Raw genomic sequence first — 56,959 nt, forward strand, 5'->3', positions numbered from 1 at the left:
GATTCTTCATCCGTTTGCACGCGAAACGACGGGTCTTCCTGCGCGAGACGGTTCAGCGCGATGCCCATTTTCTCCTGGTCCACCTTGGTCTTCGGCTCGACGGCCTGCGAGATCACCGGCTCCGGGAAGATCATCTTTTCGAGGATGATCACGTGGTTCGGATCGCACAGCGTGTCGCCGGTGGTCGCTTCCTTCAGGCCGACGGCCGCGGCGATGTCGCCCGCGTAGACTTCCTTGATTTCTTTGCGCTCGTTCGCGTGCATCTGCAGGATCCGGCCGAGGCGCTCCTTCTTTTCCTTGATCGCGTTGTAGACGGTGTCGCCCGAATTCACGACGCCCGAATACACGCGGAAGAAAATTAGCTGGCCGACGAACGGGTCCGTCATGATCTTGAACGCGAGCGCCGAGAACGGATCGGTGTCGTTCGGATGACGCTCGATTTCCTTGTCGTGTTCGTCGTGACCGGTGATCGCGGGCACGTCGACCGGCGACGGCAGGTAGTCGATCACCGCGTCGAGCATCGCCTGCACGCCCTTGTTCTTGAACGCGCTGCCGCACAGCATCGGCACGATTTCATTAGCGATGCAGCGCGTGCGGATGCCGTGCTTGATTTCGTCTTCGCTGAGCGTTTCGCCGCCCAGGTATTTGTCGAGCAGTTCCTCGTTCGCCTCGGCGGCGGCCTCGACCATCTTGTCGTGCCATTCCTTCGCGGTGGCGGCGAGCTCCGCCGGAATCTCGCGGTACTCGAACTTGATCCCCTGGTTCTCTTCGTCCCAGAAGATCGCCTTCATCTTGACCAGATCGACCACGCCCTGGAAGTGCTCTTCCGCGCCGATCGGAATCTGGATCGGCACCGCGACGCCTTTCAGACGATCGCCGATCTGCCGCTGCACGCGGAAGAAGTCCGCACCGACACGGTCCATTTTGTTGACGAACGCGATGCGCGGCACCTTGTACTTGTTCGCCTGGCGCCACACCGTTTCGGACTGCGGTTGCACGCCGCCGACCGAGTCGTACACCATGCATGCGCCGTCAAGCACGCGCATCGACCGCTCGACTTCAATCGTGAAGTCGACGTGACCCGGGGTGTCGATGATGTTGATCCGATGTTCGGGATAGTTGCCGGCCATGCCTTTCCAGAAGGCGGTGGTAGCAGCGGACGTGATCGTGATGCCGCGCTCCTGCTCCTGTTCCATCCAGTCCATCGTCGCCGCACCGTCGTGAACCTCGCCGATCTTGTGGGTCACGCCGGTGTAGAACAGGATGCGTTCAGTAGTGGTGGTTTTGCCGGCATCGATGTGAGCGCTGATGCCGATATTCCGGTAGCGCTCGATGGGAGTCTTGCGGGGCACGTGAACCTCCTTGGAATGGCGCGCCTGAAACGCTTGCCGGGCGGCGCTCTGGCCGCCCGGGGAACCTGGGTGCTGCGGTGCTGAGAGCAATAGAATAGCGCGTCGGCCCGGCTTTTGCAGGAATCTTGCCAGCCGGGTGCGCGCGCCTGCGGGCGGGGTTTCGGCCGCCAGCGCACGATGCCGCGCGGCGCGATGGCGGCAAAGAGCGCGCAAGAAAAAAAGCCGGCGCCTCTCGCGAGACGCCGGCTTTTCCGGAAGCGGTTGAATGCGGCGGCGCCAGTTGGCGCGGCCGGTCCGGCTGATTGCAGCCTTCGTGCCGTTTATTGCTGCACGGCCGGCAACCCCTGGATCTGCATCCCCGGCTTGATGCCCTTCGAGGTGAACCAGCCTTTGTTCATCTCCAGCGCAAACACGCCGTTGTGCGTCGGGCAGTGATTGTTGGTGGTCTCGGCCTGCATCTCGGCGATGTCGGTGATCGTACCGTCCGCGCGCATGAACGCAATCGACAGCGGAATCAGCGTGTTCTTCATCCAGAAGCAATGGCCGGCGTTCTCGTTGAAGACGAACAGCATGCCTTCGTTCGGCGCGAGATTCGTGCGGTACATCAAGCCTTGTTCGCGGTCCGCGTCGCTGGCGGCGACCGCGGCGTCGATCACGAACATGCCCGCGGTCAGCTTCACGCGCGGAAATTCGCTGGGCTGCTTCGCACCCGGCGGGATCTGCTGCGCATGAGCAGGGGCGGCGGTGGTGGCAACGAACGAGATCGCGGCGAGCGGCAGTGCAACGGCAATAGCGAAACGCGCAATCAACGAGCGCAGGGGAAATCGCACGGCATGACTCCTTGCTGGAAATTAACCCGCGCATGTTACGCGAGCGCGTCAAAAACAAAAAGGCAGATCGCCTTGCGGTGATCTGCCTTACAACGCCGTAAGAACGGCAGTGAAGCTAGTTCTTGACTGCGTTTTTACAACAAACTTACTCCGATGCTGCCGAAGCTGCAGCAGCAGCTGCTGCCTTCTTGTGCGACTTCTTGTGAGCGTGCTTCGTGGTCTTCTTTGCCGACGAAGCTGCTGCTGCCGGAGCTGCCGAAGCTGCTTCCGGTGCCGAAGCTTGTGCGAATGCTGCCGTTGCGAAGAGGCCAGCGACCAGAGCGGCGATCAGTTTGTTCATTTTGTGAATCCTCAGCTTGAGTTAATTAACCAAATGACCCGGCTATATGTAGAGTCATGTCGGTAAACGTGCCATCCACCTTTCGGTTGACAGTCGCATCGAACAAATTTTTCGACACGCCTGCTTAGCGCTCAGACTCCCTGTGCTCGCCGCGAAAAACGGCATGCGCAAAGGCCCTTAAGGCTGAATGCCGGATAGCTTCGGGCGGCATCTGCGTCGAATAACGCGTGAGCTCGCGCTGCGGTTGACGAGAATTTTCCGGAAATTTTTATTGCGATAGCGCGAGGCGAAAGTGCGTGTTCGTCGCTCTTGAGAACGCGTGGGTCCACGCTTTTTTCGCGATAGCTTCACACGTGCTTTTGTTTGCCGATACAACGGCTTAGCTTGGTTATTCGTCGTGAAACACGGGGACGTGTCGCGAGATTGGCGATGACGCACGTCGTCGCGCGCGCATGAGAAGCACGTTCAGACGACACCTTCCCAAGGCGCTTTCGATGGCAATTCGACGCTCTCGCCCGGCTGGAGTCCGAGCGAAAAAATGTCGAGCGCACCGATGCCCACACGCACCAGACGCAGCGTCGGAAAACCGACCGCCGCGGTCATGCGGCGCACCTGACGGTTCTTGCCTTCGGTGATCGACAACTCGATCCATGTGGTCGGTATCGCTGCGCGATAGCGGATCGGCGGCGTGCGCGTCCACAGCGTGTCGCGTGGTTCGACATACTCGGCGCGGCACGGGCGCGTCACGTAGTCGCCGAGATCGACGCCGCGCGCAAGCTTCTTCAACGCGGCCGCGTCGACCGCGCCTTCCACTTGTGCCCAATAACGTTTGACGAGCTTGTGACGCGGCTCGGCGATGCGCGCCTGCAGCGCGCCGTCGTCGGTGAGAAGCAGCAGGCCTTCGCTGTCGGAATCGAGCCGGCCCGCCGGATAGACGCCGGGCACTTTGACCCAGTCGGCCAGCGATGCGCGGGTCTCATGCGGCGAGAATTGACAGATGGTGCCGAACGGCTTGTTCAGGGCGAGAAGGCGCATAGGGGACGTGAATGAGAGTCGCGCGGAACCGGGCGCGACGCGCGGCATCGCCAAGGGTTCTGGAAGGGTCGCCGGTCCGGTCGTGAATGGCGCGATGATAAGGCATAAACCGGCATGCCCATTTTGCAGCCTTATAAACGGCACGGGAGCCGAGGCGGGTGGCGTTCGGTCCCGCCCATGTTGGAAAACCCCAAGCCGTGGCAGGGTCGTCGCGGCGAACGCGTGGGCTAGAATAGCGCCAGGCTCGCCTGCGAGCGTTCTGGCATGGCGCGTAGCGAGGAGCGTCCATTTTCGCAGTCTCCCATCAGCTTTCTGCACAGCCTTCACTGGAGTCCGATCATGTCGTATCAGCACATCAAGGTTCCGACCGGTGGTGACAAGATCACTGTCAACGCCGATTTCTCGCTCAATGTTTCCGACCAGCCGATCATTCCGTTCATCGAAGGCGACGGCACGGGTCTCGACATCACGCCGGTCATGCTGAAGGTCGTGGATGCGGCAGTGGAGAAAGCGTACGCGGGCAAGAAGAAAATCCACTGGATGGAGATTTACGCGGGCGAGAAAGCGACCCGGGTGTACGGCCCGGACGTATGGCTGCCGGAAGAGACGCTGCAGGTGCTCAAGGAATTCGTGGTGTCGATCAAGGGGCCGCTCACCACGCCGGTCGGCGGCGGCATCCGTTCGCTGAACGTCGCGCTGCGCCAGGAACTCGACCTGTATGTGTGTCTGCGCCCGGTGCAGTATTTCAAGGGCGTGCCGTCGCCGGTGCGCGAGCCCGAGAAGACCAACATGGTGATCTTCCGCGAGAACTCTGAAGACATCTATGCGGGCATCGAATGGCCGGCCGAATCGGAGCAGGCGAAGAAAGTCATCAAGTTCCTGCAGGAAGAGATGGGCGTGAAGAAGATCCGCTTTCCGGAGTCGTCCGGGATCGGCATCAAGCCGGTGTCGCGCGAAGGCACCGAGCGGCTTGTGCGCAAGGCGATCCAGTACGCGATCGACAACGATCGCCGCTCGGTCACGCTGGTGCACAAGGGCAACATCATGAAGTTCACCGAAGGCGCGTTCCGCGACTACGGCTATGCGCTTGCGCAGAAAGAGTTCAGCGCCGAACTGATCGACGGCGGCCCGTGGATGAAGGTCAAGAATCCGAAGACGGGTGGCGACCTCGTCGTGAAAGACGTGATCGCCGATGCGTTCCTGCAGCAGATCCTGCTGCGTCCGGCCGAATACGACGTGATCGCCACGCTGAACCTGAACGGCGACTACATTTCGGATGCGCTGGCCGCGCAGGTCGGCGGCATCGGGATCGCGCCCGGCGCGAATCTGTCGGACTCGGTCGCGATGTTCGAAGCCACGCACGGCACCGCGCCGAAATACGCGGGCAAGGACTACGTGAATCCGGGCTCGGAAATCCTCTCAGCGGAAATGATGCTGCGCCACCTGGGCTGGACCGAAGCGGCGGACCTGATCATCCGGTCGATGGAAAAATCGATTCTGCAAAAACGCGTCACCTATGACTTCGCGCGCCTGATGGAAGGCGCGACGCAGGTGTCGTGCTCGGGCTTCGGCCAGGTGCTGATCGAGAATATGTAGAACGAAGCGGGCTGGAGCGATCCGGTTCGCATGGAATGACCCCGGCGTCGTGAGGCGGCCGGGGTATTTTTTGACTGGCGGGTTGCGGCGGTCGGTGCCGGTCGGGACCCGATAGTTGGGAACGACTGCGGTCCAATAAAACCGGAAGAGGGCGGCCAGACTACGAAAACGCGCCGCACAAAAAAAGAAACCCGGCAAGCCGGGCTTCAAAGGACGGGTAAAGAACAGTTTCAGGCAGGTGCCTGAATGTTCGATGCCTGTTTGCCTTTCGGGCCTTGCACGACCTCGAAGGTTACCTTTTGGCCTTCCTTGAGGGTCTTGAACCCATTCATCTGGATGGCCGAGAAGTGTGCAAACAGATCCTCACCACCTTCGTCAGGCGTGATGAATCCGAAACCTTTCGCGTCATTAAACCATTTGACCGTACCAGTTGCCATTCCAACTTCCCCTGTAACTCATGTCACTACCACGAGCCCTCGAAAAGCTCCGCGACCGCATAAGCAGCCACTCCCTCCTCACAAGCTCACCATCGGCATTTTTTCGATTTATGGCTCAGTGAAAAAAGTGCCAGCTTGATTGTTGGGGCTCTTTATTCGAGTGTCAAGAAAATTTTGAGATGGCGTTGTCGCGTTGCAAACAAGCGCTTTCCAAGGGTTTTTCCCGCTTCCGTTATGTGCGGTTGCGCAAGCGGGCCGTCTTGAAAAGTCGCATAATCGACTCACCTGCTGTGCTACGGGCCGCCGGCGGCCATCACGCTGCGGCGAGCGCCTCAGCCAGTTCCGGCAGGTTGTGCGATACTCGATCCGACTGCGGTGCAACAAGGCCGCTGCATCATTGGATAGGGGCCGGCTCCGCAATCGGCTCGTCGAATCGCGTACGCATGGCGGGTCATTTACCCATCACGCGCGGGCGAACGGGCTCACCGGCGGGTTCGCCGGGTTTTGACAGGATTGCGGGCCTGTCCTAGTTGTTTAGAATGGGTGTATGGCGATTATCCCGGACAAGCAGGACGGCACCGTACTGGAGCGGCAGGAGAAGAAGCTCAAGCCGCCATCCATGTACAAGGTGGTGCTTCTGAATGACGACTTCACGCCAATGGAATTTGTCGTGATGATCGTGCAGGAATATTTCAATAAAGATCGTGAAACCGCAACGCAGGTGATGTTGAAGGTGCATCGCGAGGGCAGGGGAGTTTGTGGGGTCTATACGCGGGACATCGCGTCGACCAAAGTCGAGCAAGTCGTTACCCACGCACGGCAGGCCGGGCATCCGCTGCAGTGTGTGATGGAGGAAGCATGATTGCCCAGGAACTGGAAGTCAGCCTGCACATGGCGTTCATGGAAGCACGCCAGGCGCGGCACGAGTTCATAACGGTCGAACATCTGCTGCTGGCACTGTTGGACAATCCGACAGCGGCGGAGGTGTTGCGTGCATGCGCGGCCAATATCGAGGATCTGCGCCAGAACCTGCGCAACTTCATTCATGACAACACGCCTACCGTGCCAGGCACGGACGACGTCGACACGCAGCCCACGCTGGGATTCCAGCGTGTGATCCAGCGCGCGATCATGCATGTGCAATCCACCTCGAATGGCAAGAAGGAAGTGACCGGCGCGAATGTGCTGGTCGCGATCTTCGGCGAGAAGGATTCGCACGCGGTGTACTACCTGCAACAGCAGGGCGTGACGCGTCTGGACGTGGTCAATTTCATCTCGCACGGCATCGCCAAGACGAGCAGCACGGACGCCGCGAAAGCGAGCGACGCGAATGCCGAGTCTGACGAAGCCGCCGCGCAGAAGGAAACGCCGCTCGCCCAGTTCACGCAGAACCTGAACCAGATGGCGAAAGACGGCCGCATCGATCCGCTGATCGGGCGCGAGTCGGAAGTCGAGCGCGTGGTCCAGGTGCTGTGCCGCCGGCGCAAGAACAATCCGCTGCTGGTCGGCGAGGCGGGCGTCGGCAAGACCGCGATCGCCGAAGGTCTCGCGTGGCGCATTACGCGCGGCGAAGTGCCGGACATTCTCGCGGATGCGCAGGTGTATTCGCTCGACATGGGCGCGCTGCTCGCCGGCACCAAGTATCGCGGCGACTTCGAGCAACGTCTGAAGACGGTCCTGAAGGAATTGAAGGAACGTCCGCACGCGATCCTGTTCATCGACGAAATTCATACGCTGATCGGCGCAGGCGCTGCGTCGGGCGGCACGCTGGACGCATCGAATCTGCTGAAGCCGGCGTTGTCGTCGGGCACGCTCAAGTGCATCGGCGCGACGACGTTCACCGAATATCGCGGCATCTTCGAAAAAGACGCGGCATTGTCGCGTCGTTTCCAGAAGGTCGACGTGACCGAGCCGACCGTCGAGCAGACGGTGGCGATCCTACGTGGCCTCAAGTCGCGTTTCGAAGAGCATCACGGCGTGAAGTATTCGTCGGGTGCGCTGTCGGCTGCGGCTGAGTTGTCGGCACGGTTCATCACGGATCGTCATCTGCCGGACAAGGCGATCGACGTGATCGACGAAGCGGGCGCCGCGCAACGCATCCTGCCGAAGTCGAAGCAGAAGAAGACGATCGGCAAGAACGAGATCGAAGAGATCATCTCGAAGATCGCCCGTGTCCCGCCGCAAAGCGTGTCGCAGGACGACCGCAGCAAGCTGCAAACGCTGGACCGCGATCTGAAGAGTGTGGTGTTCGGGCAAGACCCGGCCATCGACGCGCTGTCGGCCGCGATCAAGATGGCGCGCGCGGGTCTTGGCAAGCTGGACAAACCGATCGGCGCGTTCCTGTTCTCCGGTCCCACGGGCGTCGGCAAGACCGAAGTGGCGAAGCAACTGGCGTTCACGCTGGGCATCGAGCTGATCCGCTTCGACATGTCGGAATACATGGAGCGTCATGCGGTCAGCCGGTTGATCGGTGCGCCACCGGGCTATGTCGGTTTCGACCAGGGTGGTCTGCTGACCGAAGCCGTCACGAAGAAGCCGCATTGCGTGCTGCTGCTCGACGAAATCGAGAAGGCGCATCCGGACATCTACAACGTGCTGCTGCAGGTGATGGACCACGGCACGCTGACGGACAACAACGGCCGCAAGGCGGACTTCCGCAACGTCATCATCATCATGACGACGAATGCGGGCGCCGAGGCGATGGGCAAGTCGGTGATCGGCTTCACCAACCGCCGGGAAGCCGGCGACGAGATGGTCGACATCAAGCGCATGTTCACGCCTGAGTTCCGTAACCGTCTGGACGCCACGATCAGCTTCCGCTCGCTCGATGAAGAAATCATCATGCGCGTGGTCGACAAGTTCCTGATGCAGCTGGAAGATCAGTTGCACGAGAAGAAGGTCGATGCGCTCTTCACCGACGCGTTGCGCAAGCATCTCGCCAAACACGGTTTTGATCCGTTGATGGGTGCGCGGCCGATGCAGCGTCTCATCCAGGACACGATCCGTCGTGCGCTGGCCGACGAGCTGCTGTTCGGCAAACTGATGAACGGCGGCCGTGTTTCGGTCGACGTGGATGCGGAAGACAAGGTGCAGTTGACCTTCGACGAGCATCCGGCGCCGCGCAATCCGAATCCGGAAGCGGTGGAAGTCGAGTAAGTTGTCGGTACCGCTCAGGCGGTATCGAAGAAAGCAGAACGGCGCGGGTTCAACCCCGCGCCGTTCTGCTTTTTGCGTTTCCGAATGGGTCGTTGCGTGGTGCTCAGTGCTTGCCGGTACTGCCGAAGCCGCCCGCGCCGCGCTCGCTCTCATCGAAGTCGTCGACGATATTGAACTCGGCCTGCACGACCGGCACGATCACCAGTTGCGCAAGGCGCTCCATCGGGTTCAGCACGAATGTCGTCTCGCCGCGATTCCACGTCGAGATCATCAGTTGGCCTTGATAATCGGAGTCGATCAAGCCGACCAGGTTGCCGAGCACGATCCCATGCTTATGCCCGAGTCCCGAGCGCGGCAGAATCAGCGCCGCGTAGCCGGGGTCGCCGACGTGAATCGCGAGTCCGGTCGGCACCAGCGCGGTCTCGCCGGGCTTGAGCGTCAACGGTTCGTCGAGACAGGCGCGCAGGTCGAGGCCCGCGCTGCCGGTGGTAGCGTAAGCCGGGAGTTGCTCGCGCATGCGCGCGTCGAGAATCTTCAGATCGAGTTTCATGCAAATGGAAGTGAGGTTAGGGCGTGGTGTTTGAGCCGAGCTGGAATGCATCGGCGAGAAGTTCATAGGAGCGCGTCCGTGCGCGATAGCTGCCAGCGACCGTCAGCACGATCAGCTCATCGGCCTGGAAGCGCTCCTGCAGGCTGTAGAGGCGCTCAGTGACGCTTTCCGGCGTGCCTATGATGCTGCGTGGCTTCTCGCGCTCGATCACGAGTTGCTCGCGCTCGCCGTACTCCTGCACGATGCCCTGTTCGACGGTTGGAATCGCTTCGTTCAGGCCGTACGCCATTTGCACGCGGCGCAGATCGACGGCTTTCTCCAGGTCGGCGGCTTCCTGCTCGGTGTCCGCGCAGATCACGAAAACGGCAGCGGCCAGATACGGTTGCGCCGCCGCGGGACCGGGCTGGAATCGCTCGCGATAAGCCAGCGCGACGCGCTCGCCGAAATGCGGATTGATGAAATGCGCGAACGAGAACGGGATGCCGAGTTGCGCCGCCAGCAGGCCGCCGAACTCGCTCGAGCCGAGCATCCACACTTGCGGACGCGTTTCGATCTGCGGTTGCAGTAGCACGCCATGCGCGATGTGGTCCGCCGGCAGCGTGCCGTGCATCAGGCCGAGCAGATCGGCGACCTGCTGCGGGAAATGGTCGCCGGGATGGTAGTCGCCGGCGGCGACCGCTTGCGCGGTGCGCATGTCGCCGCCTGGCGCGCGCCCCACGCCGAGATCCATGCGATTCGGGAACAACGCCTCGAGCATCATGAATTGCTCGGCGACCTTGAAGGGGCTGTAGTACGGCAGCATCACGCCGCCGGAGCCGAGGCGAATGCGTTTGGTCACGCTGCCGAGGCGCGCCAGCATCACCTCGGGGCAGGGATTCGATACGCCTCGCAAGCCGTGATGCTCGGCGCACCAGTAGCGCGTGTAGCCGAGGTCGTCGGCGAGTTGCGCAAGGTCGATGGTGGCGGCGACGGCGCTCGCCACCGAGTGCCCGGCGATCACGGGCGTTTGATCGAGCACGGAAAGTAGCGTCATGGCAGTGCGGGCTCCAGATGATCCGATTCGTCAGCGCGGCTTGCGGCAGCTATGACGATACGCGGCGCCGGGTTCACCGGATCAGACTCGTGTCGGGCAGACGCTTCGCGATCTCCGCGATCAGCGCACGCGCGAGCGTCAGCTTGTCCGCGCGCGGCAGCTTCGTCGCGCCGCCCGCTTCGAACAGGACCACTTCGTTATCGTCGCGACCGAAGGTGAGGGGGCCGAGATTGCCGATCAGCAGCGGCACGTTTTTGCGCACGCGCTTCTCTTCTCCGTGCACCTCCAGGTCGCCGCTTTCCGCCGCGAAGCCGACCGCGAACGGCGGATGCGGCAGCTTCGCCACCGAGGCCAGAATGTCCGGATTCTCGACGAACGTGAAGCTCGGCAGCGCACGGTCGGCGGCCTTCTTGATCTTGTGCTCGCTTGCGTGATCGACGCGCCAGTCGGCTACCGCTGCGACGCCGATGAAGATGTCGGCGTCCGCGACCGAGCGCATCACCGCATCGTGCATCTGCTGCGCGGTTTGCACGTCCTCGCGAAACACGCCCCACGGCGTTTCCAGCGCAACGGGACCCGCCACCAGATGCACGTCGGCGCCGGCCTGTTGCGCGGCGCGCGCGAGCGCGAAACCCATCTTGCCGCTGGAGCGGTTGGTGATGCCGCGCACTGGATCGAGCGGTTCGAACGTCGGTCCGGCGGTCAGCAACACGCGCCGGCCCGCGAGGATTTTCGGCGAGAAGAACGACGCGATCGCTTCATAAGTGGCCGCGGCTTCGAGCATGCGTCCGTCGCCGATTTCGCCGCAGGCTTGCGGGCCCGAATCCGGGCCCAGCACTTCGACGCCGTCCGCGCGCAATTGCGCGACGTTGCGCTGCGTCGCCGGGTTCTGCCACATCTGCCGATTCATCGCCGGGACGACGAGCAGCGGACAATCGCGGGCGACGCACAGCGTCGACAGCAGGTCGTCGGCCATGCCGTGCGCAAGCTTCGCGAGGAAGTCGGTGGACGCGGGCGCAATCACGATCGCGTCCGCTTCACGCGACAGATCGATGTGCGCCATGTTGTTCGGCACGCGGCCGTCCCACTGGCTCGTATAGACCGGACGGCCCGAGAGCGCCTGCATCGTGACGGGCGTGATGAACTGGGTGGCCGCTTCGGTCATGACGACCTGCACGGTCGCACCTGCCTTGGTCAGGAGGCGCGTGAGTTCGGCGATCTTGTAGCAGGCGATCCCGCCCGTCATGCCGAGGACGAGGTGTTTTCCTGCGAGTTCTGCGGTTGCCAACGAAAGCCTCCGGCAAAGCGTGGTGGCGGGCGGCAGGGCGGGCGTCGCGCCCCTCGCCCGCCGCGCCTTTCAGACCAGACGTCAGGCGCGGACGCCGGCGCCTGATGTCAGCGATTCAGCTACGTTAGCGTGTGCTGCGCACGCGCCGCAACTCGTCGAGCACGAGCAGGATCGCGCCGATCGTGATCGCGCTGTCGGCGAGATTGAACGCCGGCCAGTGCCAGCCGCGCACGTGGAAATCGAGGAAGTCGATCACGTGACCGTACGCGAGCCGGTCGATCACGTTGCCGAGCGCGCCGCCCAGAATCAGCGAGAGCGCCGTGCAGAACATCTTCTGTCCCGCATGGCGCTTGAGCAGGTAGCAGATCACCAGCGCGGCGACCACGCCGAGCGCGGTGAACGCCCAACGCTGCCAGCCGCCCGCCATCGCGAGGAAGCTGAATGCCGCGCCGCGGTTGTACACGAGTACCAGGTTGAAAAACGGCGTGACTGCATGCGCGACACCGTAGGCGAACACCTTCTGGACTGCGATCTTCGTCAACTGATCGAACAGGATGACGATCAGCGCGATGCCCAGCCAAGGGGCCAGCGAACTGCTTCCGGTAGCGGTTTTCGACGGGCTTTTCGACATGGTTCTCGCCATTATGCCGCGCTCCTCGTTTCACCGTTGCCGAACAGATTGCTGAAGCAGCGGCCGCACAGCGTCGGGTGTTCGGCGTGTGCGCCGACGTCCGCGCGATAGTGCCAGCAGCGCTCGCACTTCAGATACTTCGAAGCGATGACTTCGACGCCTTCTTCCGCTTCGCTGTCGACCTTCACGACGTTCGCGCTGGAGGTGATCAGCACGAACTTCAGGTCGTCGGCGAGGCTCGCGAGCGCGTCGTAACGCGCGCCGCTCGCGCGGATCTCCACTTCCGCCTGCAACGACGAGCCGATCAGGTTCGCGACGCGCGCTTCTTCCAGCGCCTTCGTCACGTCGCTGCGCGCGGCGCGCAACAGCGTCCACTTGTCGAGCAGCGCGCCCGCGCCGGGCACGGCCGGAAACGCGTGATACGTCTCGGTGAAGATGGTTTCGCTGTTCGGCTGGAACACCTTCCACGCTTCTTCCGCGGTGAACGAGAGGAACGGCGCCATCTGGCGCAGCAGGCCGTGCGCGATGTGATAGAGCGCGGTCTGCGCCGAACGGCGCGCGACGGAGTCGGCCGCGGTGGTGTACAGCCGGTCCTTCAGCACGTCGAGGTAGAAGCCGCCGAGATCTTCCGAGCAGAACGTCTGCAGCTTGGCGACCACCGGGTGGAACTCGTACTTCTCGTAGTGCGAGAGGATGTCGTCCTGCAGATTCGCCGACAACGCCACCGCATAGCGATCGATCTCCAGCCAGTCTTCGACCGGACGCGCGTGCTGCGCGAAGTCGAAGTCCGACAGGTTCGCGAGCAGGAAGCGCAGCGTGTTGCGGATGCGGCGGTAGCCTTCGGTGACGCGCTTCAGGATTTCCTCGGAGATCGCCAGTTCGCCCGAGTAATCGGTCGACGCGATCCACAGGCGAATGATTTCCGCGCCGAGGCGGTTCGCCACTTCATGCGGGTCGATACCGTTGCCGAGCGACTTGCTCATCTTGCGGCCTTCGCCGTCGACCGTGAAGCCGTGCGTGAGCAGCGCGTTGTAGGGCGGGCGGCCGTCCAGCATCGACGCGGTCAACAACGACGAATGGAACCAGCCGCGATGCTGGTCCGAGCCTTCCAGATACAGGTCGGCCGGGAATTGCAGTTCTTCCTTGTGCGAGCCGCGCAGCACGTGCCAGTGCGTGGTGCCCGAATCGAACCACACGTCGAGCGTGTCGCGGTTCTTCTCATACATGTTGGCGTCATCGCCGAGCAGTTCACGCGGGTCGAGCGTCTGCCATGCTTCGATGCCGGCCTTCTCGACGCGTTGCGCGACTTCTTCGAGCAGTTCCAGCGTACGCGGATGCAGTTCGCCGGTTTCCTTGTGCACGAAGAACGCCATCGGCACGCCCCATTGACGCTGACGCGACAGCGTCCAGTCCGGGCGGTTGGCGATCATGCTGAAGAGGCGCTGCTTGCCCCACGCCGGATAGAACGCGGTGTTCTCGATGCCTTCGAGCGCGGTTTCACGCAGCGTCTTGTCGGTGTCGTTCGGCTTCACGTCCATGCCGGCGAACCACTGCGACGTCGCGCGGTAGATGATCGGCGTCTTGTGGCGCCAGCAGTGCATGTAGCTGTGCGAGTACTTCTCGGTGCGCATCAGCGAGCCGGCGCCTTGCAGCGCTTCGACGATCTGCGGATTCGCGGCCCAGATCGACAGGCCGCCGAACAGCGCGAGCGATTCGATGTAGCGGCCGTCACCCATCACCGGGTTGATGATGTCGGAGTCGGACATGCCGTGCGCCTTGCACGACACGAAGTCTTCCACGCCATACGCCGGCGACGAGTGCACGACGCCCGTACCGGTTTCGGTCGTCACGTAGTCGCCGAGATAGACCGGCGCGGTGCGCTTGTAGGCCGGATGCGCGGACGCGAGCGGGTGATTGAAGCGCAGGTTGACGAGTTTCTCGCCCGGCGTGGTGGCGACGATCGTGCCTTCCAGGCCGTATTGCTTCAGGCACGCTTCGACGCGTTCTTCCGCGAGGATCAGCAGGCCGCGCGGCGTGTCGACCAGCGCGTAGACGATTTCCGGATGCAGGTTCAGCGCCTGGTTGGCGGGGATGGTCCACGGTGTGGTGGTCCAGATCACGATGCCGCCTTCGTTGCGCGGCAGCGCATTCAGACCGAAGGCTTGCGCGGTCTTTTCCGGCTCGGCGAAGCTGAACAGCACGTCGATGGTCGGATCGGTTTTGTCCTTGTACTCGACTTCCGCCTCGGCCAGCGCCGAGCCGCAGTCGAAACACCAGTTGACCGGCTTCAGGCCGCGGAACACGTAGCCTTTTTCCATGATCTTCGCGAGCGCGCGGATTTCGCCGGCTTCGTTCGTGAAGTTCATCGTCTTGTACGGATTATCCCAATCGCCGAGCACGCCCAGACGGCGGAAGCCGACCTTCTGCTTTTCGATCTGCTCGGTCGCATAGGCGCGCGCCTTTTGCATCACTTCGGCCGCCGGCAGCGACTTGCCGAACTGTTTTTCGATCTGGATTTCGATCGGCATACCGTGGCAGTCCCAGCCCGGCACGTAGACCGCGTCGAAGCCCGCCAGATTGCGCGCCTTGACGATCATGTCCTTGAGAATCTTGTTGACCGCGTGGCCGAGGTGGATGTCGCCGTTCGCATACGGCGGGCCGTCGTGCAGGATGAACTTTTTGCGGCCCTTGGAGGCGGCGCGGATCTTCTCGTAGATCTTGCGTTCCTGCCATTCCTTGACCCATTGCGGCTCGCGCCTGGGCAGGTCGCCGCGCATCGGGAACGGCGTGTCGAGCAGGTTCACCGGGTAGCGTGACTGCGGTTTCGAATCGGCTTTCTTGTTGCTCATGATGTGGTCGCGGTGAATTCGTTCTATGCGCAGCGGGGCGCGGGGTTGCGCACGATGCGCGAGGATGGGACGCGCCCGGCAGGTCTGTCGCATGATTCACGGACGCCTTTCGATGCGCGCGGCAACGGTACGCGCGGCGCTCAAGCGCTCGCCCGTACCGCGGCGATTACCTAATTCGGTCGGTGGCCGAGGTGGCGAAACCGGTGGACCGGCTGCCCGGCGTGCCGGCGCCGACGGCCGCGAACCACGCGCGCGCATTGGCGACGTCGCGTGCGATGGCGGCGGTCAGCGTTTCGAGGTCGACGTACTTTTCCTCGTCGCGCAACTTCTTCAGAAACTCGACGCGCACGAGTTTGCCATACGCATCGCCGTGCCAGTCGAGCAGGTGCACTTCGAGCAGCACGCGGCCGGAGTCGTCGACAGTGGGGCGCAGGCCGAGGCTCGCGACGCCCGGCAGCGGTTCGTCCGCGACGCCGTGCACGCGCACGACGAAAATGCCGGCCAGCGCCGGACGCTTGTGGGCGATCGGCAGATTGAGCGTGGGAAAACCGAGATCGCGGCCGAGCTTCATGCCGTGGACGACATGGCCGCTGATCAGATAGTCGCGGCCGAGCGCGGCGCGCGCCGCATCGAGGTCGCCCGCCACCAGCGCGGCGCGCACGCCCGAGCTGGAAATGCGCGCGCCCGTCGGATCGGCGACGGTGGCCATCTGTTCGACTTCGAAGCCGTACTGCTCGCCCGCCGCCTTCAGCGACGCGAAGTCGCCAGCGCGCTTCGCGCCGTAGCGGAAGTCGTCGCCGATCATCACCCAGCGCGCGTGCAGCCCGTTGACGATGATCCGTTCGACGAACGCATCCGGCGACTGGCTCGCAAACGTGTGATTGAAGTGCTCGACGACCACCCGGTCGACGCCGTTGGTGCGCAGCGCCTCCAGCTTGTCGCGCAGCATCGCGATGCGAGGCGGCGCGCCGGCCGGATTGAAGAATTCGCGCGGGTGCGGCTCGAAGGTCATCACGCAGACGGGCAGGCCGCGCGCATCGGCGGCCGCGCGCACATGGGCGAGCAGAGCCTGATGGCCGCGGTGGACACCGTCGAAATTGCCGATGGTCAGTGCGCAGGGCGCACGGCTTTCAGCATTGGGAAGACCGCGGAAGACTCTCACGATAGCGGGTGGCAGTAGGGCGGCCGGGATGCCGCAAAACAAACGATTATAAACGCTCGGCGCGGCAGACGCCTCTCGCGTCGCGGTTCAGGGTGTTGCCGAATGATAAAATCCGCGCATGAAAAAACTCGTCATCCTGATTTCGGGGCGGGGAAGCAACATGGAAGCCATTGTCCGGGCCTGTTCGGACGAAGGCTGGCCGGCGCAAGTCGCCGCTGTGATTGCCAACCGTCCTGACGCCGCGGGCCTTGCGTTCGCGGCGTCGCACGGTATTGCCACGGCGGTGGTCGACCACCGCCAGTTTTCCGGCCGCGACAGCTTCGACGCCGCGCTGGCCCAGGAAATCGATCGTTTCGCGCCGGACCTGGTGGTGCTCGCCGGCTTCATGCGGGTGCTCACGGCCGGCTTCGTCGACCATTACGCCGGGCGCATGTTGAACGTGCATCCGTCGCTGCTGCCGAGCTTTCCGGGCCTCAAAACCCATCAGCAGGCGCTCGACGCCGGCGTGCGCCTGCACGGCGCGTCGGTGCATTTTGTCACGTCGCAACTGGATCACGGGCCGATCGTCGCGCAGGCTGCAGTCCCCGTCGAAACCGGCGACACCCCCGCCACGCTCGCCGAACGCGTGCTGGCAACCGAACATATTATTTATCCACGCGCGGTGCGCTGGTTCGTCGAAGGGCGTCTTGCCCTCGACGGCCTGCGCGTCACGCTTACGCCGCCAGAGCCGCAATGGCTCTTTGCCGGTCACACCGCCGGAGAGGGCGCATGAGATTGCATGGTTTTCTGATTGGACAAACCGAGACTTTGCTGGCTGAAGTCCTGAAACTGACCGGCCCCGCCGACGCCACCACCAGCCGCTTTTTTCGCGCCCATCCGAAGCTCGGGCACGGTGAGCGCGGCGTGATCGCCGAGGCGGTGTTCGCGGTCTTGCGCCGCCGGATGGAATTCGCCCACCTCGCCGAAAGCGGCGCGGGCAGTCCGGCGCGTCGCATGGCGCTGCTGGGCCTGATGCAGACGGCGGGGCGCTCGGCGCTCAAGCCGTTCGTGACGGAAAGCGAAGCGAAGTGGCTCGAACACGTCGCGATGATCGACCCGGAGAGCCTGCCTCTGCGGATTCGCCTGAATCTGCCGGGCTGGATCAGCGAGGCGCTGAGCCAGCGTTTCGAACCCGCGGAACTCGCGCAACTGGCCGCAGCGCTGAACTACCCGGCGCCGCTGGATCTGCGCGCAAACCCGATCAAGGCGAGCCGTGATGACGTGCTGAACGCGCTGTCGAAGGCCGGCATCGAGGCCGGTGCGACGCCGTTCGCGCCGTTCGGCGTGCGCGTGGTCGGCAAGCCGCCGCTCACCAAGCTCGACGCGTTCCAGCACGGCTGGCTCGAAGTGCAGGACGAGGGCAGCCAGTTGCTGTGTTCGCTGGTCGCGCCCAAGCGCGGCGAGATGATCGTCGACTTCTGCGCGGGCGCGGGTGGCAAGACGCTGGCGCTCGGCGCGGCGATGCGCTCGACCGGGCGCCTATACGCGTTCGACATTTCCGAGCGGCGTCTGGCCAAGCTCAAGCCGCGCCTCGCGCGCAGCGGGCTGTCGAACGTCAATCCGGTGCTGATCGACAGCGAGCATGACGCGAAGATCAAGCGCCTCGCGGGCAAGATCGACCGCGTGCTGGTCGACGCGCCGTGCAGCGGACTGGGCACGCTGCGTCGCAATCCCGACCTGAAGTGGCGCCAGTCGCCGGAATCGGTCGCCGAACTGGCGCCGAAGCAGTTGTCGATTCTGACGAGCGCGGCGCGTCTCGTGAAGAAGGGCGGTCGTCTTGTCTACGCGACCTGTTCGATTCTGGACGTCGAGAACGAAGCGGTGGTGCAGCAGTTCCTCGCGAATCATCCGGACTTCGCGCTGGTGCCCGTGCGCGACGTGCTGGCCGAGCAGCGGATCGACCTCGAAATGGGCGACTACCTGTCGATGTGGCCGCACCGCCACGCCACCGACGGCTTCTTCGCCGCCGTGCTGGAACGCCAGAGCTAACGCAACAGCAGGCTTTTTGCCCGGCGCACGGGTTCGTTGTCGAACCCCGGCGCGCCCGGCGATTCGGCAACATCATGGAAAACCGCATTTTTTCTCACATGTTCGGCGACCTCGCGCGCGACTTCGGTCAGCCCGTGATGATGTGGCAAGCCGGCATCCTGCTCGCGACGCTCGCCCTCGCGTGGCTGCTCGCGCGCCTGTTGCGCGGCGCGCTGGACCAGCGCCGGCAGTCGCGTTACCAGAGCGTGCGGTTCGGCGCGGAAAGCCTCAACCGCGCAGCTTTTCCGCTGATCGGCGCGGTGCTGGTGTGGCTCGCCCGCGCGATCGCCGGGCGCTTCATGCACACGGCGCTGCTCGATCTGGCGCTGGTGCCGCTGTTCGGCATCAGCCTGATTTACACCGTATTTTTCTTCGCGCGACGGGTCTTCAGCCGGGACGGCCGGATTCATCCGTGGCTGTTCCTCGTCGAGAAGATCGTTTCGATCGTCGTCTGGCTCGGCATGCTGCTCACCGTGATGGGCATTCAGGACGACGTGATCGCGTGGATGGACAGCATCAAGTTCCGCGTCGCGAACGCGCACATGACGCTGCTTTCGCTCGTCACGGGCCTGCTGTGGGTGGCCGTCACGATGATCGTCGCGATGTGGCTCGGCTCCGCGTTCGAAGACCGCCTGATGCGCTCGAAGACGCTCGACGCCAACCTGAAGGTCGTCGTGGCGCGGGTCGGCCGGGCGGCGTTCGTGCTGGCGGCGGTGCTCGTGAGCCTGTCGCTGGTCGGCATCGACATCACGGTGCTGGGCGTGTTCGGCGGCGCGCTCGGCGTCGGGCTGGGCTTCGGCATGCAGAAGATCGCCAGCAACTACGTGTCGGGGTTCATCATCCTGCTCGACCGGTCGCTGCGTATCGGCGACACGATCAACGTGAGCGGCCTGCAAGGCATGGTCACGCAGATCCGCACACGTTATACCGTGGTACGCGGACTGGACGGTATCGAAACGCTGATTCCGAACGAAAAGCTGATTACGGATGTGGTGCAGAACCAGTCGTCGTACCTGACGCGCGGCTATGCGAAGGTGGCCGTACAGGTCGCCTACACGTCCGACATCGAACGGGCGATGAGCCTGCTCGCTCGAGCCGCCGAGGATGTTCCGCGCGTGTTGCGGGAGCCCGCGCCGACGGCGTATCTGGCGAGCTTCGGCTCGGACGGCATCAACCTCGAACTGGGCTTCTGGATCGAGGACGCGGCAACCGGCACGTCGGGCGTGCGCTCGATGGTCAACCGCAATATCTGGCGGCTGTTCTCCGAGCACGGCATCTCAATTCCGTTTGCGCAACGCGAAGTGCGGATCGTCGGCAACCCGACCGACGCGATGCCGGCTCCGGTAACAATGACCGCTTCCGCGGCCAACGAGGCGGACAGCGCCCGCTGACGGGCATCCGGTGCCCGCCGTCAAAGTCAAATTCAGCTTTGGCGGGCTCTCTCCTCTTGATACCGCACAAAAAATCCCTATTTGTTACAAACACTTGGAACGCTTCAAGTAGAATATCGTCCAATCCCGCTGTATGCTTTCACTTTCTTGACACGCGTATTTCGCGTGTGTCTCGTGTCTCTCGTTCCACAGGTAAATTGCCTTGTTGAATTCATTGCTCGCTTTCCTTGCCCACGGCCTGTTGCACTTCTCGTGGTGGCAACTCGTCGTGTACACGCTGGTCGTGACGCACATTACGATTATTGGCGTGACGGTCTATCTGCACCGCTGCCAGGCGCACCGCGCCTTGGAGTTGCATCCGATCGCCAGTCATTTTTTCCGCTTCTGGCTGTGGATGACCACCGGCATGCTGACCGGCCAGTGGGCCGCGATTCACCGTAAGCACCATGCCAAGTGCGAAACCGAAGAAGATCCGCACAGCCCGCAAACGCGCGGCATCTGGAAGGTGCTGCTCGAAGGCGCTGAGCTGTATCGCACCGAAGCAAAAAACGAAGAAACGATGCGCAAGTTCAGTCATGGCACGCCGAACGACTGGATGGAACGCAACGTGTACACCAAGTACCCGATCCTCGGCGTGAGCCTGATGATGGTGCTGAACGTCGCGCTGTTCGGCGTCGTCGGTCTGACTATCTGGGCGATCCAGATGGTGTGGATTCCGTTCTGGGCCGCCGGTGTGGTCAATGGACTTGCGCACTTCTGGGGCTATCGCAACTTCAATTCGTCGGATGCGAGCACCAACATCTTCCCGTGGGGCATCATCATCGGCGGTGAAGAGCTGCATAACAATCACCACACGTATGCGACGTCGGCGAAGCTGTCGAACAAGTGGTACGAGTTCGACATCGGCTGGATGTACATCCGCATCATGTCGGCGTTCCGTCTGGCCAAGGTGAAGAAGGTCGCGCCTACGCCGCGTCTGACCACCGGCAAGCTGGTGCTCGACCAGGACACACTGCAAGCCGTGCTGGCCAATCGCTACGAAGTGATGGCCCGCTACGGCAAGGCGCTCAAGCGCGCATATCGTCAGGAGCTCGCGCATCTGAAGGAAGTCGGCGCGCGCGAAAAGTATCAGGTCATGCGTGGTGCGCGTAGCTGGTTCCATAAGGAAGAAGCGGGGCTCAACGAACCGCAGAAGCGCCAGTTGCCGCAAATTTTCGCGAATAGCCAGAAGCTCAAGACCTACATCGACATGCGCAATGAACTCGCGGCCATGTGGGAACGCTCCAACGCGTCGCGCGACCAGTTGCTGATTCAATTGCAGGACTGGTGCCATCGCGCTGAGCAAAGCGGTATCAAAGCGCTGCAAGATTTTGCGATGCGACTGCGCCGTTATGCTTGATCGCGAAATCCATTAAAATTTCGTTACGTCACAAAACCCCGCGTTGGCGGGGTTTTGCTTTTTGGGCCGCGGAAATCGCAACGACATGAGATTGGCAGTCGGCGGCAGCAGAGCGAAGGCAGAGGAGATCATGGATCAGCAGGCGATCAGGACGGTCGAGTACGACCGGCCGCAAGCACAGGGCACCACCTGCGGGATCGGGCAGGCGTGGGCGAAGGTGCCCGACGTGCCGTCGGTGGAAGAGAAGGTGGCGCTCAAGGCTCGCATTCGCGCGTTGCTTGAGCGCGAGAAAGCCGTGCTCGTGGCGCACTATTATGTCGACGCCGAATTGCAGGAACTGGCCGACGAAACCGGCGGCTGCGTAGCGGACTCGCTGGAAATGGCGCGCTTCGGACGTGATCACGAAGCGCAAACGCTCATAGTGGCCGGCGTGCGCTTTATGGGCGAGACGGCGAAAATCCTCAGCCCGGACAAGCGCATTCTAATGCCGGATCTGGACGCGACCTGTTCGCTCGATCTCGGCTGTCCCGTGGACGAATTCTCGGCTTTCTGCGACGCGCATCCCGATCGCACGGTAGTGGTGTATGCGAACACCAGCGCGGCGGTGAAGGCGCGCGCGGATTGGATGGTGACGTCGTCGATCGGGCTGGAGATCGTTGCCGATCTGCACGCACGCGGGGAAAAGATCATCTGGGCGCCGGACCGGCATCTTGGCAGCTACATCCAGAACAAGACCGGCGCGGACATGCTGCTGTGGCAGGGCTCGTGTCTCGTGCACGACGAATTCAAGGGCATCGAGCTCGATCTGCTGCGAGCCGAATATCCGGGCGCGAAGGTGCTCGTGCATCCGGAGTCGCCGGCTAATGTCGTCGCGCAAGCGGACGTGGTCGGCTCGACCACGCAACTGATCGACGCCGCGCAAAAGCTCGACGCGACGCATTTCATCGTGGCGACGGATCTCGGCATTCTGCACAAGATGCAGCTTGCCGCGCCGGGCAAGACGCTGATCGCCGCGCCGACGGCCGGCAACAGCGCGACCTGCAAGAGCTGCGCGCATTGCCCGTGGATGGCCATGAACGGCCTCGCGAATCTGGCCGACGTATTGGAGCGCGGCCACAACGAAATCTTCGTCGATCGCGCGATCGGAGAACGGGCGCGCTTGCCGATCGACCGGATGCTGGACTTTGCCGCGCGTCACAAAAAGCGCGTTCAGGCCAGCGGCGATCTCGCGCGCGACGCGCAACTGTATTCGAACGTAGGAGCGGCGTGATGGGGGCGGTTGAAGGGGCAGTCAAGCGCGAGCAGGGCGACGCGGTGTCGCCGCTGTTCGCGGAGATTCACGCACAGTACGGTGCGGCTTTCGATGCTGCATTAGCGCGCAACGTCGCCGACGCGTTGGCCGAAGATGTCGGCGCCGGCGATCAGACAGGCCGTCTCGTTCCCGTCGACGACGTTCGCGATGCGCGCATCATCGTGCGCGAGGATGCGGTGCTGTGCGGTGTGCCGTGGTTCAACGCGGTGATGCGCGCGGTCGATCCGCGCATCGATGTGCAGTGGCATTACCGCGAGGGAGATCGGATGGCCGCGGACACGCCGGTGTGCGAGTTGCGCGGACCGGTTCGCGCATTGTTGACCGCCGAGCGCAACGCGCTGAACTTCCTGCAGTTGCTGTCGGGCGTGGCGAGCGCAACGCGCCGCTACGTTGACGCGATCGCGCATACGCGCACGCGCATTCTCGACACGCGCAAGACGCTGCCGGGTTTGCGGCTCGCGCAAAAGTACGCGGTGCGCGTGGGCGGCGGGGCGAATCAACGGCTTGCGCTGTACGACGGGATTCTGATCAAGGAAAACCACATTGCCGCAGCAGGCGGCGTGGGCGCGGCAATGGACGCGGCGCTCGCGCTGAATGCGGGCGTGTCGATCCAGATCGAAGTGGAAACGCTCGAGCAGTTGGAAACCGCATTGGCGCATCGCGCGCAATCCATCCTGCTCGACAACTTTTCGTTCGATGCGATGCGCGACGCGGTCCGCATCACGGCGGGTCGAGCGGTGCTAGAGGTGTCCGGCGGCGTGAACTTCGAGACCGTGCGGACGATTGCCGAAACGGGCGTCGATCGGGTGTCGATCGGGGCGCTGACCAAGGATCTGCGCGCGACGGACTACTCGATGCGGATCGTTTGACGCTTTGCTTGCCTGCAAGCGTTGGCGATCGGTGCGATGAAAAAGGCCATTGCCGGTTCTTTCCGGCGATGGCCTTTTCGTTTGATCCAGCTCGAGCCAATCACACGTTACGGTTGCGCACGTGTTCCGGCGAGAGCACCGTCGGTAGTGCTTTGGGCAAAGTCGCCGGCCAGTCCCGGCTGAAATGCAGGCCGCGGCTCTCGCGCCGCGAGCGCGCGCCCTCGACGATCAGCGACGCAACGTCGACCAGATTGCGCAGTTCCAGCAGGTCGCGGCTCACCTTGAAGTTCGCGTAGTACTCGTGAATCTCGTCGCGCAGCAACGCCAGCCGATGTTTCGCGCGGGCGAGCCGCTTGTCGGTGCGCACGATGCCGACGTAATTCCACATCAGCCGGCGCACTTCGTCCCAGTTGTGCGCGACCACCACCTCTTCGTCGGGATCGGACACGCGGCTTTCGTCCCAGTCCGGTAGCGGCGCATGGACTGCGGCGCTGAAGCCTTCGTCCTCGATGGCTTGCGCCGCTGAGCGCCCGATCACGAGGCATTCGAGCAGCGAGTTGCTGGCGAGCCGGTTCGCGCCGTGGAGGCCCGTGCACGACGTCTCGCCGACTGCATAGAGGCCGGCAAGATCGGTGCGGCCCGCGAGATCGGTCACGACCCCGCCGCAGGTGTAGTGCGCGGCCGGCACGACCGGGATCGGCTCTTTGGTGATGTCGATGCCGAACTCCAGGCAGCGCGCCAGAATCGTCGGGAAGTGTTCGCGCAGGAATTCAGGCGGTTGATGGCTGATGTCGAGGTACACGCAATCGATGCCGCGCTTCTTGATCTCGAAATCGATCGCACGCGCGACGATATCGCGCGGCGCGAGTTCGGCGCGTTCGTCGTGGTTCGGCATGAAGCGCGTGCCGTCCGGCAACTTCAGGATGCCGCCTTCGCCGCGCACCGCTTCCGAAATCAGAAACGACTTCGCATACGGATGGAACAGGCAGGTCGGATGGAACTGGATGAATTCCATGTTCGACACGCGGCAGCCGGCGCGCCACGCCATCGCGATACCGTCGCCGGTCGCGGTGTCGGGGTTCGTTGTGTACAAATAGACCTTGCCGGCCCCGCCGGTGGCGAGCACCGTATGCGGCGCTTCGATCGTCACGGTGCGGCCGCTTTGCAGGTCGAGTGCGTACAGGCCATGACAACGGCGGCCAGGCAGACCGAGGCGATCGGACGTGATCAGGTCGATCGCGTAGTGATCTTCGAACAGCGTGATATTTGGATGGCGGCGCACGCGTTCGCTCAGCGTAGCGACGACCGCGTGGCCGGTCGCGTCCGCCGCATGAATGATCCGGCGATGACTGTGGCCGCCTTCGCGCGTCAGATGGAAGCCGAGTTCGGCGGCGTCGTCTTTGGTGAACGGCACGCCTTGTTCGATAAGCCATTCGATCGCGGCACGCCCATGCTCGACGATGAAGCGCGTCGCGGCCTCGTCGCACAGACCGCCACCGGCGATCAGCGTATCGCGCACGTGATTCTCGATGCTATCCGCCGAATCCAGCACCGCGGCGATGCCGCCTTGCGCCCAGTCGCTTGCGCCTTCGGTCATCGATCGCTTGGCGACCACCGCAACCCGCCGGGTCTCCGCGAGATTGAGCGCGACGCTCAAACCCGCCAGACCGCTACCGACAATCGCCACATCGAATTCCATTACCTACATCTCCGTCTTTTTCGTTTTGCCAAGACGGCGCGCTATCCGCTCGCCGCTAAAACAAGAAAGCATACGCGTCGCGACGGATCAGCGAAAGCTGGCTGTACGGCATAAGACTATTCGCGCGGGCGAAGCGCGGAACGACGGCGCGGCAGTGACGTAAGAAGGGCGCGCGGAAAACAAAAAAGCCTCGCACGGATGCGAGGCTTTTTTGCATATCTTTTGCCTTCGTCAGGCAGGAGCCAAGATTTATTTAATCTTGGTTTCCTTGTACTCAACGTGCTTACGGACGACCGGATCAAATTTCTTGATCAGCATCTTTTCCGGCATGTTGCGTTTGTTCTTCGTCGTCGTGTAGAAGTGACCCGTGCCTGCGGTCGATTCCAACTTGATCTTGTCGCGTGCGCCTTTTGCCATGATTTACTCCTTAGGCTTCACCGCGTGCGCGCAGATCTGCGAGCACAGCGTCGATACCGTTCTTGTCGATCAGGCGCAGGCCGGCGTTCGAAACGCGCAGACGCACCCAACGGTTTTCGCTTTCCACCCAAATGCGGCGGTTTTGCAGGTTCGGCAGGAACCGGCGCTTGGTTTTGTTGTTCGCGTGGGAAACGTTGTTGCCGCTCATCGGCGCTTTCCCAGTTACTTGGCATACGCGTGCCATGAGAGCACTCCTAATACGCTAATTCTGAGTTCGAACGCCGTGAAAGTTTCCCGAAAAGAGCCGCGCCAAGTTTTAGAAACGAGAGTCGCTAGTGCTTTCCGGAACGCCTTGGTGGCTTCGGAACAGGGGGTTGGAAATAGGCAAACCGGAATTATAGCGGAAAAAAAGCCGCAAAATCAAACCTTATTTGCGATGCCGGACACGGCGTACCGTACGCGTGGCCCTGGTCCTTGCCCCGTCAAGGCCAGCCGGCGCGGGCGAACGAGTAAACACTATCCGCGCCGATCACCAGATGGTCGATCAGTTGCACGTCGATCAGCGCCAGCGCGTCGCGCAGCGTGTGCGTCAGGCGGCAGTCGCTAGCACTCGGTTGGACGGCGCCGGAAGGGTGATTATGCGCGACGATCAGGCTCGCGGCGTTCACGGTCAGCGCCCGCCGCACGATTTCGCGCGGATACACCGCCATGCGCGTGAGCGAGCCCTGCGCGCTTTCCTCGCAACGAATCAGCCGGTGCCGGGCGTCGAGAAAGAGCGACACGAACACTTCCTGCGGGCGACCGCCGATCAGCAGTCTCAAATAGCTCTCCACGGCTTCGGGCGAATTCATCAGTGAGCGCCTGCGCATTTTATCGACCAGCGAGCGCCGCGCCATTTCCATGATCGCGAGCAGCTGCGCTTTTTTCGCGGGCCCGAGGCCACGGATCCCGTCGAGGTCCGCGTAGGTCGCGTCGAGCATCGCGCGTAGCGAGCCGAACCGGTCGAGCAACGCGCGCGCGACGCTGAAGACGTCGTGGTCGGGCAAGCCCGAGCCTAACACCAGCACGATCATCTCGGCGTCGGACAGCGCGGCCGGACCCTGGTTGATCAGGCGCTCGCGCGGCATGTCTTTCTTGTGCCATTTGCCGTGCAGCAGCGGTGACCGGGCGGGTGCGCCGGACGCTTCGGCGACGCGCGTGAGCGGTTGCGGCGGCGTTGCCGCGAGGGGTGCATCGTCAATGGTGCTGACGTAGTCGGTCATACAGATAGAATCCTCCGCTTCGATAGGTGGCGCGGGGCGACGCCGTGCTCATGCCGTCATGCGCGCGACTGACCTGAGCCGCCGTCCGCTATGTGGCTTACAATAGACGCTTTGCGCACGGCACCCCGACGGTCTGCCACACGCGTCGGCTGCACCTGCGGCGCACGCGTGCAGCGCGCTTCGACTGAGCGAGCATTGCATGAGCATCATCGACATTTCCGAAGTGAAACCCGGTTCACACGTGACGCTTCACTACCGGCTTTCCCTTGCCGATGGCGCCGAAGTCATCAATACGTTTACCGACAAGCCGGCTACGCTGCTGCTCGGCGCCGGCCAACTGGCGCCGCCGCTGGAAGATATTTTGCTGGGTTTGAAGGTGGGCCACCACTCGACCTTTCAGCTAACCCCGGGCCAGGCGTTCGGTCCCCGCAATCCGGAGCTGATCCAGCGCGTGTCGCTGGCCACGCTGCGTGAAAACAGCATGATTGGCGAGGATTTTTCGCCCGGTGACCTGGTCGAATTCAACGCGCCGGGCGGTGGGCGCTATGCCGGTGTCCTGAAGGAAGTGGGCGAGACGTCGGCCCTGTTCGATTTCAACCATCCGCTTGCCGGCCAGGCGCTGGCGTTTGAAGTGAAAATCATCGGGATTCTGTAAACATGAGCATCACGGATACGACTCTTGCCGAAACCGAGATCCTGCTGGCGCAGCCACGTGGATTTTGCGCCGGCGTCGATCGGGCGATCGAGATCGTCGAGCGGGCCCTCAAGCTGCATGGCTCGCCGATCTACGTGCGCCACGAAATCGTCCATAACGCCTACGTAGTTGAAGATTTGCGCAAGAAGGGTGCGATCTTTATCGAGCGCCTGGAAGAGGTGCCGGCCGGCAATACGGTCATCTTCAGCGCGCACGGCGTGTCGAAGGCCGTGCGTTCGGAAGCCGAGTCGCGCGGTCTGCGCGTGTACGACGCCACGTGTCCGCTCGTGACCAAAGTGCATATCGAAGTCGCGAAGATGCGCCAGGACGGCTTCGACATCGTGATGATCGGCCACAAGGGCCACCCGGAAGTCGAAGGGACGATGGGGCAGGCCGGCGAGGGCATGCATCTGGTCGAAGACATCGAAGACGTGCAGGCATTGCAGCTGGCCGATCCGGAACGGATCGCGTTCGTCACGCAAACCACGCTGTCCGTCGACGACGCAGCCGAGATCATCGGCGCGTTGAAGGCCAAATATCCGTCTATCCGTGAGCCGAAAAAGCAGGATATCTGCTACGCCACGCAGAACCGCCAGGACGCGGTGAAGTTCATGGCGCCGCAGTGCGACGTCGTGATCGTGGTCGGCAGCCCGAATAGTTCAAACTCCAACCGGCTGCGCGAGCTGGCCGAAAAGCTCGGCGTGCCTGCTTATATGGTGGATTCGCCGGATCAGATCGATCCGGTCTGGGTCGAGGGCAAGCGCCGCATCGGCGTGACGGCCGGCGCGTCTGCGCCGGAAGTGCTGGCGCAGGCCGTGATCGCCCGGTTGCGCGATCTTGGTGTGCGCAACGTGCGCGCGCTCGACGGCATCGAGGAAAACATCGCGTTTCCCCTGCCGCGCGGGTTGGGACTGCCGGCCTGACCGTTCGCTCAACCACGTTGAAAGAAAAGCGCGCCTCCGGGCGCGCTTTTTTTTACGCCCGTGATCAGGCGACCCCGCGATAAATAAGGTGCCAGATCATGAATTTCACCCGGTTTCAGTGATCTTCCGTACAAATTTTTGTGAGTTGCAAGGCTGTTTTTTATTGATTTTCTATCGATACGGCCCTGTTTAACGGGCGCCCTCGCTATTGCGCCGAATTTTGATGCACTAAGATAGTGCGAACAGCTCGACATTGGCGGAACCGTAATACTTAACGCAAAGCACGCTCCAACCGGGCATCGGGCTCATTCGCCGCAACACTTGATGCCATTGGGTCTCGCGTTGGTGCAACTGATGCACGAAAAACAATCGCAACCGGGTTGCGCCTTTTAGCGCGCTGGCTTTAAAAATAAGGTTGCAATGCAGGAAAACCCCACCGATTCAACAATATTGCCAGCCGTAAAATTGGAGTTACAATGCGCGCGTTCTCAAGGCCTTACGGTCCCGAACAACGGATTTAGCAAGGCGCAGGAGACCTACTTAATGCGAGTCAAATTTGCTTACGCCGTGTCCATCGCGACAGCGGTTGCGATGTTGACCGCGTGCGGCAAGAAACAGGAAGTCGAGGCGGGAGCGGGTGCATCGGCGGCAGCGGTTGCGGCGGCCCCGGCGAGTGAAGCGACGATCGTTAAGATCGGTCATGCGGCCCCTTTGACGGGCGGCATCGCCCATCTCGGTAAGGACAATGAAAATGGCGCGCGTCTGGCGGTCGAGGAGATCAATGCGCAGGGTTTGACGATCGACGGCCACAAGATCCAGTTGCAGCTCGACGCTCAGGACGACGCGGCGGACCCGAAAACGGGCACCGCGGTCGCGCAGAAGCTGGTCGACGATCACGTGGTCGCGGTGGTTGGGCATCTGAATTCGGGCGTGTCGATTCCGGCGTCGAAGATCTATAGCGATGCGAGCATCGTGCAGATCTCGCCGTCGTCGACTAATCCGGCGTACACGCAACAGGGTTTCAAGACGACCTACCGGGTCGTCGCGACCGACGCGCAACAAGGTCCGGCGCTCGCCAATTACGCCACGAAGGCGTTGGGCGCCAAACGCATCGCCATCGTGGACGATGCAACCGCCTACGGTAAGGGGCTCGCGGACGAATTCGCGAAGACCGTCGAGGCGAGCGGGGCGAAAGTCGTCGCACGGGAGGCGACGAACGACCGGGCCACGGATTTCCGGGCCATCCTCACAAAGATCAAGAGTGTTCAGCCGGACGTGATCATGTTCGGCGGCATGGACGCGACGGGCGGGCCGTTTACGAAGCAGGCGGCGGCGCTCGGTATCAGGGCAAAAATCCTTGGCGGCGACGGTGTGTGTACCGACAAGGTGGGTGAGCTGGCGGGAACCGCCGTGCAAAACCTGGTCTGTTCGGAAGCAGGGCTCGCGCTTTCGAAAATGGACCGCGGAGCGGACTTCGAAAAGAAGTACGAGGACCGCTTCCACACGCCGGTGCAGATTTACGCGCCGTTCACGTATGACGCTGTGTACGTGGTCGTCGATGCAATGAAGCGCGCTAATTCGATCGAGGCGCCCAAGGTGCTGGCTGCGATGCCCTCGACCGATTACAACGGGGTAATCGGTCACATCGCGTTCGACGACAAGGGTGATTTGAAAGAGGGCGCCATTACGCTTTACGACTTCAAGGACGGCAAGAAAGCGGTTCTCGACGTCGTGAAGATGTGATGACGGAACGTTCAGCCTGACGGCACCGAAACCATCCAACGGTGCCGTTTTTGCATCCGTTCAAGGGCAAGCCAGCGACCGCATCCCGGTCGTCGAGCGAACCGGCGGCGGATAACCCTTACCGGTCTTTTACATCAGTACCCGCAGTGCCGTTGAGATTCCGTAGCGCATCACCGCCCACCGGCTGATGAAGAACGCGAATCCAGTCGCACGGGCTAAGGAGCATTAAATGGATATCTTCATCCAGCAGATCCTAAACGGACTGGTGCTTGGCAGCGTTTATGCCATCATCGCACTGGGCTATACGATGGTTTACGGCATCTTGGGCATCATCAACTTCGCTCACGGCGACGTGTTGATGGTGGGCGCGATGGTCGCGCTCTCAGCCATTGGCGTGCTGCAGAACCACTTCCCCGGCCTCGGCAACGTGCCGACGCTGATCATCGCGCTGATCATCGCGGCGGTGGTCTGCTCGCTGGTCGGCTACACCATCGAGCGCGTGGCCTACCGGCCGTTGCGCAAGGCGCCGCGTCTCGCACCGCTGATCACCGCGATCGGGGTGTCGATCCTCTTGCAAACCCTCGCGATGATGATCTGGTCGCGCAATCCGCTGCCGTTCCCGCAGCTGTTGCCCACCGATCCGATCAACGTGATCAAGGCCACCGACACGACGCCTGGCGCCGTGATCTCGATGACCGAAATCGTCATCATCGTGGTGGCGTTCCTCGTGATGGGCGGCCTGCTGCTGCTCGTGCACAAGACCAAGCTCGGCCGCGCGATGCGCGCGATCGCCGAGAACCCGGGCGTCGCGAGCCTGATGGGCGTGAACCCGAACTTCGTGATTTCGGCGACCTTCATGATCGGCTCGGCGCTCGCCGCACTCGCCGGCGTGATGATCGCATCCGAATACGGCAACGCACACTTCTATATGGGCTTCATCCCCGGTCTGAAGGCCTTTACCGCGGCGGTGCTGGGCGGTATCGGCAATCTCGGCGGCGCGATGGTGGGCGGGGTGATTCTCGGCCTGATCGAACAGTTGGGGGCCGGCTACATCGGCAACCTCACGGGCGGCGTGTTCGGCAGTAACTATCAGGACGTGTTTGCGTTCGTGGTGCTGATCGTCGTGCTGGTGTTCCGTCCGTCGGGTCTGCTCGGCGAACGCGTTGCGGATCGCGCTTGATCCCGGGCCATAAGGAGTAATTAGACATGACCTCAATTCAACCGATCGAGCCGTCCACGACGCTCATCCCTGAAAAGAACCTCGGCAAGACGCTGACCGTCGGCATCATCACGGCGGTCCTTGTGATCGCCGCGCCGATGATCATCGGCGCCGCCGGCGGCAACTACTGGGTTCGCGTGCTCGACTTCGCGATGCTGTACGTGATGCTCGCGCTCGGCCTGAACGTGGTGGTGGGCTTCGCCGGCCTGCTGGATTTGGGCTACATCGCGTTCTACGCGATCGGCGCCTACGTCGCGGCGCTGCTGAGCTCGCCGCACCTCGCATCGCAATTCGAATGGATCGCGCATCTCGCGCCGCACGGGCTGCATGTGCCGATCTGGATCATCGTGCCGATCGCGATGGCGCTCGCCGCGCTGTTCGGGATTCTGCTCGGTGCGCCGACGCTGCGTCTGCGTGGTGACTACCTCGCGATCGTGACCCTCGGCTTCGGGGAAATCGTGCGGATCTTCATGAACAACCTCGACCGTCCGGTGAACATCACCAACGGCCCGAAGGGGATCACGGGGATCGACCCGGTGCAGGTGGGCGGCTTCAGTCTCGCGCAAACGCACTCGCTGTTCGGCTTCCAGTTCCCGTCGGTGTACTCGTACTACTACCTGTTCGTGCTGTGCGCGTTGCTGGTGATCTGGGTCTGTACCCGCTTGCAGCATTCGCGTATCGGCCGTGCGTGGGCCGCGATCCGTGAAGACGAAATCGCCGCCAAGGCAATGGGCATCAACACCCGCAACGTGAAGCTGCTGGCGTTCGCGATGGGCGCGTCGTTCGGCGGTCTGTCGGGCGCCATGTTCGGTTCGTTCCAGGGCTTCGTGTCGCCGGAATCGTTCACGTTCTGGGAATCGGTCGTGGTGCTGGCGTGCGTGGTGCTCGGCGGTATGGGCCACATTCCTGGCGTGATTCTCGGCGCGGTGCTGCTCGCCGTGTTCCCGGAATTCCTGCGCTCGACGATGGGTCCGCTGCAGAACATGATCTTCGGCCATGAAATCGTCGATACCGAAGTGATCCGTCAGCTGCTGTACGGTCTCGCGATGGTCGTGATCATGCTGTACCGCTCGGAAGGCCTATGGCCGTCGCCGAAGCACGAAGACAAGATTGCGAAACTGGCGAAGCGTAGCGGCAAAAAGCCAGTGCGCGCTTAACTGACAGGGAGAAAAACATGAGCGATAACATTCGACTGTCAGTGAAAGGCGTCAACAAGCGCTTCGGCGGCTTGCAGGCGCTCTCCGACGTCGGCCTGCAAATCAAGGCCGGTCAGATCTATGGCCTGATCGGTCCGAACGGCGCCGGCAAGACGACCTTCTTCAACGTGATCACCGGCCTGTACACGCCCGACTCGGGCGAATTCAAGCTCGATGGCGAGAACTACACGCCGACGGCTGTGTACCAGGTCGCGAAGGCGGGCATTGCGCGTACCTTCCAGAACATCCGTCTGTTCGGCGGCATGACCGCGCTGGAAAACGTGATGGTCGGGCGCCACGTGCGCACGAAGCACGGTCTGATCGGCGCGGTGTTCCAGACGCCGGCCGAGCGCAAGGAAGAACGCGAGATCAAGGAACGCGCGATCGAACTGCTCGACTACGTCGGCATCGCGCAATACGCGGACTACACGTCGCGCAATCTGTCGTATGGCCACCAGCGTCGCCTGGAAATCGCCCGCGCATTGGCGACGGACCCGAAACTGCTCGCGCTCGACGAACCGGCCGCCGGCATGAACGCAACCGAGAAGGTCGAACTGACCAAACTGCTCGACAAGATCCGCGCGGACGGCAAGACGATCCTGCTGATCGAACACGACGTGAAACTCGTGATGGGTCTGTGCAACCAGATGACGGTGCTCGACTACGGCAAGGTGATTGCGCAAGGTCTGCCGCAGGACGTGCAGAAGGATGCGAAGGTGATCGAAGCTTATCTGGGTGCGGGGGTCCACTAATGGCAACGGCAATGTTGAAAATCAAGGGCCTGCAGGTCAATTACGGCGGTATCCAGGCAGTCAAGGGCATCGACCTCGAAGTCGCGCAGGGCGAGCTGGTCACGTTGATCGGCGCGAACGGCGCGGGCAAGACCACGACGATGAAGGCGATCACGGGTCTGAAGCCGTACGCGGCGGGTGACATCGAGTACATGGGCCAGTCGATCAAGGGCATCCCCGCGCACGAACTGCTCAAGCGCGGTCTCGCGATGGTGCCGGAAGGACGCGGCATCTTCGCGCGTATGTCGATCGTCGAGAACATGCAGATGGGCGCGTATCTGCGCACGGATACGGAAGGCATCAAGAAGGACGTCGATCGCATGTTCGGCTTCTTCCCGCGCCTGAAGGAACGCGCGTCGCAATACGCGGGCACGCTGTCGGGCGGCGAACAGCAGATGCTGGCGATGGCGCGCGCGATCATCTCGCGTCCCAAGCTGCTGCTGCTTGACGAACCGTCGATGGGTCTGTCGCCGATCATGGTCGAGAAGATCTTCGAAGTGGTGCGCGCGATTTCCGCTGAGGGCATGACCGTGCTGCTGGTCGAGCAGAACGCACGTCTTGCGCTGCAAGCGGCGAACCGCGGCTACGTGATGGACTCGGGCCTGGTGACGATGTCAGGCGACGCGAAGCAGATGCTGGATGATCCGAAGGTGCGGGCCGCTTATCTTGGCGAATGAGTTGGCCGGATAAGCCAGGCTGAATCGCTCAGCCGTACCGACAAAAAAAGCCGCATGCGAAACAACGCATGTGGCTTTTTTCATTCAGGCGTGTAGCGGGTCAAGCAGCCGGCGCGGCATCCGCCAGTGCGCCGAGGCGCTTGCCGAGACTGACGACGGCATCGGCGCGATAACCGAGCGCCTCGTAAAACCCACGCAACTCGGTCTTCGCGGACAGAATCTGCAGATTCAGCTTCGGACAGCCTAGCGAGGTCAACACTTCTTCAACATGCGCGACGAGCCGCGTGCCGATGCCATGACGTCGCAGCGCTTCATCCACCGCGAGCGAATACATCCAGCCGCGATGTCCGTCATAACCGCCCATCACCGTGCCGACGATACGTTCGTCGAGCACCGCGACAAAGAACAGCTCCGGTTGCGTCGCCAGCTTGTTCGCGATCGACAGATGCGGATTGCGCTGCGGCCGCGTCGCATCCCGGTACTCGGGGAACGCTTGTTGCCATAGCGCGACCACCGCATCGGTATCGCGCGCATCGAAGCGGCGGATCGACAGCGTCGGGCTCGTCGTCATCGGCATGCTCCGGTTGCTTACAGCGTGTCGAGGATCGAACGCAGCATCGCCATCATCTGGTCGATCTCTTCGTTCGTCACGTTCAGCGCCGGCATGAAGCGCAGCAGGTTCGGACGCGCCGCGTTCAGCAGCAGGCCGTCGGGTTGCATGTCGCGCGCCTTTTCGACGATGTGGTTGCCGATGTCCTTGCCGAGCAGCAGCGCGCGCAGCAGACCTTCACCGCGTTCGCCCTTGAAGCCGCGCTCTTCGGACAACTCCAGCAGCTTCGCGCGCAGATACTCGCCACGCGCGCGCACGCCTTCGAGGAAGCCCGGCGCGGTCAGTTGCGAGATCACCGAATAGCCGACCGCGGTCATCAGCGGATTGCCGTTGTAGGTGCCGCCCTGGTCGCCCGCTTCGAACACCGCGACGTCCGCTTTCGACAGCAGCGCCGCGAGCGGCACGCCGCCGCCGATGCCCTTGCCGAGCGTCATGATGTCCGGCTCGATGTCCGACAGCTCATACGCGAACAGCGTACCCGCGCGGCCGCAGCCGCTTTGCACTTCGTCGACGATCAGCAGCAGGTTGTGCTTCTTCGTCAGCTCGCGCAGTTGCTGCATGAATTCGCGCGATGCGGGAATCACACCGCCTTCGCCCTGAATCGGTTCGAGCATCACGGCGACCGTCTTCGCGTTGATGAGCTTCTCGACCGACGCAATGTCGTTCAGATCCGCCTTCGGGAAGCCCGGCACCTGCGGTGCGTAGATCGTGTCCCAGCCCGGCTTGCCGCTCGCCGACATCGTCGCGATCGTGCGGCCGTGGAAGCTGTGATCGAACGTGATGATTTCGAACGCGCCGTCCTTGAACTTCTTGCCCCACTTGCGCGCGAGCTTGATCGCGCCTTCGTTGGCTTCGGCGCCGCTGTTCGCGAAGAACACCTTGTCGAAGCAGCTGTGCTGCGTGAGCAGGCCCGCGAGCTTCGCCATCGGTTCGTTGTAGAACGCCGGCGACGGATTGAGCAACAGCTTTGCCTGGCTGTTCAGCGCTTCGATCATGCCGTCGTTGCAATGACCGAGGCTGTTGACCGCCCATCCCTGGATGAAGTCGAGATAGCGCTTGCCGTTATTGTCATAGAGCCATGAGCCCTTGCCGTGCGTGAAAACGATTTCGGGCCGGTTCGTGATGTACATCAGCGACTCGATCGGGTACTCATTGAAATTCATGACGGCGGGCTCCAGGGAAGCGGGTGAACGCAGGGTGAAAGTAAATGGCGAATGGACCGAAGATGAAACAGCGGCCGGAAAACAAAAAGCCACGGCATGCCGTGGCTTTCATGATTCGAACAGCTTGCGCCTGGTGTGGCGCGAATCCGTGACGAAGCCGGCGGCGTCCCTAAGGGAGCGGCGAGCGGCGACGTCGGAGTTCGGATTGGATGCGGTTCATGCGCGAAAGAATACGACAAGGAAAGCGCCGGTGTAAACCATCAATTTGCATGAATTTGCACCGCTGCGCACGAAGGCGGGTTTCTGCGTGTCCGTCTTGCTGCTGACACGTTACGCGAAGCACGGCCTCGTCATATGCGGACGAAGCCATGCATTCAATCCAACCGCGTGCTTAAACCGCGTTGACCAGATCCGCCGCGCTCGTGAACGAGTCCGCGTAAAACTCGTCTTCCGGCAGGCTGTGATGCTGGGTGAAATCGCGCTGCGCCGACTCGACCATCACCGGTGCGCCGCACGCATACACCTGGTACGCCGACAGATCGGGCAGGTCCTCGATCACCGCGCGATGCACGAAGCCGACGCGGCCCGTCCATGCGTCGCCCGCGTCCGGCTCCGACAGCACCGGCACGAATTTGAAGTTCGGAATCTCGCGCGCCCATTGTTCGGCGAGTTCGAGCAGATACAGATCCTTCTTGCGGCGCGCGCCCCAGTAGAGCGTCATGGGCCGGTCGAGGTTCTTGTGGACCGCGTGCTCGACGATCGCCTTCAGCGGCGCGAAGCCCGTGCCCGATGCGAGCAGCACGATCGGCTTGTCCGAATCTTCGCGCAGGAAGAACGTGCCGAGCGGCGCTTCGAAGCGCAAAATGTCGCGCTCTTTCATCGTGTTGAACACGTGGTCGGTGAATGCGCCGCCGGGCATGTGGCGGATGTGCAATTCGATCGGACCTTCGATGTGCGGTGCGTTCGCCATCGAATAGCTGCGGCGCTTGCCGTCTTTCAGGATGAATTCGAGGTACTGGCCGGCCAGATATTGCAGGCGTTCGTTGGCGGGCAGTTGCAGCTTCACGACGATTACGTCGTCGGCTTTGCGCTCGATCGCGTTCACGCGGCACGGCAGCTTCTTGACCTGCACGTCGCCGACGCCAGCCACTTCGCGGATGTCCACTTCGAGATCGGAGCAGGCGGTGGCGCAGCACAGCAGCGCCATGCCGCGTGTCTTTTCATCGTTCGACAAGGCCGACGACGAATGCGCGCGCTGTTCGACTTCGCCGCTCACCACGGTGCCTTTGCACGAACCGCAAGCGCCGTTCTTGCAACCGTACGGCAGGCCGATGCCTTGACGCAATGCGGCGCTCAGCACCGGTTCGTCCTGTTCTACCTGAAACTGCCGGCCGCTTTGCCGGAGCGTGACGTTAAATGCCATAGAGTGTTCGAAATCGAAAAGTCGGGAATCGTTATCGGACCCGCCGGATCAAGCGCGATACCTGGCGCGCTTGACGGCTACAATGCGTCCACCATGAAAGCGACACGAAACTTCCGCCGGCCGCGCGTGCTGATCGTAGGTTGCGGCGATGTCGGCATGCGCTGCGTGCCGCTGTTGCGCCCGCGCGCGCATGTCTTCGCGCTGACCAGTCACGCGGAACGCAGCGCCGAATTGCGCGCCGCCGGCGTGACGCCGCTCGTTGGCGATCTCGATGTGCGCCGCAGCCTGAAACGGCTCGCGGGCCTCGCGCCGACCGTGCTGCATCTCGCTCCGCCGGAAAAAAGCGGCGACGATGACCGCCGTACCCGCGCATTGCTCGCAACGCTCGGCGCGCGCCGAGCAATCGCGCTGCGTGGCGCGGCGGCGCCCGCCGTGTCGCCGGCAGGGCGCTTGCGCGCCGGCCTGCATTCCATTCGTGCCTCGTGGGCGCAATCTGAAACAGCCGGTATTGTACCCGACGGGGTACGCCAGCCTGCCGCTTCGCGTGCGCCCGTGCGTCTCGTCTACGCGAGCACGACGGGCGTCTACGGCGATTGCGGCGGCGTGTGGATCGACGAAACGCGCGCGCCGCAACCGGCCAATGCGCGCGCGAAACGCCGCGTGTCGGCCGAGCGGCAGCTGCGTCGCGCGAGCGCGCGTGGCAGCGTGGCGGCGAGCATCGCGCGGATTCCCGGCATCTATGCGCGCAACCGTCTGCCGCTCGCGCGGCTCGAAAGGGGCACCCCGGCTCTGATCGATGCCGACGACGTCTACACCAATCACATTCACGCGGACGACCTCGCCGCGATCCTCGTGCGCCTCGCGACGCACGGCAAGCCGGCGCGCGTGATCCATGCGTCCGACGACTCGTCGTTGAAAATGGGCGAGTACTTCGACGCGGTCGCCGACGCGTTCGGCCTGCCGCGTGCGCCGCGCATTACGCGCGCGCAAGCCGAGGAGCGCATCGATCCGAATCTGCTGTCGTTCATGCGCGAATCGCGACGGCTGGTGAATCGGCGCCTGAAGGAAGAGTTGCAGGTGCGTTTGCGCTATCCGAGCGTGGCGGATTTTCTGCGAGAAGAGGGCGAGCGGAAGGCGTGAGGCCGGGAACGCGGGGCTGGACGGCACGAAGGCGCAGCCGGCGAAGGCCGAAAGCGTAGCGGCAAAGTGCGCAAAAGCACGCCTGAGGAAGCCTCGCAGATACGCGTCCCAACGTCCGCCCAACAGGCCGCCCCAAACCCGGCAAGCACTCGCCGCACCAGGCATCGCCCGGCGGGATTTCATCGCGCGCGTCGCCGCTATCTCGCGGCGGCACGGCGTGTGGCTTCGCTCGCTCAGGTCAGCGACGGCAGGAACTCCAGCAGCAGGAAACACAACATCCCGCCGACCAGAGCGCCGATCAGGTTCGGCGAATATTTGTGCCGCAGCCGCATGATGACCACCAGTCCACCGACCAGCAGTAGCCCGAAGCATATGAAAGCGATCATCACGTGCGAGATCGCGATGGTGTCGACGCTGTGCATGGCGCCCCTCCTTGCCAACCCTTTGTAGTCGTTTCTTTAGACGAGTATAGGGCGGCGTGTAAGGAAGATCATGCTGCGATGCAGCGGCTGCGCGGGCGTTCCGGCCGACTATTGGATGCCTTTCGCCGGCTTTTCCTGCCGCATCAAGACCTTGAACGCGCACCACCGGCGCATCAGCGGCGCCCTACCGGTTTACCCGCTCCGTAAAGAACCGAGGTCCGTTTCGTCGAGCCATTGCCATGCGCCCGGCGCGAGCGTCGCGGGCAGCGCAAGTCCGCCGATCCGTTCGCGATGGAGCGCCTCGCAACGGTTGCCCGCCGCGGCGATCATCCGCTTGACCTGGTGGTACTTGCCTTCCATCACGGTGAGCGCGAGCGTGTGAGCGTCGCGCGCTTCGGCGTCGACGGCGGCGATCGGTCTGCTCTCGCCGTGCAGCAGCACACCGTCGCGCAGCGCGCTCAATTGCGCGTCGTCGAGCGGATGCCGCGTGGTCGCGACATACAGCTTCGGCACCTTGCGTTTCGGCGATGTGAACAGGTGGACGAACTTGCCGTCATCGGAGAGGAGCAGCAGGCCGGTGGTGTCCTGGTCGAGCCGGCCCACGCATTGCACGCCACGCTCGGCGAACTGCGGCGGCAACAGACTGAACACGCTCAGATGATGTTGCGGGTCGCGCGAACACTCGTACCCGGCGGGCTTGTTCAGCAGCAGATACGCATGCTCGCGATATGGCCAGACGACCCCGTCCACGCTGAAGCGGAAAGTGTCGTCGTGGATCGGGAAGTCGGCATCGGCGTCGGTGCAGACCGCGCCGCCGATGCTCACGCGAGCGTCGGCGACCAGCGCGCGGCATTGACGGCGCGAGCCGAAACCTTGAATGAAGAGGATGCTTTCGAGATTCATGGCGAGCGAAGAATAACACCGCAAGAAGCGGAGCGCCCCGCGGCGCCGGCCGGGCCACGATGGACTCCCCACGTAGAGCCGCAGGAGTTCATCGATGCACGCCAACCCGTCCTCATCGTCCGCGATCCGTTCGATCCGTTTGCCGGCCGCCTTCCAGCGGCTCGCGTGGTCGAATCTGGCCGCGCAATCCGCCGAGCAGATCAGTCTTGCCGCCGCGCCGCTCGTCGCCGTGTTCGCACTCGGCGCCGATGCACGCGGCACGGGGCTCCTGCAAACCGCGCAGACGCTGCCGTTCCTGTTGCTGTCGATCCCGCTCGGGGTGTGGGCCGACCGCCGCTCGCGCCGTGTGCTGATGGCGCTCGCCGAAAGCGTGCGCGTGTTCGCGATGCTTGGCGTGCTGCTGCTCGTGATGACCCACGCGTTGAGCCTGCCGCTACTTGCCGCGCTCGGCTTCATCGCCGCGACGGGGACGGTAGCCTATAACGTCGCCGCGCCTGCGCTGGTGCCGTCGATCGTGCCGCGCGAAGCGTACGCGAGCGCGAACGGCCGGCTCGAACTCGCACGCAGCGTCGCGTATTCGGCGGGGCCGGCGGTGGGCGGTCTGCTGGTCGGCTGGATCGGCGCGGGCTGGGCCTATGGCTGCGCGGCGGCGTTGTCGGCATTGGCGGTCGGTTTGCTGGCTGGGTTGCGCGAACCGCCGCGCGCCCCAGCGCCCACGCGCCGCTTCATGCTCGAACTGCGCGACGGCACACGCTTCGTGTGGCGCGACGCGCTGCTGCGGCCGATGCTCGCCACCGCCGTGTTCTTCAACCTCGGCTTCTTCATCCTGCAAGCGGTGTACGTGCCGTATGCGGTGCATCGGTTGGGACTGAGCGCGTCGGCGGTCGGCGTGACGCTCGGCGCTTATGGCGTCGGCATGGTGTGCGGCGCGCTAGCCGCGCCCGCCATCGCGCGCCGGCTGGCGTTCGGCCGCATGCTGATCATTGGGCCGTCGTGCGGGCTGCTAGCGTCGCTCGTGATGGTGGCGACGCTCGTCGCGCCGTCGTTCTGGCTCGCGACGGCGAGCTTCTTCCTGCTCGGCGCGGGACCGATCCTGTGGGTGGTCGGTTCGACGACGCTGCGCCAGGCGATCACCCCCGAGCGAATGATGGGCCGCGTGTCGGCGCTCATCAGCACGGCCACCTACGGCGCGCGGCCGGTGGGCGCGCTGATTGGCGCGGCGCTGAGCGCGCGCTGGAACGTCGACGCGTGCCTGGTCGCGGCGGCGACGGCTTTTCTGGTGCAGGCGCTGATCATCGTGATGTCGCCGGCGGCGCGGCTCGTGCGGATTCCGGAGCGTAGCGCGGTGGCCTGCTGAGATAAAAACGGATTTTCATCTCGATGTGCGGGGTATCGGTAAGCGGCCCTTCGGCTGTCGCTGCAACCAGCAGGTCCGCGCCGACGTTTTCCGGCAGCGATCCGCTCGCGCTCAGCCCGAGGTCGGCGGCGCGGCTTCGTTCCGCCTGATCGGGACGAAGCCGACCTGCAAGCCAAAGAGCTTGGCCACGCTGTTGAGGGACTCGACGGTCGGATTGCCGGTGCCGCGCTCGATGTCCTGGATGACGCGGCGGCTGACGCCTCGGTGCGCGGCGAACTCGGCCTGGGTCAGGCCCGTCATCTCGCGCATCGCTTTCATGGCCTCGGGAATCGTCATGTCGCCCCGGCCGATCCGTTCATAGAAGGCGCGGCGCAGCGCGTTCTGCTCTTCACGGGTGGGTCGGGTTCGACGTGGCATGCGGAGCCTCAGGCGGTTGAAGGGCGTTCAATTGTCGGACCTGCGTATCAATGGACGGCGTCAGGAATTCGATGATGTCGTGATCGACACCCTGCGCTTTCATGATGTCGGGCAAGCGTTCGATCTGCACGGCAAAGCGGCCCAACTCACCCGCGAGCAGCTGGCGCTCGTGGTCGGGGACAGGCAGCGCCGCCAGCACGTCGGCCCAGTCCGTCAGCTCGACCCGAGTGTCCGGCCGATACCATCTCAGCGCGCGCGGAATCAACTTGGGGTCCAGATACATCGGCGCGAAGTCGAACAGCGGCGTGAGCCGGACTTTGCCGTCGACCAGTTGCACGGCGGTATTGCGCGCGTGATTGTCGGTATTGCGCATCGCCAGATTGAGTACGTCCCGCTTGATGAATTCGAGCGTTTCGGCCGTGGGATCGCTCACGACCTTGCGGATGCCGGTCACGACTTCGAACAGGCTCGGACGCGGGTCGAAGCCAGGTAGTCCCAGGATAGATGCCACGCTTTCCTGATGAAGGCGCACGACTTTCCCGTCGCGCGCGATCCGGTCGAAGCGCGGAATCAGCAGGACGTCGCCGTGAAGGGTCGGCAAGTCCGCGTGCGTGCGGATACCCAGCGCGGCAGCCACGCGCATGTAGGCGGCTTCGTTGCGCAGGACCTTGTCGTCGGCCGCGCTATTGCCGCGCGGCAGTTTCGCGATCAGATGCTGGGCTGCGTCGGCATCGGCCAACGTGGCATCGCCGTGCAGCAGGCCCGCGTGGTCGCGGGTGAGCAGATACTTCGGCGCCGCACCCTGAACCCCGGTGGTGCCGGTGCCGAGCATCCCGTGCAGGAACATCGTCTCCTTGAACTCCGCGCTGCGCACGACGACGTCGTCGATGGTCAGGCCGGGCAGGCCGCGCGCGGCCGGGTGGCGCGCCACGTGCGTCTCGAAATAATCGACCGCCTCGGCAACGCGAATCCGGCCGACCGGATTGAACGCGCCCGCGCAGATCAGCGGGAAGTCGGCGTCCGGACCATCCGCCAGTTTCAACTCGCCCAGTAGGAAGCGACGACCCGCCCCCTGTGGGATCAGGTCGTAGAGGAAGGCGGGCAGCGTCCGGGCGTGGCGGATGTCCATATCGACGGGCTCGGCCAGGGATAGCGGAGCGTCCGTGTGGTCGACGGCATACGCCACCAGGTGATTCCACTGGCAAAGGCCGTCGTCGACGTCGATCTGCGCGCAGTCGGTCCAGCGATCGTCCAGGAATATCTGCAGGGTGCAATCCATGGGCAACTCCTTTGTGCCTCATAAATGTAGCACGATAGGGCGATCAGTGGCTTATACGCTTCTTATAAGTGCTTTTTTGCGCCGACTGGGGAGCGGGCAAGGGATGATCTGCCACGTGCCCTCCAGCCGCGGCACGGTCGGTGAAAACCCTCGAAAATGAAAATGAATTTTTTTAGCGACGGTTTTCATGTAAATATACTTTCACAATTTTCGACGACAACCGCCGCGCAGACACGCTCGCATGATCGATCCTTCCTCCGCCGCCTCAAGCTCCGCCGAGCAGGCCATCGCCACCCGCATCGCGTCGGCCATGCCGACGCTGACGCCGATTCACCGGCGCATGGGCGAGTACGTGCTGGCCAATCTGTTCCGCGCGGCGACCATGCGGATCGACGAACTCGCGAGCGTGGTCGGCGCGTCGGTGGCGACGGCCAATCGCTTCGCTCGCGCGCTCGGTTTCGACGGCTATCCGCAGTTTCGCGAGGCACTCGTGCGCGGCTTCGAGGCGACGCTCGCGCCCGTCGAGCGCCTGCGCAGCGCGCAGGAGTCGCTCGCGGCCGGCGACGACCTGGTCGACGCGTCGCTCGAGCAGGCCGCCAACAATCTGCACGCGACGCGCACCGCGATCGACCGCGCCGCCGCCGATGCCGCCGTCGAAGCGATCATCGCCGCGCGCCGGGTGTTCGTGCTCGGCTACGGCGCGAGCGCGTTCCTCGCCGGCCTGATGGAACACGGCCTGATGCCGTATCACGACAACGTGCAGTCGCTCGCGCTGATCGGCGGGCCGTCGCACGCGGCGCGTCGTCTGTTCGCTGCTAACGAGGACGACCTGGTGATCGGCATCGCGTTCCCGCGTTATGTCGAAGACACGATCGAACTCGCGCGCCGCGCGGCCAGCCGGGGGGCGCGCGTGCTGGCGCTGACCGACGGCCCGCGTTCGCCGCTTGCGCAATTCGCGAGCCTCTCGCTCTTTATTCGCGCCGACCGGCGGCTCGCGTCGAATGCCGATTCGGCGGTGCTGGCCGTGATCGAAGCGCTCTGCGACGCGGTCGCGTATCGCGCCAAACGCTCGGTGAAGGCCGCCGCCGAGGTCAGCGAATTCGTGCTGCCCTGGCTGGTCGAGCCGCAGCCCGGTTCGACCGACGGCGCGCACGAAGCCGCGCGCGCCTCGACCCGGACTCCACGAGCCACCCGAACCACCCGCACTCCCAAAACCAAACGATGAACTCCAACGCAGTCATTGCTATTCACGGCGGAGCAGGGACGATCCTGCGCGCGTCGCTGTCGGCCAGCGCCGAAACCGAATATCACGCGGCGCTGCACGCGGTGCTGAGCGCCGGACAGCGCATCCTCGCCGACGGCGGCAGCGCGCTCGACGCCGTCAGCGAAGCCGTGCGTCTGCTTGAAGACTGCCCGCTCTTCAACGCGGGACGCGGCGCGGTGTACACGGCCGCCGGCACCCATGAACTCGACGCGGCGATCATGGACGGCAGCACGCTCCAAGCCGGCGCGATCTGCTGCGTCAAGCGCGTGCGCAATCCGATCCTCGCTGCGCGCAGCGTGCTCGAACGCAGCGAACACGTGCTGTTCACCGGCGACGGCGCCGAAGCATTCGCCGCCGCGCAAGGGCTCGAATTTGTCGAGCCCGCTTACTTCGATACCGAAGCGCGTCATCGTCAGTGGCTGCTCGCGCGCGACCAGCAGCGCGCGGTGCTCGATCACGACGGCGCGACGCTCGCCGCCACGGTGACGGCGTCATTCCAAAAAGGCGAGGGCGAACCGATGCCGCACGAGCCAATCGATCCGAACCGCAAGTTCGGCACCGTCGGCGCGGTCGCGCTGGATCAGCACGGCCACGTGGCAGCGGCGACGTCGACGGGCGGCGTCACCAACAAGCAGGTCGGCCGGGTCGGCGATACGCCGCTGATCGGCGCGGGCTGCTATGCGGACGACGCGACCTGCGCGGTCTCGACCACCGGCTCCGGCGAAATGTTCATGCGCATGGTCGCCGCCTACGACGTCGCCGCGCAAATGGCCTATCGCAACGTGTCGTTGCAGGAAGCCGCTCACGACGTGGTGATGAACCGTCTGCCGAAGATCGACGGACGCGGCGGTCTGATCGCCGTCGATGCGCGCGGCAACGTCACGCTGCCGTTCAATACCGAAGGCATGTATCGCGGTTTCGCGCGGCTCGGCGAAACGCCGGTGACGGCGATCTACCGCTAGCGCGTGTCTGCCTGACGCAGCGCCGTTTGAACCCACTCGCCTGAACCCACGTTAGCCGCGTTCGAATTCAAAGGAATCACCGTGCCGACTTCATCGCACACCGCCCGTCCGCTTATCGAAACCTTGCCGCCGCAGCGCGTGCTCGCGGTCGACGATCTGTCGGTCGCGTTTCGCCGCGGCAACTCGACCTTCAACGCGGTGCGCAATCTGTCGCTCACAGTGGACCGCGGCGAGACGCTGGCGATCGTCGGCGAATCGGGCTCGGGCAAATCGGTGACCTCTCTCGCGTTGATGCGGCTGATCGAGCATGGCGGTGGGCGCCTTGCCGGCGGCAGCGTCGCATTCCGGCGCCGCGACGGCAGCGTGCTCGACCTCGCGCAAGCGTCGTCCGGCACGATGCGTTCGATTCGCGGCGCCGACATCGCGATGATCTTCCAGGAGCCGATGACCTCGTTGAATCCGGTCTTCACGGTGGGCGATCAGATCAGCGAAGCGATTGCATTGCATCAGGGCAAGAGCCGTCAGGCCGCACATGCCGAAACGCTGCGCCTGCTCGAACTCGTTCGGATTCCTGAAGCACGGCGGGTGGCGGCGCGCTTTCCGCACCAGCTGTCAGGCGGCATGCGCCAGCGCGTGATGATCGCGATGGCGCTGTCGTGCAAGCCCGCACTGCTGATCGCCGATGAGCCGACCACCGCGCTCGACGTGACGATTCAGGCGCAGATCCTGCAACTGATTCGCGGCTTGCAGGACGAGATGAACATGGGCGTGATCTTCATCACGCACGACATGGGCGTGGTCGCCGAAGTGGCGGACCGCGTGCTGGTGATGTATCGCGGCGAGAAGGTCGAGGAGGGCGCGTCGGACACGCTGTTCGCCGCGCCGTCGCATCCATACACCAAAGCGCTGCTGGCGGCCGTGCCGCGTCTAGGCGCGATGCAGGGCACCGATCAACCGGCGCGCTTTCCGATTCTCACCATCGAGCAGGCGAGTCTGAGCGGCACCGACGCCGCCGTGCGGCCCGCGGCGGCAGTCGCCGAAGAAACGCAACCGCTCGTGCAGCAAAGCACGCCGCCGATTCTGCGCGTGCGCGACCTGGTCACGCGCTTTCCGGTGCGAAGCGGCATGTTCGGTCGCGTGACGGGCCGTGTGCATGCCGTCGAGAAGGTCAGCTTCGATCTGCGGCCGGGCGAAACGCTCGCGCTCGTCGGCGAATCGGGTTGCGGCAAGTCGACCACCGGACGCTCGCTGTTGCGTCTGGTCGAAAGTCAGAGCGGCTCAATCGAATTCGACGGCAAGGAAATCAGTTCGCTGACCGGACCCGCGTTGCAGGCGTTGCGCCGCGACATCCAGTTCATTTTCCAGGATCCGTTCGCGTCGCTCAATCCGCGTCTTACCGTCGGCTTCTCGATCATGGAGCCGCTGCTCGTGCATGGCGTCGCGCAGGGTGCAGAGGCGCAGGCGCGCGTTGCGTGGCTGCTCGAAAAAGTCGGCCTGCCCGCCGAAGCCGCGCGCCGTTATCCGCACGAATTCTCCGGCGGCCAAAGGCAACGCATCGCAATTGCGCGCGCGCTCGCGTTGAATCCGAAAGTCGTGATCGCCGACGAATCGGTGTCCGCACTCGACGTGTCGGTGCAGGCGCAGATCGTCAATCTGATGCTCGATCTGCAACGCGAACTTGGCGTTGCGTACCTGTTCATTTCGCACGACATGGCCGTGGTGGAGCGCGTCAGTCATCGCGTCGCGGTGATGTATCTCGGGCAGATCGTCGAGATCGGACCGCGTCGCGCGGTGTTCGAAGCGCCCCAGCATCCGTACACGAAGAAGCTGATGGGCGCCGTGCCGGTGGCCGATCCGGCGCGCCGGCACGCGAAGCGCATGCTCGCCGCCGACGACATTCCGAGCCCGATTCGCGCGCTCGACGACGAGCCGCTCGTCGCGCCGCTGGTGGCGGTGGGACCTGATCACTACGTCGCGCAGCATCGCGTGGGCGGGGCTTACTGATCGGCGCCGCCTTCGAATCGGCAGGGCAAAAACTGAAGCAGTACCGAAACAGAACCCGAAGCAAAACGAGCCTCTCACAACCTCAACTCAGTTTCATCTCGCAGCCTGGAGCCAACCTCATGAACCTGCTGGTCCCGTCTTCTCCGTTTCGTTTGCGCACGCTGATCAGCGGCGGCGCGATGGTGTTCGCGATGCTCGCGGGCAATCTTGCGCACGCCGACACCACGGCGGTGATGGCCGTCGCGTCGAACTTCACGTCGCTCGATCCATACGACGCGAATGACACGCTGTCGCAAGCCGTCTCCAAGTCGTTCTACCAAGGCCTGTTCGGTTTCGACAAGGACATGAAGCTGGTCAACGTGCTGGCCGACAGTTACGAGGCGATCCCGGATGCGAAGGTCTACACGTTCAAGCTGCGCCACGGCGTGAAGTTCCAGGACGGCACCGATTTCAACGCGGCGGCTGTGAAAGCGAACTTCGACCGTGTGACCGATCCGGCGAACAGGTTGAAGCGCTACAACATGTTCAACCAGATCGAAAAAACCGAGGTAGTCGATCCGTACACGGTGAAGATCACGCTGAAGGCGCCGTTCTCGGCGTTCATCAACACGCTCGCGCATCCTTCGGCGGTGATGATCTCGCCAACGGCGTTGAAAAAATACGGCAAGGACATCGCGTTCCATCCGGTTGGCACGGGTCCGTTCGAACTCGTGAAGTGGGACCCGGCCGGCGATATGACGGTGAAGAAATTCACCGGCTACTGGAAGAAGGGTTATCCGAAGATCGACGCGATCGACTGGAAGCCGGTGGCCGACAACAACACGCGCGCCGCGTTGATGCGTACCGGCGAAGCGGATTTCGCATTCTCGGTGCCGTTCGAACAGGCCGCGCAATTGCAATCGAGCCCAAAGGTCGACCTGATCGCTTCGCCTTCGATTATCCAGCGCTACATCAGTCTGAACGTCAACCAGAAGCCGTTCGACAACCCGAAGGTCCGCGAAGCGCTGAACTACGCGATCAACAAGGAGGCACTGGCGAAGGTCGCGTTTGCCGGTTATGCGACGCCGGCTGACGGCGTAGTGCCGCAAGGCGTCGACTACGCGGTGAAGCTCGGCCCCTGGCCGTACGATCCGGCGAAGGCGCGCAAACTGCTGAAGGACGCGGGTTATCCGAACGGCTTCGAAACGACGCTGTGGTCCGCGTATAACCACTCGACGGCGCAGAAGGTGATCCAGTTCGTCCAGCAACAGCTGTCGCAGGTCGGCATCAAGGCCAAGGTCGAAGCGCTCGAAGCAGGTCAGAGCGTCGCGCGAGTGGAGAGCGCGCAAGACCCGGCGACCGCGCCGGTGCGGATGTATTACATCGGATGGTCGGCATCGACGGGCGAAGCGAACTGGGCGCTGTCGCCGCTGCTCGCCTCCGTGTCGGCGCCGCCGAAGCTGATGAATACCGCGTACTACAAGAACGATTCGGTCGATGGCGATCTGTCGAAGGCGCTCCTGACCACCGACCGCGCGCAGAAGGCCTCGCTCTACGGTGACGCGCAAAAGCGCATCTGGGCCGACGCGCCGTGGATCTTCCTCGTCAAGGAGAAGGTCGTGTACGCGCGCAGCAAGCGTCTGTCGGGTGCTTATGTCGCGCCGGACGGCTCGTTCAATTTCGACGAGATCGCGATCAAGTAGGTCGTGCGTGAAATCTGCGGCGCGACGTATTCGATGAAATACGCCGCTCCGCAGAGGCGCACTGTCGCGCTACCGCACTACCGCCGATCTATCGCCGCACACGACTCCTCGTTGCCCGCACATTGCCGGATTGGGTTTCATGCTGAACTTCCTCGTCAAACGTCTTAGTGGCCTGCTGCCGACGCTTTTCATCGTCGCCGTGCTGGTGTTCCTGTTCGTGCATCTGCTGCCGGGCGATCCGGCGCGGCTCGCCGCCGGCCCCGAAGCGGACGAGGCGACCGTCGCGCTGGTGCGCGCCGACCTCGGTCTCGACCGGCCGATGCCGCAGCAGTTCGTCAACTTCTTCTGGCGCATCGCGCACGGCGACTTCGGCATTTCGACGCGCAGCAAGCGGCCGGTCAGCCAGGAAATCGCCGAGCGCTTCATGCCGACGCTGTGGCTCACGATCACGAGTATGGTGTGGGCGGTCGTGATCGGCATGGCGCTCGGCATCGTCTCGGCGGTGTGGCGCAATCGCTGGCCCGACCGGCTCGGCATGACGCTCGCGGTGTCGGGCATTTCGTTTCCGGCGTTCGCGCTCGGCATGCTGCTGATGGAAATATTCTCGGTGAAGCTCGGCTGGCTGCCGATCGTCGCCGACGGCTCATGGCGCAGCTACGTGCTGCCGTCGCTGACGCTCGGCGCGGCCGTCGCGGCGGTGATGGCGCGCTTCACGCGAGCGTCGTTCGTCGAAGTGATGCACGAGGATTTCGTGCGCACCGCGCGCGCCAAGGGCGTGCCTGAGCGGTTCGTGATCGTCAAACACTGCCTGCGCAACGCGCTGATTCCCGTCATCACGATGATGGGTCTGCAATTCGGCTTTTTGCTGGGCGGCTCGATCGTGGTCGAGGTGGTGTTCAACTGGCCGGGCCTCGGGCGCCTGCTGGTGGACGCCGTGTCGATGCGCGACTATCCGGTGATTCAGGCCGAAGTGCTGTTGTTCTCGCTCGAATTCATCATCATCAATCTGATCGTGGACGTGCTGTACGCCGTGATCAATCCGACCATCCGTTTCAAGTGAGGCCCGCATGAGCATCTCTGCAACCGAGGCGAATGCGGCGACGACCGCTCTGGTGGAACGCACGATCCGCACACCGTGGAGCGAGTTCTGGCGCAAATTTCGCAAGCAGCACGTGGCGCTCGCCGCCGGCGTTTTCGTGCTGCTGCTGGTCGCGGTCGCGATTGCCGCGCCGCATATCGTGCCGTACGACCCGGAGAATTTCTTCGACTACGACGCGTTGAACGCGGGACCGTCGGCCGCGCACTGGTTCGGCGTCGACTCGCTGGGCCGCGATATTTTCAGCCGCATTCTGGCGGGCTCGCGCATTTCGCTCGAAGCGGGCTTTCTGTCGGTGGCGATCGGCGCGGTGATCGGCACTTTCTTCGGACTACTGGCCGGTTATTACGAAGGCTGGTGGGATCGCATCACGATGCGCGTCGCCGACGTGCTGTTCGCTTTCCCCGGCATTCTGCTGGCGATCGGCGTGGTCGCGATTCTCGGCAACGGCATGATCAATGTGATCTGCGCGGTGGCGATCTTCAGTATTCCCGCGTTCGCGCGGCTCGTGCGCGGCAACACGCTGATGCTCAAGCAGCTCACGTATATCGAAGCGGCGCGCAGCATCGGCGCGTCGGACTGGACCATCATCGTGCGCCACATTCTGCCGGGCACGATTTCGTCGGTGGTGGTGTACTTCACGATGCGTATCGGCACGTCGATCATCACCGCGGCGAGCCTGTCGTTTCTCGGCCTCGGCGCGCAACCGCCGACCCCCGAATGGGGCGCGATGCTCAACGAAGCGCGCGCCGACATGGTGACCGCGCCGCACATCGCGCTGTTTCCGAGCCTCGCGATCTTCCTGACCGTGCTCGCGTTCAATCTGCTCGGCGACGGCCTGCGCGACGCGCTCGATCCGAAGCTCGACCGGCCATGAGCCCGCACGACGATTCAGCACCTCACGCGCCGCCTATCGGCACGTTGGCAAGCGGGCCGCTCGGCACGATTGCGGACGTGCCGGGCGTGACTGTCGGACATTGCACCCTGGATCAGGACGCGCTGCAAACCGGCGTGACGGTGATCCGTCCGCATCGCGGCGATCCGTTTATCGACAAGGTGCCGGCCGCGGCGTCGGTGATCAACGGCTTCGGCAAAAGCATCGGGCTCGTGCAGGTCGACGAACTCGGCACGCTCGAAACCCCGATCGCGTTGACCAACACGTTCGGCGTCGCGGCGGTGGCGCAGGCGCAGATTCGCTCGGCTGTTCGTGCGAATCCGCAGATCGGGCGCGAGTGGTCGACGGTCAATCCGCTCGTGTTCGAATGCAACGACGGCTATCTGAACGACATCCAGGCGCTGGCCGTCACCGAACAGCATTTCAACGACGCGTTCGACAACGCTGGGACTGAGGTCGCGAGCGGCGCGGTCGGCGCAGGGCGCGGGATGTCGTGCTTCGATCTGAAGGGCGGCATCGGCAACGCGTCGCGTGCGGTCGAGGTGGCGGGGCGCGGCTATACGCTCGGCGCGCTGGTGCTGGCGAACTTCGGCCGTCTGCCGATGCTGACCATAGACGGCATGCCGCTTGGGCGCCTGCTGGCCGAACGCGCGCGCATGGCGCAAGCGTCCGCTGAAGCAGCAACTGCAAAGGCAACGGCGACGAAGCCCGAGCAAGGCTCGATCATCATGATCGTCGCCACCGACGCGCCGCTCGACGCGCGCCAGCTCAAGCGCCTCTCGTTGCGCGCGGCGGCGGGGCTCGCGCGAACCGGCTCGGTGTACGGCCACGGCAGCGGCGATATCGCACTGGCGTTTTCGACCGCTTATACGGTGCCGCACGCGGCCGACTTCATCGCACTGCCGCCGCTCGTCGCCGACGCGCGTCTGGACCCGCTGTTTCGCGCGTGCGCGGACAGCGTCGAGCAGGCCATCGTCGACGCGTTGTGGAGCGCCGTCTCCGTGACGGGCCGCGACGGTCATCGACGTTTATCGCTACGCGACAGCGTGCCCGATCTCGCTCAACTACTGAAGTCCACTCGCTGATGAAAGTCCTTATTTCCGCCGACATCGAAGGCGTGGCCGGCGTGTTTCATCCCGAGCAGACGCGCGCGGGCAACGGCGAGTATGAAGCCGCGCGCCGCTGGATGACGCTCGAAGCCAATGCCGCGATCGAAGGTGCGTTCGCAGGCGGCGCGACCGACGTGTGGGTCAACGACTCGCACGGCGGCTTTCGCAACCTGCTGCCCGATCTGCTCGATCCGCGCGCCCAGGTGGTGCTCGGCAAACCGCGCACGCTCGGCATGATGGCCGGGCTCGAATACGGCGCGGCGCTGGTGTTCATGATCGGCTATCACGCGATGGCGCAAACGCGCGGCATCCTTGCGCACACGATCAACAGCTTCGCGTTCGCGCGAGTGTCGTTCAACGGCGTCGAGGTTGGCGAAGCGGGCGTGTATGGCGCGCTCGCCGAAGAATATGGCGCACGTGTCGCGCTTTTATCGGGCGACGACGTGTTCGCCGAGGAAACCGCGCCGCGATTTCCACACGCGCGTTTCGTCGTCACGAAGAGCGCGACGGGGCACGCGAGCGGCGTCACGCAATCACCGGCGAGCGCGCGCGAGGCGATTCGCGGCGCCGCATGCGAAGTGGTCCGGCAGCATATCGCCGATGGCCATGCGCCGCACGCGACGCGCGCCGACGCGAAGCCGGTCGACTGCGAACTGCGCGTACAGACCAGCGCGCTTGCCGATCTGTTCTGCCAATGGCCGACGCTCGCGCGTGTCGACGCGGTGACGTTGCGCTTTAGCGCGGCGTCGGCGGAACATGCGGTGCGGATGCTGAACTGTCTGTCGGCGATGTCGTTCATGCTGCGATAGGCTCCGCCGATCCGCAGCCGCGCGCGTCTTGCCGACGCGACTATTTCGCTGCGCTTACGACCCGCGAAAAAAGGCCCCCTGACGGCACGTTTCGCGAGGAAGCGTTACTCTCTGGCATTCCGGAGGCACCGACTTTCTCACTGAGCGGAGTACAGCATGGGTAAGCAGACTATCGCGGATTATCTGGCCAGAACCCTGGCGGCAGCCGACGTCGAACGGATCTGGGGCGTGACGGGCGACAGCCTCAACGGCCTGTCGGACAGCCTGCAACGGCTCGGCTCGATCCGCTGGATGCACACGCGCCACGAAGAAGTCGCAGCCTTCGCCGCTGGCGCCGACGCCGCCGCAACCGGCAAGCTCGCCGTCTGCGCGGGCAGTTGCGGGCCGGGCAATCTGCATCTGATCAACGGGCTGTACGACTGTCATCGCAATCATCAGCCCGTGCTCGCGATTGCCGCGCATATTCCGTCGTCGGAAATCGGTCTCGGCTACTTCCAGGAAACCCATCCGCAAGAGTTGTTCAAGGAGTGTAGTCACTACGTCGAACTGGTGACGAACCCGTCGCAGTTTCCGCGCGTGCTGGCGCGGGCGATGCGCACCGCGATCGAGGAACGCGGCGTCGCGGTGATCGTGCTGCCGGGAGACGTCGCGCTCGGCGACGCGCCCGACGAAACGCCCGCATGGGCGGGTACGCTGGAGCGCTCGACGCTGGTGCCGTCCGCCGCCGACATCGACCGCCTCGCCGATCTGCTGAATCAGGCGGGCGGCGTGACGCTGCTGTGCGGCAGCGGTTGCGCGGACGCGCACGACGAAGTGGTCGCGTTCGCCGACCAGCTCGGCGCGCCGATCGTGCACGCGTTGCGCGGCAAGCAGTACATCGAATGGGACAACCCGTTCGACGTCGGCATGACCGGATTGATCGGCTTCAGCTCCGGCTATCACGCGATGATGTCCTGCGACACGCTCGTGATGCTCGGCACCGACTTTCCGTATCGCAACTTCTATCCGTCGCACGGCAACGTGGTGCAGATCGACCGGCGCGGCTCCGCGCTCGGCAAGCGCGCGCCGCTGAAGCTGGGGCTCGTCGGCGACGTCAAGGCGACGCTGCAGGCGCTGTTGCCGAAGCTCACGCGCAAGACCGACCGGCGCTTCGTCGAGAATGCGCGCAAGCATTACGCGGACACCCGCAAGGGTCTCGACGATCTCGCACGGCCCTCCGATCCGGGACGTGCGATTCATCCGCAGTACCTCACCAGCATCGTCGATAAAGTCGCCAACGAGGACGCGGTGTTCTGCGCCGATGTCGGCACGCCGACGCTATGGGCCGCGCGGTATCTGACGATGAACGGCAAGCGCGGTCTGCACGGCTCGTTCAATCACGGCTCGATGGCCAATGCGATGCCGCAGGCGCTCGGCGCGCAGGCGGCCGAGCCGGGCCGCCAGGTGATCGCGCTGTCGGGCGACGGCGGTTTGTCGATGCTGCTCGGCGACCTCCTCAGCGCGCGCCAGCTCGATCTGCCGATCAAGGTAGTGGTGTTCAACAACAGCACGCTCGGCTTTGTCGCGATGGAGATGAAGGCGGGTGGCTACCTCGAAGCGGGCACCGATCTCGCCGCGACCGATTTCGCGGCGATCGCGCGCGGCGCGGGAATCTACGGAGTCCGTATCGAACTGTCGGAGAACATCGAACCGGCGTTGCGCGAAGCGTTCGCGCATCCCGGGCCGGCGGTGATCGACGTGGTGACCGCGAAGCATGAACTCGCGTTGCCGCCGAAGATTCAGTGGGCGCAGGCGAAGGGCTTCAGTCTGTACATGCTGAAGGCGGTGTTGAATGGGCGAGGGGATGAGGTGGTGGAACTGGCGACGACTAATCTGCGCTGAGGTCGGGGCGGGGTGAGGTGAGGTGCGCTGGATGGTGCGGGCGGTTGCGGCGAGGGTAGGGCGCGCGTCGCACATCGCACATGCCATTCGCGCGCGGCAGTCTAACGTGCAGCCGCTTCCGCAGCCTCGCGCCAAGCAGAAGCATCCACAGCAGCCACACCCTCACGCCGCAGCCGCGACCGCAGCCACGCATGCCCCCAGCCTATTGCTGCCGGCTCAGCTCCCGCGCCGCACGGTCGATCACATCGGCAATCGCCTCCGCGTGCGACACCGGCGCGAGATGACTCGACGCCATCGGCACGACCTTCGCGCCCATCCTGTCGGCCATGAATTTCTGCACTTCCGGCGACACTGCCCGGTCTTTCGTCGTCAGCACGTACCACGACGGCTTGTCCTTCCAGCCGACCTGGCTGACCGTTTCGCTAAATGCTTTTTGCGCGATCGGCACCTGTGCGGCCGAGAGCACGCGCGTCACGTGCTCGGGCACGTCGGCGGCGAAGTCGGCGTGATAACGCGCGCGGTCGAGCCACAGGAAGCCGTTCGCGTCCGCGATGATGGCCTGGCCCGCGGGCGCCGGCGCGGCGCGCTTCATCAGGTCCACCGTCGATTCGTGCAGATCCGGCGCGATCGCGGCGACGTACACGAGGCCCGCGACGTTCGGCGCATTCGCGGCCGTTTCGGTGATCACGACGCCGCCCCACGAGTGCCCCACGAGAATCGTCGGACCGTCCTGGCGCGCGAGCACGCGGCGCGTGGCGGCGACATCGTCGGCGAGCGACGTGAGCGGGTTCTGCACCGAACTCACGTGGTAGCCCTTCTGCTGCAGTTTCGCAACCACGCCATTCCAGCTCGACCCGTCGACGAATGCGCCGTGGACCAGCACGATGTTGCGCACCGGGCCGGTCAGGGTCGCAGCGGCTGATCTGGGAGCGGAGGCGGTCGAAGGCGCGGGACTGGCGGGCGCGGCCGTCGGCGCGACCGGGGCCAGGACGGGGGCGGGCGCCTCGGGCGCGCTGGTTTGCGCGCCGGGCTGGTCGGCACGTTGCGCCGTGGGGGCCGCCGTTTGCGCAAAGGCGGCCGATCCCGCGAAGCACAGAGACAAAGCAGCGGCGCAAAGCAGACGTTTGGGCGACATGTGGAATCTCCGCAGGCGGAAAACTTCGACTAGCGCAACATACCGAAGCGCCCCGCCAGTGACAATCACTATCCTCGCGATTAAGTGCGGCGCTGAACCAACGCGGGTTGGTCCCAGTATTTAGGTTATATCGGGCAGGGTAAAATTGCCGGTTTTGCCGGGCCGGACCACAAGTTCGACTGGGTGATCGATATCCATACACTGGGGCGCAATTTGAATAGTGCACAGCAACAAGACGGCCTGAAACGCGGCCTGAAGAATCGCCACATCCAGTTGATCGCGCTGGGGGGCGCCATCGGCACCGGTCTCTTTCTCGGCTCCGCGAGCGTGCTGCAGGCGGCCGGCCCGTCGATGATTCTCGGCTACGCGATCGGCGGCATCATCGCCTTCATGATCATGCGGCAGCTGGGCGAAATGGTCGCGCAGGAGCCGGTCGCCGGTTCGTTCAGTCACTTCGCGTACAAGTACTGGGGCGACTTTCCCGGCTTCCTGTCGGGCTGGAACTACTGGGTGCTATACGTGCTCGTCAGCATGGCCGAACTGACGGCGGTCGGTACCTACGTGCACTACTGGTGGCCGGGCGTGCCCACGTGGGTGTCGGCGCTGGTGTGCTTCGCCGCGATCAACGCGATCAACCTCGCCAACGTCAAGGCGTACGGCGAAACCGAATTCTGGTTCGCGATCATCAAGGTCGTGGCGGTGATCGGCATGATCGTGTTCGGCGGCTTTCTGCTGATCAGCGGCCACGGCGGCCCGCAAGCGTCGATCACCAATCTGTGGAGCCACGGCGGGTTTTTCCCGCACGGTTTCCATGGGCTCTTCATGATGCTCGCGGTGATCATGTTCTCGTTCGGCGGGCTGGAACTGATCGGCATTACGGCGGCCGAAGCGGCCGATCCGCAGAAGAGCATTCCGAAGGCCGTGAATCAGGTGATCTACCGGATTCTGATTTTCTACATCTGCTCGCTCGCGGTGCTGCTGTCGCTGTATCCGTGGAATCAGGTGGCGGCGGGTGGCAGCCCGTTCGTGATGATCTTCTCGCAGATCGGCTCGACGCTGACGGCGAACGTGCTCAACGTAGTGGTGCTGACGGCGGCGCTGTCGGTGTACAACAGCGGCGTGTATGCGAATAGCCGTATGCTCTACGGTCTCGCGGAGCAGGGCAATGCGCCGCGCGCACTGATGAAGGTCGACCGGCGCGGCGTGCCGTATATGGCGATCGGGCTGTCGGCGCTCGCTACGTTCACCTGCGTGATCATCAACTATCTGATTCCGGCCGAAGCACTCGGTTTGCTGATGGCGCTGGTGGTCGCGGCGCTGGTGCTGAACTGGGCGCTGATCAGCCTGACGCATCTGAAGTCGCGCAAGGCGATGGCGGCGGCGGGCGAAACGCTCGTGTTCAAGTCGTTCTGGTTCCCGGTGAGCAACTGGATCTGCCTCGCGTTCATGGCGCTGATTCTCGTGATCCTGGCGATGACGCCGGGCCTGTC

At 63.7% G+C, this 56,959-nt stretch carries 52 protein-coding genes (2 of these 52 running past the window's edge); 29 read left to right on the forward strand and 23 right to left on the reverse strand.

From position 1 onward, the window contains the following. The 4 genes from fusA to BGI01S_RS01565 form a co-directional block, all read right to left on the reverse strand. A protein-coding gene (gene fusA, locus BGI01S_RS01555) for an elongation factor G (RefSeq protein ID WP_042321488.1) crosses the window boundary here: on the reverse strand, positions 1–1,352 show its 5' portion. 754 nt of this gene lie to the left of the window's left edge; only the first 1,352 of its 2,106 coding nucleotides appear in the window; the start codon lies at positions 1,350–1,352; its stop codon lies off the left edge, out of view. A 320-nt stretch (positions 1,353–1,672) separates the two neighbouring features. Beyond that, positions 1,673–2,182: a DUF192 domain-containing protein gene (locus tag BGI01S_RS01560; RefSeq protein WP_042321490.1), complete on the reverse strand. Its 510-nt coding sequence runs from the start codon at positions 2,180–2,182 to the stop codon at positions 1,673–1,675. A gap of 145 nt (positions 2,183–2,327) precedes the next feature. Next, on the reverse strand, positions 2,328–2,522 hold the full coding sequence (locus BGI01S_RS29160; RefSeq protein WP_084585235.1) for a hypothetical protein: 195 nt from the start codon (positions 2,520–2,522) through the stop codon (positions 2,328–2,330). Between the two features lie 465 nt (positions 2,523–2,987). Next, the gene (locus BGI01S_RS01565) at positions 2,988–3,557 is read right to left on the reverse strand and encodes a pseudouridine synthase (RefSeq protein ID WP_042321492.1); all 570 of its coding nucleotides are present in this window, start codon (positions 3,555–3,557) and stop codon (positions 2,988–2,990) included. 339 nt (positions 3,558–3,896) lie between these two features. Between BGI01S_RS01565 and icd the strand changes: the two genes are divergently transcribed. Next, entirely contained in the window at positions 3,897–5,153 is a 1,257-nt protein-coding gene (icd, locus tag BGI01S_RS01570; RefSeq protein ID WP_042321494.1) for an NADP-dependent isocitrate dehydrogenase, read from the forward strand. 230 nt (positions 5,154–5,383) lie between these two features. On the opposite strand, the gene BGI01S_RS01575 is transcribed toward icd, so the two are convergent. Beyond that, positions 5,384–5,590, reverse strand: a complete 207-nt coding sequence (locus BGI01S_RS01575; RefSeq protein ID WP_007180614.1) for a cold-shock protein — start codon at positions 5,588–5,590, stop codon at positions 5,384–5,386. A 547-nt stretch (positions 5,591–6,137) separates the two neighbouring features. Here BGI01S_RS01575 and clpS point away from each other — a divergent pair. Together clpS and clpA are read left to right on the forward strand one after the other, a co-directional pair. Continuing rightward, positions 6,138–6,452 carry an ATP-dependent Clp protease adapter ClpS gene (clpS, locus tag BGI01S_RS01580; RefSeq protein WP_006050100.1) on the forward strand — a complete coding sequence of 105 codons (315 nt, stop codon included), beginning with the start codon at positions 6,138–6,140 and terminating at the stop codon, positions 6,450–6,452. Continuing rightward, positions 6,449–8,746, forward strand: coding sequence for an ATP-dependent Clp protease ATP-binding subunit ClpA (gene clpA / locus BGI01S_RS01585; RefSeq protein WP_042321496.1), 2,298 nt, complete (start codon positions 6,449–6,451; stop codon positions 8,744–8,746). Before clpS ends, clpA begins: the two co-directional genes overlap by 4 nt. Positions 8,747–8,849: 103 nt before the next feature. Here clpA and dut read toward each other — a convergent pair whose 3' ends face one another. The 6 genes from dut to BGI01S_RS01615 all read right to left on the reverse strand — a co-directional run bounded on the left by dut (position 8,850) and on the right by BGI01S_RS01615 (position 16,259). Beyond that, the gene (gene dut / locus BGI01S_RS01590) at positions 8,850–9,296 is read right to left on the reverse strand and encodes a dUTP diphosphatase (RefSeq protein ID WP_042321498.1); all 447 of its coding nucleotides are present in this window, start codon (positions 9,294–9,296) and stop codon (positions 8,850–8,852) included. A gap of 16 nt (positions 9,297–9,312) precedes the next feature. Continuing rightward, on the reverse strand, positions 9,313–10,329 hold the full coding sequence (locus tag BGI01S_RS01595) for an LLM class flavin-dependent oxidoreductase (RefSeq protein ID WP_042321500.1): 1,017 nt from the start codon (positions 10,327–10,329) through the stop codon (positions 9,313–9,315). Between the two features lie 73 nt (positions 10,330–10,402). Continuing rightward, the gene (gene coaBC / locus BGI01S_RS01600) at positions 10,403–11,617 is read right to left on the reverse strand and encodes a bifunctional phosphopantothenoylcysteine decarboxylase/phosphopantothenate--cysteine ligase CoaBC (protein WP_042321501.1); all 1,215 of its coding nucleotides are present in this window, start codon (positions 11,615–11,617) and stop codon (positions 10,403–10,405) included. A gap of 124 nt (positions 11,618–11,741) precedes the next feature. Further along, the gene (gene lspA, locus BGI01S_RS01605; RefSeq protein WP_084585236.1) at positions 11,742–12,260 is read right to left on the reverse strand and encodes a signal peptidase II; all 519 of its coding nucleotides are present in this window, start codon (positions 12,258–12,260) and stop codon (positions 11,742–11,744) included. Next, positions 12,260–15,097, reverse strand: a complete 2,838-nt coding sequence (gene ileS, locus BGI01S_RS01610; protein WP_042321507.1) for an isoleucine--tRNA ligase — start codon at positions 15,095–15,097, stop codon at positions 12,260–12,262. Before ileS ends, lspA begins: the two co-directional genes overlap by 1 nt. A 166-nt stretch (positions 15,098–15,263) precedes the next feature. Beyond that, a complete protein-coding gene (locus BGI01S_RS01615; RefSeq protein ID WP_042321508.1) occupies positions 15,264–16,259 on the reverse strand; it encodes a bifunctional riboflavin kinase/FAD synthetase in 996 nt (331 codons plus the stop codon). Between the two features lie 118 nt (positions 16,260–16,377). On the opposite strand from BGI01S_RS01615, the gene purN reads away from it, so the two are divergent. From purN to nadC, 6 genes are all read left to right on the forward strand, one after another. Continuing rightward, positions 16,378–17,031, forward strand: coding sequence for a phosphoribosylglycinamide formyltransferase (gene purN / locus BGI01S_RS01620; protein ID WP_042321509.1), 654 nt, complete (start codon positions 16,378–16,380; stop codon positions 17,029–17,031). Continuing rightward, on the forward strand, positions 17,028–18,287 hold the full coding sequence (locus tag BGI01S_RS01625) for an RsmB/NOP family class I SAM-dependent RNA methyltransferase (protein ID WP_042321510.1): 1,260 nt from the start codon (positions 17,028–17,030) through the stop codon (positions 18,285–18,287). The genes purN and BGI01S_RS01625 overlap by 4 nt, the downstream gene beginning before the upstream one ends. A 74-nt stretch (positions 18,288–18,361) precedes the next feature. Beyond that, positions 18,362–19,717, forward strand: a complete 1,356-nt coding sequence (locus BGI01S_RS01630) for a mechanosensitive ion channel family protein (RefSeq protein WP_084585237.1) — start codon at positions 18,362–18,364, stop codon at positions 19,715–19,717. 202 nt (positions 19,718–19,919) lie between these two features. Next, entirely contained in the window at positions 19,920–21,116 is a 1,197-nt protein-coding gene (locus BGI01S_RS01635; RefSeq protein WP_042321512.1) for a DesA family fatty acid desaturase, read from the forward strand. A 130-nt stretch (positions 21,117–21,246) separates the two neighbouring features. Beyond that, entirely contained in the window at positions 21,247–22,386 is a 1,140-nt protein-coding gene (gene nadA, locus BGI01S_RS01640; protein ID WP_042321513.1) for a quinolinate synthase NadA, read from the forward strand. Beyond that, on the forward strand, positions 22,386–23,297 hold the full coding sequence (nadC, locus tag BGI01S_RS01645) for a carboxylating nicotinate-nucleotide diphosphorylase (protein WP_042321514.1): 912 nt from the start codon (positions 22,386–22,388) through the stop codon (positions 23,295–23,297). The genes nadA and nadC overlap by 1 nt, the downstream gene beginning before the upstream one ends. Positions 23,298–23,397: 100 nt before the next feature. On the opposite strand, the gene nadB is transcribed toward nadC, so the two are convergent. The 4 genes from nadB to radC all read right to left on the reverse strand — a co-directional run bounded on the left by nadB (position 23,398) and on the right by radC (position 26,675). After that, entirely contained in the window at positions 23,398–24,996 is a 1,599-nt protein-coding gene (gene nadB / locus BGI01S_RS01650; RefSeq protein WP_042321515.1) for an L-aspartate oxidase, read from the reverse strand. Between the two features lie 249 nt (positions 24,997–25,245). After that, on the reverse strand, positions 25,246–25,413 hold the full coding sequence (rpmG, locus tag BGI01S_RS01655) for a 50S ribosomal protein L33 (RefSeq protein ID WP_007180630.1): 168 nt from the start codon (positions 25,411–25,413) through the stop codon (positions 25,246–25,248). A gap of 10 nt (positions 25,414–25,423) precedes the next feature. Next, a complete protein-coding gene (gene rpmB, locus BGI01S_RS01660) occupies positions 25,424–25,657 on the reverse strand; it encodes a 50S ribosomal protein L28 (RefSeq protein ID WP_007180631.1) in 234 nt (77 codons plus the stop codon). 238 nt (positions 25,658–25,895) lie between these two features. Continuing rightward, on the reverse strand, positions 25,896–26,675 hold the full coding sequence (gene radC, locus BGI01S_RS01665) for a RadC family protein (protein ID WP_042321517.1): 780 nt from the start codon (positions 26,673–26,675) through the stop codon (positions 25,896–25,898). A 199-nt stretch (positions 26,676–26,874) separates the two neighbouring features. Between radC and BGI01S_RS01670 the strand changes: the two genes are divergently transcribed. The 7 genes from BGI01S_RS01670 (at position 26,875) to BGI01S_RS01700 (ending at position 33,918) form a co-directional block, all read left to right on the forward strand. Then, on the forward strand, positions 26,875–27,330 hold the full coding sequence (locus BGI01S_RS01670) for an FKBP-type peptidyl-prolyl cis-trans isomerase (RefSeq protein ID WP_042321518.1): 456 nt from the start codon (positions 26,875–26,877) through the stop codon (positions 27,328–27,330). Positions 27,331–27,332: 2 nt separating this feature from the next. Then, entirely contained in the window at positions 27,333–28,292 is a 960-nt protein-coding gene (gene ispH, locus BGI01S_RS01675) for a 4-hydroxy-3-methylbut-2-enyl diphosphate reductase (protein ID WP_042321520.1), read from the forward strand. Between the two features lie 543 nt (positions 28,293–28,835). After that, a complete protein-coding gene (locus BGI01S_RS01680) occupies positions 28,836–30,035 on the forward strand; it encodes a branched-chain amino acid ABC transporter substrate-binding protein (RefSeq protein WP_042321522.1) in 1,200 nt (399 codons plus the stop codon). Between the two features lie 229 nt (positions 30,036–30,264). Then, a complete protein-coding gene (locus BGI01S_RS01685) occupies positions 30,265–31,215 on the forward strand; it encodes a branched-chain amino acid ABC transporter permease (protein WP_042321524.1) in 951 nt (316 codons plus the stop codon). 26 nt (positions 31,216–31,241) lie between these two features. Next, entirely contained in the window at positions 31,242–32,411 is a 1,170-nt protein-coding gene (locus BGI01S_RS01690) for an ABC transporter permease subunit (protein WP_042321526.1), read from the forward strand. A 17-nt stretch (positions 32,412–32,428) separates the two neighbouring features. Then, on the forward strand, positions 32,429–33,202 hold the full coding sequence (locus BGI01S_RS01695) for an ABC transporter ATP-binding protein (protein ID WP_042321528.1): 774 nt from the start codon (positions 32,429–32,431) through the stop codon (positions 33,200–33,202). Beyond that, complete coding sequence (locus BGI01S_RS01700; RefSeq protein ID WP_042321530.1) at positions 33,202–33,918, forward strand: ABC transporter ATP-binding protein; 717 nt, start codon at positions 33,202–33,204, stop codon at positions 33,916–33,918. Before BGI01S_RS01695 ends, BGI01S_RS01700 begins: the two co-directional genes overlap by 1 nt. Before the next feature lie 100 nt (positions 33,919–34,018). Here BGI01S_RS01700 and BGI01S_RS01705 read toward each other — a convergent pair whose 3' ends face one another. Both BGI01S_RS01705 and BGI01S_RS01710 read right to left on the reverse strand, forming a co-directional pair. Continuing rightward, positions 34,019–34,489, reverse strand: a complete 471-nt coding sequence (locus BGI01S_RS01705; RefSeq protein ID WP_042321532.1) for a GNAT family acetyltransferase — start codon at positions 34,487–34,489, stop codon at positions 34,019–34,021. 17 nt (positions 34,490–34,506) lie between these two features. After that, positions 34,507–35,691 carry an acetylornithine transaminase gene (locus BGI01S_RS01710; protein WP_042321533.1) on the reverse strand — a complete coding sequence of 395 codons (1,185 nt, stop codon included), beginning with the start codon at positions 35,689–35,691 and terminating at the stop codon, positions 34,507–34,509. On the opposite strand from BGI01S_RS01710, the gene BGI01S_RS30020 reads away from it, so the two are divergent. Next, positions 35,681–35,947 (forward strand): hypothetical protein, encoded by a 267-nt coding sequence (locus BGI01S_RS30020; RefSeq protein WP_157004099.1) that lies wholly within the window; start codon positions 35,681–35,683, stop codon positions 35,945–35,947. The two genes, BGI01S_RS01710 and BGI01S_RS30020, sit on opposite strands and share 11 nt — an antisense overlap. Positions 35,948–36,082: 135 nt before the next feature. Here the strand turns inward: BGI01S_RS30020 and BGI01S_RS01715 are convergent, their stop codons facing one another. After that, the gene (locus BGI01S_RS01715) at positions 36,083–37,114 is read right to left on the reverse strand and encodes a CDP-6-deoxy-delta-3,4-glucoseen reductase (protein WP_042321535.1); all 1,032 of its coding nucleotides are present in this window, start codon (positions 37,112–37,114) and stop codon (positions 36,083–36,085) included. 93 nt (positions 37,115–37,207) lie between these two features. Between BGI01S_RS01715 and BGI01S_RS01720 the strand changes: the two genes are divergently transcribed. Continuing rightward, positions 37,208–38,254, forward strand: a complete 1,047-nt coding sequence (locus tag BGI01S_RS01720) for an NAD-dependent epimerase/dehydratase family protein (RefSeq protein WP_042321537.1) — start codon at positions 37,208–37,210, stop codon at positions 38,252–38,254. A gap of 233 nt (positions 38,255–38,487) precedes the next feature. On the opposite strand, the gene BGI01S_RS01725 is transcribed toward BGI01S_RS01720, so the two are convergent. Both BGI01S_RS01725 and BGI01S_RS01730 read right to left on the reverse strand, forming a co-directional pair. After that, positions 38,488–38,676, reverse strand: a complete 189-nt coding sequence (locus BGI01S_RS01725; RefSeq protein ID WP_042321540.1) for a hypothetical protein — start codon at positions 38,674–38,676, stop codon at positions 38,488–38,490. A 192-nt stretch (positions 38,677–38,868) separates the two neighbouring features. Next, a complete protein-coding gene (locus BGI01S_RS01730) occupies positions 38,869–39,579 on the reverse strand; it encodes a pseudouridine synthase (protein WP_042322536.1) in 711 nt (236 codons plus the stop codon). 94 nt (positions 39,580–39,673) lie between these two features. On the opposite strand from BGI01S_RS01730, the gene BGI01S_RS01735 reads away from it, so the two are divergent. Continuing rightward, positions 39,674–40,936 carry an MFS transporter gene (locus BGI01S_RS01735; protein WP_042321542.1) on the forward strand — a complete coding sequence of 421 codons (1,263 nt, stop codon included), beginning with the start codon at positions 39,674–39,676 and terminating at the stop codon, positions 40,934–40,936. A gap of 111 nt (positions 40,937–41,047) precedes the next feature. Here the strand turns inward: BGI01S_RS01735 and BGI01S_RS01740 are convergent, their stop codons facing one another. Beyond that, the gene (locus tag BGI01S_RS01740; protein WP_042321543.1) at positions 41,048–41,353 is read right to left on the reverse strand and encodes a helix-turn-helix domain-containing protein; all 306 of its coding nucleotides are present in this window, start codon (positions 41,351–41,353) and stop codon (positions 41,048–41,050) included. Next, positions 41,325–42,632 carry a type II toxin-antitoxin system HipA family toxin gene (locus BGI01S_RS01745; protein ID WP_042321545.1) on the reverse strand — a complete coding sequence of 436 codons (1,308 nt, stop codon included), beginning with the start codon at positions 42,630–42,632 and terminating at the stop codon, positions 41,325–41,327. The genes BGI01S_RS01740 and BGI01S_RS01745 overlap by 29 nt, the downstream gene beginning before the upstream one ends. A gap of 241 nt (positions 42,633–42,873) precedes the next feature. On the opposite strand from BGI01S_RS01745, the gene BGI01S_RS01750 reads away from it, so the two are divergent. The 9 genes from BGI01S_RS01750 to poxB all read left to right on the forward strand — a co-directional run bounded on the left by BGI01S_RS01750 (position 42,874) and on the right by poxB (position 54,334). After that, on the forward strand, positions 42,874–43,857 hold the full coding sequence (locus BGI01S_RS01750; RefSeq protein WP_042321547.1) for a MurR/RpiR family transcriptional regulator: 984 nt from the start codon (positions 42,874–42,876) through the stop codon (positions 43,855–43,857). Further along, on the forward strand, positions 43,854–44,858 hold the full coding sequence (locus BGI01S_RS01755) for an isoaspartyl peptidase/L-asparaginase family protein (RefSeq protein WP_042321549.1): 1,005 nt from the start codon (positions 43,854–43,856) through the stop codon (positions 44,856–44,858). Before BGI01S_RS01750 ends, BGI01S_RS01755 begins: the two co-directional genes overlap by 4 nt. Positions 44,859–44,939: 81 nt before the next feature. Then, positions 44,940–46,862 (forward strand): dipeptide ABC transporter ATP-binding protein, encoded by a 1,923-nt coding sequence (locus BGI01S_RS01760; RefSeq protein ID WP_042321551.1) that lies wholly within the window; start codon positions 44,940–44,942, stop codon positions 46,860–46,862. Between the two features lie 119 nt (positions 46,863–46,981). Next, a complete protein-coding gene (gene gsiB / locus BGI01S_RS01765) occupies positions 46,982–48,544 on the forward strand; it encodes a glutathione ABC transporter substrate-binding protein GsiB (protein WP_042321552.1) in 1,563 nt (520 codons plus the stop codon). A gap of 139 nt (positions 48,545–48,683) precedes the next feature. Next, positions 48,684–49,604 carry a glutathione ABC transporter permease GsiC gene (gene gsiC, locus BGI01S_RS01770; RefSeq protein WP_042321553.1) on the forward strand — a complete coding sequence of 307 codons (921 nt, stop codon included), beginning with the start codon at positions 48,684–48,686 and terminating at the stop codon, positions 49,602–49,604. A 7-nt stretch (positions 49,605–49,611) separates the two neighbouring features. Next, the gene (gsiD, locus tag BGI01S_RS01775; RefSeq protein WP_042321555.1) at positions 49,612–50,517 is read left to right on the forward strand and encodes a glutathione ABC transporter permease GsiD; all 906 of its coding nucleotides are present in this window, start codon (positions 49,612–49,614) and stop codon (positions 50,515–50,517) included. Next, positions 50,514–51,620 carry a DmpA family aminopeptidase gene (locus BGI01S_RS01780; protein ID WP_042321556.1) on the forward strand — a complete coding sequence of 369 codons (1,107 nt, stop codon included), beginning with the start codon at positions 50,514–50,516 and terminating at the stop codon, positions 51,618–51,620. The genes gsiD and BGI01S_RS01780 overlap by 4 nt, the downstream gene beginning before the upstream one ends. Next, positions 51,620–52,453, forward strand: coding sequence for a M55 family metallopeptidase (locus BGI01S_RS01785; protein ID WP_042321558.1), 834 nt, complete (start codon positions 51,620–51,622; stop codon positions 52,451–52,453). The genes BGI01S_RS01780 and BGI01S_RS01785 overlap by 1 nt, the downstream gene beginning before the upstream one ends. Positions 52,454–52,609: 156 nt before the next feature. Beyond that, positions 52,610–54,334, forward strand: coding sequence for a ubiquinone-dependent pyruvate dehydrogenase (poxB, locus tag BGI01S_RS01790; RefSeq protein WP_042321560.1), 1,725 nt, complete (start codon positions 52,610–52,612; stop codon positions 54,332–54,334). A gap of 202 nt (positions 54,335–54,536) precedes the next feature. On the opposite strand, the gene BGI01S_RS01795 is transcribed toward poxB, so the two are convergent. Further along, positions 54,537–55,469, reverse strand: coding sequence for an alpha/beta fold hydrolase (locus BGI01S_RS01795; RefSeq protein WP_042321562.1), 933 nt, complete (start codon positions 55,467–55,469; stop codon positions 54,537–54,539). A 213-nt stretch (positions 55,470–55,682) separates the two neighbouring features. On the opposite strand from BGI01S_RS01795, the gene BGI01S_RS01800 reads away from it, so the two are divergent. Continuing rightward, positions 55,683–56,959 carry the 5' portion of an amino acid permease gene (locus BGI01S_RS01800; protein ID WP_042321564.1) on the forward strand. The gene runs 109 nt beyond the window's last position, so only the first 1,277 of its 1,386 coding nucleotides appear in the window; its start codon is at positions 55,683–55,685; the stop codon falls past the right edge of the window.

The sequence above is a fragment of the Paraburkholderia ginsengisoli NBRC 100965 genome (assembly GCF_000739735.1).
Taxonomy (GTDB): domain Bacteria; phylum Pseudomonadota; class Gammaproteobacteria; order Burkholderiales; family Burkholderiaceae; genus Paraburkholderia; species Paraburkholderia ginsengisoli.

Excerpts from the sequence above, each read along its gene's own strand:
- BGI01S_RS29160 (WP_084585235.1), bottom strand. The coding sequence starts at position 2,522 with ATGAACAAACTGATCGCCGCTCTGGTCGCTGGCCTCTTCGCAACGGCA.
- BGI01S_RS01565 (WP_042321492.1), bottom strand. The coding sequence starts at position 3,557 with ATGCGCCTTCTCGCCCTGAACAAGCCGTTCGGCACCATCTGTCAATTC.
- icd (WP_042321494.1), top strand. The coding sequence starts at position 3,897 with ATGTCGTATCAGCACATCAAGGTTCCGACCGGTGGTGACAAGATCACT.
- BGI01S_RS01575 (WP_007180614.1), bottom strand. The coding sequence starts at position 5,590 with ATGGCAACTGGTACGGTCAAATGGTTTAATGACGCGAAAGGTTTCGGA.
- clpS (WP_006050100.1), top strand. The coding sequence starts at position 6,138 with ATGGCGATTATCCCGGACAAGCAGGACGGCACCGTACTGGAGCGGCAG.
- clpA (WP_042321496.1), top strand. The coding sequence starts at position 6,449 with ATGATTGCCCAGGAACTGGAAGTCAGCCTGCACATGGCGTTCATGGAA.
- dut (WP_042321498.1), bottom strand. The coding sequence starts at position 9,296 with ATGAAACTCGATCTGAAGATTCTCGACGCGCGCATGCGCGAGCAACTC.
- BGI01S_RS01595 (WP_042321500.1), bottom strand. The coding sequence starts at position 10,329 with ATGACGCTACTTTCCGTGCTCGATCAAACGCCCGTGATCGCCGGGCAC.
- lspA (WP_084585236.1), bottom strand. The coding sequence starts at position 12,260 with ATGGCGAGAACCATGTCGAAAAGCCCGTCGAAAACCGCTACCGGAAGC.
- ileS (WP_042321507.1), bottom strand. The coding sequence starts at position 15,097 with ATGAGCAACAAGAAAGCCGATTCGAAACCGCAGTCACGCTACCCGGTG.
- purN (WP_042321509.1), top strand. The coding sequence starts at position 16,378 with ATGAAAAAACTCGTCATCCTGATTTCGGGGCGGGGAAGCAACATGGAA.
- BGI01S_RS01625 (WP_042321510.1), top strand. The coding sequence starts at position 17,028 with ATGAGATTGCATGGTTTTCTGATTGGACAAACCGAGACTTTGCTGGCT.
- BGI01S_RS01630 (WP_084585237.1), top strand. The coding sequence starts at position 18,362 with ATGGAAAACCGCATTTTTTCTCACATGTTCGGCGACCTCGCGCGCGAC.
- nadA (WP_042321513.1), top strand. The coding sequence starts at position 21,247 with ATGGATCAGCAGGCGATCAGGACGGTCGAGTACGACCGGCCGCAAGCA.
- nadC (WP_042321514.1), top strand. The coding sequence starts at position 22,386 with ATGGGGGCGGTTGAAGGGGCAGTCAAGCGCGAGCAGGGCGACGCGGTG.
- nadB (WP_042321515.1), bottom strand. The coding sequence starts at position 24,996 with ATGGAATTCGATGTGGCGATTGTCGGTAGCGGTCTGGCGGGTTTGAGC.
- rpmG (WP_007180630.1), bottom strand. The coding sequence starts at position 25,413 with ATGGCAAAAGGCGCACGCGACAAGATCAAGTTGGAATCGACCGCAGGC.
- rpmB (WP_007180631.1), bottom strand. The coding sequence starts at position 25,657 with ATGGCACGCGTATGCCAAGTAACTGGGAAAGCGCCGATGAGCGGCAAC.
- radC (WP_042321517.1), bottom strand. The coding sequence starts at position 26,675 with ATGACCGACTACGTCAGCACCATTGACGATGCACCCCTCGCGGCAACG.
- BGI01S_RS01670 (WP_042321518.1), top strand. The coding sequence starts at position 26,875 with ATGAGCATCATCGACATTTCCGAAGTGAAACCCGGTTCACACGTGACG.
- ispH (WP_042321520.1), top strand. The coding sequence starts at position 27,333 with ATGAGCATCACGGATACGACTCTTGCCGAAACCGAGATCCTGCTGGCG.
- BGI01S_RS01680 (WP_042321522.1), top strand. The coding sequence starts at position 28,836 with ATGCGAGTCAAATTTGCTTACGCCGTGTCCATCGCGACAGCGGTTGCG.
- BGI01S_RS01685 (WP_042321524.1), top strand. The coding sequence starts at position 30,265 with ATGGATATCTTCATCCAGCAGATCCTAAACGGACTGGTGCTTGGCAGC.
- BGI01S_RS01690 (WP_042321526.1), top strand. The coding sequence starts at position 31,242 with ATGACCTCAATTCAACCGATCGAGCCGTCCACGACGCTCATCCCTGAA.
- BGI01S_RS01695 (WP_042321528.1), top strand. The coding sequence starts at position 32,429 with ATGAGCGATAACATTCGACTGTCAGTGAAAGGCGTCAACAAGCGCTTC.
- BGI01S_RS01700 (WP_042321530.1), top strand. The coding sequence starts at position 33,202 with ATGGCAACGGCAATGTTGAAAATCAAGGGCCTGCAGGTCAATTACGGC.
- BGI01S_RS01705 (WP_042321532.1), bottom strand. The coding sequence starts at position 34,489 with ATGACGACGAGCCCGACGCTGTCGATCCGCCGCTTCGATGCGCGCGAT.
- BGI01S_RS01710 (WP_042321533.1), bottom strand. The coding sequence starts at position 35,691 with ATGAATTTCAATGAGTACCCGATCGAGTCGCTGATGTACATCACGAAC.
- BGI01S_RS01715 (WP_042321535.1), bottom strand. The coding sequence starts at position 37,114 with ATGGCATTTAACGTCACGCTCCGGCAAAGCGGCCGGCAGTTTCAGGTA.
- BGI01S_RS01720 (WP_042321537.1), top strand. The coding sequence starts at position 37,208 with ATGAAAGCGACACGAAACTTCCGCCGGCCGCGCGTGCTGATCGTAGGT.
- BGI01S_RS01725 (WP_042321540.1), bottom strand. The coding sequence starts at position 38,676 with ATGCACAGCGTCGACACCATCGCGATCTCGCACGTGATGATCGCTTTC.
- BGI01S_RS01730 (WP_042322536.1), bottom strand. The coding sequence starts at position 39,579 with ATGAATCTCGAAAGCATCCTCTTCATTCAAGGTTTCGGCTCGCGCCGT.
- BGI01S_RS01735 (WP_042321542.1), top strand. The coding sequence starts at position 39,674 with ATGCACGCCAACCCGTCCTCATCGTCCGCGATCCGTTCGATCCGTTTG.
- BGI01S_RS01740 (WP_042321543.1), bottom strand. The coding sequence starts at position 41,353 with ATGCCACGTCGAACCCGACCCACCCGTGAAGAGCAGAACGCGCTGCGC.
- BGI01S_RS01745 (WP_042321545.1), bottom strand. The coding sequence starts at position 42,632 with ATGGATTGCACCCTGCAGATATTCCTGGACGATCGCTGGACCGACTGC.
- BGI01S_RS01750 (WP_042321547.1), top strand. The coding sequence starts at position 42,874 with ATGATCGATCCTTCCTCCGCCGCCTCAAGCTCCGCCGAGCAGGCCATC.
- BGI01S_RS01755 (WP_042321549.1), top strand. The coding sequence starts at position 43,854 with ATGAACTCCAACGCAGTCATTGCTATTCACGGCGGAGCAGGGACGATC.
- gsiB (WP_042321552.1), top strand. The coding sequence starts at position 46,982 with ATGAACCTGCTGGTCCCGTCTTCTCCGTTTCGTTTGCGCACGCTGATC.
- gsiC (WP_042321553.1), top strand. The coding sequence starts at position 48,684 with ATGCTGAACTTCCTCGTCAAACGTCTTAGTGGCCTGCTGCCGACGCTT.
- gsiD (WP_042321555.1), top strand. The coding sequence starts at position 49,612 with ATGAGCATCTCTGCAACCGAGGCGAATGCGGCGACGACCGCTCTGGTG.
- BGI01S_RS01780 (WP_042321556.1), top strand. The coding sequence starts at position 50,514 with ATGAGCCCGCACGACGATTCAGCACCTCACGCGCCGCCTATCGGCACG.
- BGI01S_RS01785 (WP_042321558.1), top strand. The coding sequence starts at position 51,620 with ATGAAAGTCCTTATTTCCGCCGACATCGAAGGCGTGGCCGGCGTGTTT.
- poxB (WP_042321560.1), top strand. The coding sequence starts at position 52,610 with ATGGGTAAGCAGACTATCGCGGATTATCTGGCCAGAACCCTGGCGGCA.
- BGI01S_RS01795 (WP_042321562.1), bottom strand. The coding sequence starts at position 55,469 with ATGTCGCCCAAACGTCTGCTTTGCGCCGCTGCTTTGTCTCTGTGCTTC.